Source organism: Microvirga yunnanensis, assembly GCF_025460875.1.
In genome coordinates this window covers 1-55812 of sequence record NZ_JAMXFI010000050.1, presented here as the reverse complement: position 1 = coordinate 55812, position 55812 = coordinate 1, and the positions used below count along the sequence as shown (strand labels likewise).

The window sequence follows — 55812 nt, the reverse complement described above, 5'->3', positions numbered from 1 at the left end:
GCGACAAGATCGCCGTGCCGACCGTCAAGGTCTCGACCCAGGCGATCCTGCTCCAGATGGCGAGCGCCAAGGAGTTCGGCGCCGACCAATGGTCGAAGCTCGACGCCAACACGGTGCAGCTCGGCCATCCGGACGCCGTCGTGGCCATGACCAATCCACAGCACGAGGTGAAGAACCACTTTGCGGCTCCGCCCTTCCAGTACATCGAGATGAAGACGGTTCCCAACGCGCGCATCATCCTGCAATCGCCCGACATCATCGGCGGGCCGCTCACGCAGGGCCAGTTCTTCACGACGACGAAATTCGCCGAGGCCAACCCGAAGGTCATCGAGGCCGTCCGTGCCGCGTCCAAGGAGGCGCAGGACTTCATCCGCAGCGACACGAAGGCGGCGGTCGACATCTACAAGGAGATCACTGGCGACAAGACCAGCCCGGAGGATCTGCTCGCATGGCTCAAGGAGCCCGGCATGATGGAGTGGAACCTCGAGCCGCAGGGCACGATGAAGTTCGCCGAGCATCTCTACAAGATCGGCACGCTCAAGACCCAGCCCAAATCCTGGAAAGACTTCTACCTGCCGATCGCGCACGATCTCAACGGCAGCTGACGAATTGCGCCTGGCGCCCGGCGCATAGACCGGGCGCTCCACTCCATTTCATGTCAGGTATTGATCGATGTCCGCTCTTCTCGACGTCAGTGGCGTCACGCTGCGCTATAAAACTCCCAGCGTTCTCGTAACGGCGACCGATCGGGTCAGCTTCCAGGTCAACCAGTCGGATCGCTTTGTTCTGCTCGGCCCGTCCGGATGCGGCAAGTCCACGCTGCTCAAGGCGGTCGGCGGCTACCTGAGCCCGAGCGAAGGGCGCATCCGCATCAAGGGGCGCGACGTCACCGAGCCCGGCGCCGACCGCATGATGGTGTTCCAGGAGTTCGACCAGTTGCTGCCGTGGAAGACCGTTCTGGAGAACGTGATGTTTCCCCTGCTGGCGGCGCGAAAGCTGCCGCGTAAGGAGGCGGAGGACCGGGCCCGCGCCTATATCGAGAAGGTCAATCTCACGCGCGCCGTCAATTCGTACCCGCACACGCTGTCGGGCGGCATGAAGCAGCGCGTCGCGATCGCCCGCGGCATGGCCATGGAGCCGGACATCCTGCTCATGGATGAGCCCTTCGCGGCTCTCGACGCGCTCACGAGGAGAACCTGCCAGGACGAGCTTCTGCAGCTCTGGGAGGACACGAAGTTCACCGTGATGTTCGTCACCCATTCCATCGCGGAAGCGATCAAGATCGGGAACCGCATCCTGCTTCTGTCGCCCCATCCGGGACGCGTGAAGGCCGAGGTCAACGACGTGGACCGGGTCTCGCCCACGGACGGCAGCGCTGGGCAGCTCGAGAAACACATTCACGAACTTCTGTTCGCCGACGAAGTCGCACATTAGGGATGACGCTCATGAGCCAAGCACAGATCGTGATGCGCGCCGATACGGCAGCAGCGCAAACGCCTACGGGGGAGGTCGAGCGCAGGCTCGGCACCTTCGAGCTGGCCTGGGGGAACGGCTTCGTCCGCAAGACCGTGATCATCATCTTCCTCGGGATCATCTGGGAGATCTACGGCCGCTACCTGGATAATCCGCTTCTCTTCCCGACCTTGAGCGACACGCTGTCGACCATGGTCGACCGGATCGCCGACGGCACGCTCCCGGCGAGGGCTTGGACCTCGCTGAAAGTTCTCCTGATGGGTTACGCGTCCGGCGTCACCATTGCGGCGATCCTGACGATTCTCGCCATCAACACCCGCATCGGCACCGATTTCCTCGAAACGATGACGGCGATGTTCAACCCTCTGCCGGCCATCGCGCTGCTGCCCCTGGCGCTGATCTGGTTCGGCCTCGGCAACGGCAGCCTCGTCTTCATCCTGATCCATTCGGTTCTCTGGGCCGTGGCGCTCAACACCCATTCCGGGTTCCTGGGCGTGTCGCAGACCCTGCGGATGGTGGGGCGCAACTACGGCCTCAAAGGGCTCTCCTACGTGTTCAAGATCTTGGTTCCGGCCGCCTTCCCGTCGATCCTCACGGGCCTCAAGATCGGCTGGGCCTTCGCCTGGCGCACGCTGATCGCCGCGGAGCTCGTCTTCGGCGTGTCGTCGGGCCAGGGGGGACTGGGCTGGTTCATCTTCGAGAACCGCAACCTGCTCGACATCCCGTCCGTGTTTGCCGGACTGCTGACCGTGATCATCATCGGCCTCGTGGTCGAGAACCTGATCTTCAGGACCATCGAGCGCAAGACCATCCGGAAGTGGGGCCTGCAGAGCTGAGCCTGCCTCGGCTGCGACCATCCTTCCTCCCCATCGACGAGTTTTCGCACCATGACTGCACGAAAGACGCCTGAAACTCTCAGGAGCGCGCGCTGGTTCGCGCCCGACGACCTGCGGGGCTTCGGTCACCGCTCCCGCATGATGCAGATGGGCTATGCCCCCGACGATTGGGTCGGCCGTCCTGTCATCGCCATCCTCAACACCTGGTCCGACATCAACCCGTGCCACGCGCATTTCAAGCAGCGCGTCGACGACGTGAAGCGGGGCGTCCTTCAGGCCGGAGGCTTCCCGGTCGAGCTCCCCGGGATCTCGCTCGCCGAGCAATACGTTAAGCCGACCACCATGCTCTACCGCAACATGCTGGCCATGGACGTGGAGGAGCTGCTGCGGTCGCATCCGGTCGACGGCGTCGTCCTGATGGGCGGCTGCGACAAGACCACGCCCGCGCTGCTTCTGGGCGCCACGAGCGCGGGGCTTCCTGCCATCTACCTGCCGGCAGGCCCGATGCTGCGCGGCAACTGGAAGGGCAGGATCCTGGGATCCGGCTCCGATGCCTGGAAGTACTGGGACGAGCGGCGCGCCGGCACGATCACGGATGCCGACTGGCTCAACATGGAAGCCGGGATCGCGCGCAGCCACGGCACCTGCATGACCATGGGCACGGCCTCCACCATGACGGCGATCGCCGAGGCCATCGGCATGACTCTGCCGGGGGCGTCGTCCATTCCGGCTCCCGACGCCAATCATGTCCGCATGAGCGCCGAATGCGGACGGCGAATCGTGGAGATGGTCTGGGACGACCTGACCCTCGACCGGATCCAGACCCGCGGGGCGTTCCTGAACGGCATCGCCGTCGCCATGGCGATGGGCTGCTCGACCAACGCCATCATTCACCTGATCGCCCAGGCGCGGCGGGCCGGACAGGAGATCGGTCTCGACGACTTCGAGGCGGCCAGCCGCAAGGTGCCTGTCATCGCCAATGTCAGGCCGAGCGGCGACAGATACCTGATGGAGGACTTCTTCTACGCCGGCGGCCTGCCGGCGCTGATGACCCGCATCAGGGATCATCTCCACCTCGATGCGATGACGGTCAGCGGCCGGACCCTGGGTGAGAACATCGCCGGGGCGGAGGTCTACAACGACGACGTCATTCGAAGCATCGACAACCCGATCTATGCCGAGGGCGCGCTCGCGGTTCTCAAGGGAAACCTCGCTCCCGACGGCTGCGTGATCAAGCCGAGCGCCTGCGATCCGCGCTACCTGAACCACACGGGGCCGGCTCTCGTATTCGATGACTATCCCTCCATGAAGGCCGCCATCGACGACGAGAACCTCGATGTGTCGGCCGATCACATCCTCATCCTGCGCAACGCCGGCCCGCAAGGGGGGCCCGGCATGCCGGAATGGGGCATGCTGCCGATCCCGAGGAAACTGGTGAAGCAGGGCGTGCGCGACATGCTGCGCCTTTCGGATGCCCGCATGAGCGGCACGAGCTATGGCGCGTGCATCCTGCATGTCTCACCGGAATCCTATATCGGCGGGCCGCTGGCCCTGGTAAAGACCGGCGACATGATTTCGGTGAACGTAGCGGAGCGCACCATCAGCCTCGATGTCCCCGACGAGGAACTCGAGCGGCGCCGTGCCGCCTGGGTCAGGCCTGAGCCGCGCTTCGAGCGCGGTTATGGGTGGATGTTCACTCGGCACATCAAGCAGGCGCACGAGGGCTGCGACTTCGATTTCCTGGAGACGAGCTTCGGCGCGCCCACGGGCGAGCCGGCGATCTACTGACAGATGGAGGCAATCATGACGACGCTGAAACCGGACACCCGCGAGAAGCTCAAGACCGTCAGCACGGCGACCCTGTGCACGGCCCTCTACAAGCGCGGATTGCGCAACCAGTTCATCCAGGACGTTCGCCCGCTCAACCCGAACCTCGGCAACATGGTCGGCGAGGCCTTCACCCTCCGCTACATCCCGGCCCGGGAGGATCTGAACCCGATCAGCGTGTTCCAGGATCGCGCCCACCCGCAGCGCAAGGCCGTCGAGGAGTGCCCGCCCGGCGCCGTCATGGTGATCGACAGCCGCAAGGATGCCCGCGCGGCCTCGGCGGGCGGGATTCTGGTGTCGCGCCTGATGAAGCGCGGCGTCGCCGGCGTGGTGACCGACGGCGGCTTCCGGGATTCGCCCGAGATCGCGCGGCTCGGGATCCCGGCCTATCACAATCGCCCCTCGGCCCCGACCAACCTGACCCATCATCAAGCCCTCGACATCAACGTTCCCATCGGGTGCGGCGACGTGCCCGTGTGGCCGGGCGACATCGTCGTAGGCGACGGCGAGGGCGTGGTGGTGATCCCGGCGCATCTGGCCGACGAGGTCGCCGCGGAGGCCGTCGAGATGACGGCGTTCGAGGATTTCGTACAAGAAGAGGTGCTGAAGGGCCGCTCGATCCTGGGGCTCTACCCGCCGACGGATGAGCGCACGCACGGCGACTTCGCAGCCTGGCGCAAGGCGAACGGACGCTGATCCCGGGAGGCCGGCGCAGGCATCCTCGCGCCGGTCTCGTCTTTTGACGGACGCGGGCTCGGCGCGCTACACAACCGGGGCCGTCATATGCCACTGGGCCAGGAGGCGGGATGAAGCCGAACAGAATCAAGTCCCTCTGGGCGGACGGGAAGCCCGTCCTGAACGGATGGCTGTCGATCGCCAATGCCTTCACGTCCGAAATCCTGGCCGAGCAGGGCTACGACTCCCTCACCATCGACCTGCAGCACGGCGTCGTCGACTATCAGGCCGCGGTCGGCATGCTGCAGGCCATGCGCTCGAGCGACGTCACGCCCCTGATGCGTGTTCCGTGGCTCGATCCCGCGCCCATCATGAAGGCGCTCGATGCCGGCGCCTACGGGGTCATCTGCCCGATGATCAACAACCGGGCGCAGGCGGCGGAACTGGTCTCCTATGTCCGCTATCCGCCCAGCGGAACCCGCAGCCTGGGGCCGACCCGCGCCAACTTCTCGGCCGGATCGAACTATGCGGCCGAGGCCGACGACAACATGCTCTGTTTCGCCATGATCGAAACGGCGGAAGCGTTCCGGAACCTCGATGAGATCGTCACGACGCCCGGGCTCGACGGCGTCTATATCGGTCCCGCCGATCTCACCCTCGGGCTCACCGGCAAGCGCTATCCGGTCGGCTTCGACCGCGAGGAGCCGGAGATGGTCGAGGCCATCCAGACCATCCTGGCGAAGGCCCATCAGGCCGGGATCCGCGCGGCGCTCCATTGCGGCTCGCCGGGCTATGCGGCCAAGGCCGTCGGCTGGGGCTTCGACCTCGTGACCCTGCCCAACGACGTGCGCCTCCTGGCCGCGGCGGCCGGCGCCAGCCTCGCCGAGGCCAGGAGGCTCATGCGGGGCTGACGGCCCGTCGTCACATCTCGGGTGGAGCCGTCATGGACGTGAGAAGGGTCTGCGACGCCAGCCGGATCGGCGCGTTCGTCGCGCCGTAGCCCTGGTAGCCGCGCCGTTCGACGATCTCGAAGAAGAATCCGCCCTCGAGGGTTCCGGTGTAGACCTGGAAGTATTCCGCCGCGCCCTCCCGGTCATACAGGATGTTGCCAGCGCGCAGCCGTTCGACGTCCTCTGCGGAGAGGTCCGTTCTCACCTCGAGATCGTCATAGTAGTTCTCCGGAATGGGCAGGAGATCGACGCCGTTCGCCCTGAGATGTTCGACCGTCGCGAAGATGTCGTCGGTCGACAGGGCGATGTGCTGGACGCCCGATCCGAAGAGATCGTTCAGGAAGCGGGACGACAGCGTGCGCTGGCTCTGGGAGGCGTTGAGGATGAGCCGCAGCGTGCCGTCGGCCGTCTCGATGGCCTGGCTCTGCACCACGCCGCCGGGATCGATCACCGCCTGAACGGGGGTTTTCCGCACCTCCAGGAGGGAGGTGTAGAACAACAGCCACGTGAGCATCTCCTCGTAATGCATCGACTGGGACACGTGATCGACCGCCTTCAGGCCGGCGCCTGCGACGTCGTCGGCGTCGACGGGCTGGAAGTCCACGTCCCAGAGCCGGTCGAGACCGGTCTTGCTGTCGACGAAGTAGAGAAGGCTTCCGCCGAGGCCGCGCACGGCCGGGATGGTCATCTCGCCCGGTCCGGCTGGTTGCTGGAATGGCTGATCCAGCAGCCTGACCGCCCGGTCGATCGCTCCCGGCGCATCGTCGACGCGCAGGGCCAGGGCGCAGACGGCGGTGCCGTGCGTGATGTTGAAGGAATGGGCGAAGCCCTCCTTGTCCGCATTGACCACGATGTTGATGCCGCCCTGCCGCCATCGCGTCACGGCCTTGGAGCGGTGGATCCCGGCCTTCCGGAAGCCGAGCCGGCTCAAGGTCCGCTCGAACTCCACTGCGCCGCGCTCGTCGATGGCGAACTCGACGAACTCGACCCCGGAGCAGGAGGCCTTCGGCGGCAACGCCGGCAGATCGGGGGAGGCCGTGCCCGTGCGCCGGCGCATCTCGTCCAGCATGGCGATCAGGGACCGGTGCCCGTCAACCGCGACGCTGCGGGCCGAGCCCGCCCGAAACCGGTCGTTGAAGATCTCCAGGGACAGGAGCCCGTCGAAGCCGGTCGCATTCAGCGCGAGCATGAAATCGTCGACCGGCAGGTCGCCCTGCCCGGGGAAGCACCGGTAATGCCGGCTCCAGGACAGGTAATCCATGGCGAGCCTCGGCGCATCGGCCATCTGCACGAGGAAGATCCTGTCCGACGGGATCGACCGGATCGCCGAGAGGTCCGTCCCGCGCGCCAGGATGTGGAAGGAATCCAGCACGAGTCCGACCGCGGGATGATCGGCCCGGCGGACGACCTCCCAGGCGTCGCGGTAGTCATGGATGTGGCGCCCCCAGGAGAGCGCTTCGAACGCGACGCGCATGCCACGCTTCTCCGCCCGTTCGCCGAGCTCCCGGAAGTCGGCCGCCGCCCGCTCGATCCCGCCGAGGGAATCCGGAGAGACGTTGCTGCACACCATGAGGAGATCGCAGCCGAGCTCCTGCATCACGTCGAACTTGCGCTCGGCCCGGGCGAAGACCTTGGAGCGCTGCGGCTCGGGCATGCCCTCGAAGTCGCGGAAGGGCTGGAACGTGATCGTCCCGAGCCCGAGACCCTCGACCATGCGCCGCACGTCGGCCGGCGTGCCGTTGAAGGACAAGAGATCGTTCTCGAAGATCTCGACGCCATTGAACCCGGCCGCCGCGATGGCTTCGATCTTCTCGCTGAGGGTCCCGCTCAGGCAAACGGTGGCGATGGCTGTGTGCATGCTCCTCGTCCGATGTCATCCGATGGTGCCGGTGGCGAGGGCGTGTTCGACGCCGCCGGCGACGTGTTGCGTGAGGACCTCGCAGGCCCGTTTTGTGTCCCGCTTCAGGGCGCATTCCAGGAGTTGAGCATGCTCCCGTTCCGCGATGTCTCCGCGATAGCTCAGGGCGATCATCTGATAGCGAAGGTACTTGTCGAAGACGGCCGCATGGGTGTCGATCAGCATTTTCGATCCGCAGGCGGAAATCAGCGCCTGGTGGAACTGCCAGTCGTACCGCTTCCATTCCTCGGAATGCGTCCTGTCGCCCTGGGCCATCCGCTCCTCCATGCGGGCCAGCCGGTGGTGGGCGGCGACGACCCGCCCTTCCCACTCCATGTCGCCAGCCCGGAACGACTGCTCCAGCGCCCGACATTCGAGGAGCTGACGCAGGGCGGCGATCTCCCGCAGATTCGCGATCGACACGGGCGCGACCTCGAACCCCTTCTGGCCTTCGGCGACCACCAGGCGTTCCGATTGGAGCCGGTTCAGAATTTCCCGGAGCGTGCTGACGCTGGCGCCGTAATCGGCCTTCAGCCGGTCGAGCCTCAGCTTCCTGCCGGGCGGCAGGCGACCGAACACGATGTCGGAGCGGACCTTCTGGTAGGCGCTTTCTCCGATTGTCGAAGGTTGTGGGATCTCCTGCCCGTCATCTGTCATTTCAGCGCCCCGCTCTCCAGGGTGAAGGCCACGCATCCGTTCACATGCCCGGTCAGCACCTGGCAGGCCCGGGCGGCGTCGCGTGCGAGAGCGCAGTCCAGCAACGCCTTATGCTCCTTGGCGGCGATCTCTCCACGAAACACGACCGCGACCATCTGGTACCGGAGATACTGGTCGAAAACGCCGCCATAGAGATCGAGAAGGGTCTGCGACGCGCAAGCCTCGATGAGGGATTGGTGGAACTCCCTGTCGTATCGTTTCCAAAGCTCCGTGCCCTCCTGATCGCCGGCCAGCATCCGCCGCTCCATGGAGGCGAGCTTGTGATGAGCGGCGACGACCCTGCTCTCCCATTCCAGGTCGCCGGCCGCGAAGGACAAGGGCAGCGCATAGGTTTCAAGGAGAAGCCGCATCGCCGCGACGTCCTCGAAGCCTTGAGGTGAGACCGGGGCGACTCGGAAGCCGCGCTGGCCTTCCGCGATGACCAGCCCTTCGGATGACAAGCGACTCAGAATCTCGCGCAGGGTACTGACGCCCGCCCCGTACAGGCTCGAAAGCCTGTCCAGCCGCAGCTTGGCCCCAGGGGCGAGGCGGCCGAAAACGATATCGTCCCGGATCCGGGCATAGGCTCGATCGGCGATAGACGTCGCCACCAGTTCAATGCTCATCAAGCCGTTTTCCCATGATTGAACCTGAGTAACCTCCAACCGCGCCGGATTTCAGGCCGATCAAGAAATAACCGTTGAAATCAGGATTACCAGATATTTTCGGAATCGACTATTGATTCCTGGTTCCTCAAAGGAGATAGTCGGGCAAAGACGCGAATGAATGCGCAGCACGAAGAGGAGAGGGAACCATGGCATTCAAGATCGATCGTCGCTCCCTGATGGGGGTGTGCGCAGCCCTGTTGGCATGCGGCATGAGTGGCGCTGCCTTGGCTCAGGCGCCGACGAACCTCAGGTTCTCGGCCGTGTTCTCGGAGCAGGACATCCGGGCCGAGATGATGAAGCGGTTCGGAGAAGAGATCAAAGCCCAGGGGTTTGCGCTGCAGCCATACTACGGCGGCACCCTGTTCAAGCAGGGAACCGAGTTGGTCGCGATGCAGCGCGGCAATCTTGAGATGGGCAATATCGCCCCACAGGACATTTCCAACCAGATCCCCGCCTGGTCCATCGTGACGTCCGCCTATCTCTTCCGCGACGCCGATCACTTGAAGAAGGTGTTTGCGAGCGATGTCGGCCAACAGCTCAAGAAGATGGCCTCCGACCAGCTTGGCATCCACATCCTCGGTCCGACCTATTTCGGCGCCAGGCATGTGGGTCTCAAGCCAAGCAAGAAGATCAACAAGCCTGAGGATCTTGCCGGCATCAAGCTTCGAATGCCTGGAGGGGATGCCTGGCAGTTCCTGGGTCAGGCACTGGGGGCGAACCCGACGCCAATGGCCTATGCCGAAGTCTATACAGGGTTGCAGACCGGCGCCATCGACGGCCAGGACAATCCGCTTCCGAACGTGCAGAACATGAAGTTCTACGAGGTCATGTCGCAGGTCGCACTGACGTCCCACCTCGTGGGCTTCGACGTTCTGGCCGTGTCCAACAAGGTCTGGAACGCCATGTCGCCGGAAAAGCAGGCGGCCTTCCAGGCGGCTGCCGACAAGGCGATCGAATGGAGCACCCAGGAGCATCTCAAAAAGGAGACGGAGCTCGCGACGTTCTTCAAGGAAAAGGGCTTGGACGTCTATACGCCCGACCTGAAAGCCTTCCGCGAATATGCACAGAAGAAGTACCTGGCCTCGGATCTGGCGAAGGGCTGGCAGCCTGGCATGCTCGACAAGATCAACGCGATGTAGCGGGAACCTGCAGTCGCCGGTGCATCAGCATTCGGCGACTGCACTTTTCCCCTCGGCTCGATGACTTCTCAGGAAGCGGTGGCACTCATGACTTCATCCTCGCGAGCGATTGGTGCGTGGCTTGCCCGGCGTGCCGAGAACGTGGCGGCCGCTATGCTGGGTTTGATGTTTCTGGCTTTTCTTTTGCAGATCGCATTCCGTTACATCCTCGGTCTCCCGATCGGATGGACCCATGAGATCAGCGTTGTTCTCTGGATCTGGCTCGTTCTCTGGGGTGCCTCTTTCGTCATCACCGAACGCGAGGAAATCCGCTTCGATATCATCTACGGCGCGGTCGGTCCCGAAGGGCGCAGATTCATGTGCGTCATCACCGCCATCGCGCTTGTCGCATTATATCTTATCTCTCTCCCGGCGGTTTTCGATTATGTCACCTTCATGAAGGTGGAAAAGACCAGCTATCTCAAGATCCGCTTCGACTGGTTGTTCTCGATCTATCTCGTGTTCGTCGTCGCGACCATCATCCGATACATCTGGCTTGCCTGGCAGGCTGTGCGCGGGGTCGCGCCGGATGATCTCGATCCCACCAAGGCGAGTTCCGGCGTATGAACCTGACAAGCCCGTTTTCGCTCTCCCTTGTTGCGATCACTGCTCTTGCCTTTCTCGGATTGCCGATCGGGCATTCGATGATTGCAGGGTCGATCCTGTACCTGCTCCTGGCAGGACAGGACATGGGCACAGCCGCCGAGCAACTGCTCAACGGAATGTATTCCAACTACGTGATCCTGTCGGTTCCGCTGTTCATCCTGGCGGCCGAGTTCATGAATATCGGCAGCATGACCGACCGCCTCATGGCCTTCTGCAACGCTCTGGTGGGCCGCTTCCGCGGTGGGCTCGCGCAGGTCAACATTCTGCAGAGCATCATCTTCGCCGGTATGTCGGGATCCGCCATCGCCGACGCCGCCGGCACGGGCCGCATGATGCAGGTCATGATGACCCGGGACGGACGATACACGCCGAGCTATGCCGCCGCCGTGACGGCGGTATCCTCCGTCATCGGGCCCATCATCCCGCCGTCCATTCCGATGGTGCTGTACGCTCTTGTGTCCGATGCTTCCATCGGGTTTCTGTTCCTCGGCGGTGTCATCCCGGGCTTGCTGATGGCTCTAAGCCAGATGATCATCGTGGCCATTACGGCCCGCCGCAAGAACTTCCCCGTCGAAAAGCCGGTCCCCCTGCGAAAGCTTCCACGCATTACCTGGGATGCACTTCCATCGCTCATGATGCCTGTCGTTCTCCTCGGCGGCATCTACAGCGGCGTCATGACACCCACCGAGGCAGCCGCGGTCGCTGCAGCCTATGCCCTCCTCATCTCGGCCGGGCTCTATCGCAGCGTGAGCTGGCGCGATTTCTATCAGGCGCTTGCGGTCAGTGCGCGGACGACATCATCGATCGGGATGCTGATCGCAGGCGCGCTCGTCTTCAATTATGTCGTTACCGTCGAAAACATTCCGGAGGGGGTGAAGGCACTGCTGGCTGGTTGGGACCTCTCCCCGACCGGCTTCCTGATCTTCGTGAACGTCCTGCTCCTGCTCCTCGGCTGCGTCCTGGAAGGGACCGCGATCCTGCTCATCGTCGTTCCGGTCTTTATTCCGACGGCTCAGGCTCTCGGCATCGATCTGGTGCATTTCGGCGTGGTGGTGGTCGTCAACATCATGATCGGGCTGATCACCCCGCCGTATGGCTTGCTTCTCTTCATCATGGCGAACATATCAGGCGAGCCCCTGCGGGACATCGTTCGGGATACGCTGCCCTTCTTGTTCGCCATGATCGTCGCCCTGGCCATCCTGACATTCGTTCCTGAAACCGTGCTCTGGCTGCCACGCCTGTTTGGCTATCAGGGATGAGCCTGCTCCAATCGCGAGACGCATCTCAATGAGCAAGCCGATCTATATCCTCAACGGGCCCAATCTCAATCGCCTCGGAACGCGAGAGCCAGAGATCTACGGACGCACGACCTTGGTCGAAGTCGAGGCTCTGTGCCGTGGAGCCGCAGCCGGTCATCCGTTGGTGTTCCGGCAGTCGAATCGGGAATACGAGCTGATCGAATGGGTGCATGAAGCCATCGATGAAGCATGTGGGGTCATCATCAACCCGGCGGCCTTCACTTTCACATCCATGGCTATCATGGACGCCTTGAAGATGTTCCCAGGCCCCATTATCGAGCTTCATATCTCTAACATTCATCGGCGCGAGCAGATCTATCACAAATCCTATGTCTCTCCGGTGGCGACCGCTGTCATCGCCGGCCTCGGCACTGACGGCTACCCGACGGCTGTACGCTCCATGCTCGACATGATCTCGAGGACAACAAAGGCTGGTTGAATTCATGAGGAGCGAAGATCTGATCGGGCCGGAATCTCATGGTGATGGCGCCCCAGGCTCGCGGGGACGGCCGTCTGTCCTTGCTGGCCTCGTGGGGACGGGCATTCAGGCATCGCGAACACCCAGCCTGCACGAGCGGGAAGGGGAGCGACTGGGTTTGAGATATATTTACAGGCTGATCGATTTCGAAGCGCTCGGTCTCGACCCCCGATCTCTTCCGGATATCCTGGCCGCTGCCGAACACTTCGGCTTTGCCGGCCTCAACATCACCCATCCGTTCAAGCAGGCCGTGATCCCGCTGGTTGGCGAACTGGCCCCCGACGCGGCGGCGCTCGGCGCCGTCAACACGGTTATCCTGAAGGATGGGCATCGCGTTGGTCACAACACTGATTGGTCGGGGTTCGCAGAAAGCTTTCGGCGGGAACTGCCTGATGTAGAGCGCGACCGCGTGGTCCAATTCGGGGCCGGCGGAGCAGGGGCCGCGGTTGCCCATGCACTTCTGACGCTGGGGACAGGTCAGGTAACCGTGATCGACACGGATCAGGCTCGGGCTGCTACTCTCGCGGCGGATTTGTGCCATCGCTTCGGCGCCGGGCGCGCCTGTTCGAGTTCATTCCCCGCGGAGGCGCTTGCGACGGCCCAGGGCGTGGTGAACACGACTCCGCTCGGCATGGCCAAGTATCCTGGCATGGCGTTCTCCGCGGACCTGCTGCGTCGCGACCTATGGGTCTCCGACATCGTTTACGTTCCTCTGGAAACGGAATTGCTGCGGCAGGCCCGGGCACGAGGCTGCCGCACGATGTCTGGCGGAGGGATGGCGGTCTTTCAGGCTGTTGGCGCTTTTCGCCTCTTCACGGGACTCGAACCGGATGCGACTGAAATGCTTCAGCATTTCAGCGAGATGTGAACCACGATCAATCGGTTGTTTCAAACCCGAGCGGACAAGGCCTTGCCATCGGCTCAGGAGGCCAGCCGCTTCTGGGGGAGGTGATTGGATGCCACGAGAGCGGCTTCCACCCTGTTCCGGACATGCAGCTTTTGAAGAATGTTCGTCAGATGATGCTTGATGGTCTTCTCGCTCAGTTCGAGTTTGCTGCCGATCTCCTTGTTGCTGCGGCCTTGAACGAGAATCGACAAGATCTGCTGTTCGCGCGCTGTCAGGTGTGACAGATGACCTGATCCCGTTGCTTCGCCTGTCGCTCCAGAGCCAGTCCGCATGAGCAGCTTCGCCGCGAGACTTGGGGAGATGAAGCTCTGTCCTTGGCTCAGCGCCCGCACGGTTTGGGCCAGTTCGCCGGCGCTGCTGCCTTTCAGCAGGTAGCCCCGCACGCCGCGCTTCAAAGTGGCGTGAACATGGTGCTCGGATGCCTCATCGGCAAGCAAGAGAATGCGGATCGAGGGATGTTGCTGGAGGATCGACTCGACCGCTCCCATGCTGCAATCCAAAGTGCTGGCGTCGACCACGAGCACGTGCGGACGAGACTTCTCGGCCAGATCGATCGCGTCCCAGATCGAAGCGCCTTGGCCAACGACCTCGATGTCCGCCTGAGAGCGCAGCGCAAGGACCACACCATCCCGGAAGAGAGGATGCTTGTCGATCACGCCCACGCGAATTGCTGCTGCTATTGGAGCCCCCCAGATCCAATCCCGACCGCCACTGAGAGGTGCGGCGGATATTCTTATGCTCAATCGTCGATGTACAGAGCTTTACCCTCCGTTCAGGATATCGATCATAGGTGGAGCTCAGCAATATCTACGAAGTGCGAGAGCGGCTTCTTCCAGGCGCTTAGGTGTTATCTCCAAGGGGGTAGAGGGGCGGCCGTCGATCGCGCAGAACCTCCGCCCCACACGATGACGTGAAGGATGAGAGCCTGGGGGCGATATCTCCGCGCGGATTCATGGGCGTGTGAGCGCCAGATCGACATGGAAAGGGTCTTATGGGAGAGATCGGCGCTCAGCGGGGTTCCTCCGGCCGCTGATGCTGCTTGAGATAGGTTCGCAGCGACTTCCCGACATCCTCGATGTGGGTCCGCAAGAGTTCGCAGGCCGCTGTGATCTGTCCGGTCTCGCAGAGGCGAAGGAGTTCGGCATGCTCTGCCTCCGCGCGTTTCATCCCATCCGTGAGGGAGAGCTGGAGCCGTGTATGCCGATCGCATTCCTGGAGGAGATTGACCACGATCGCCAGCGTACGAGGCTGTTCCGCGTGACGATACAGGAGCCTATGAAACTCTGTGTTCAGCTCGCCCCAGCGCCTGATATGCTTCGCCCGGAGTTCGGCGCTGTACTCCTGAAGGATCTGTTTGAGCGTCTCATAATCGTCCTGGGTGAGACGGGCGACGGACGCCTTCAGGAGGCGCGGCTCAAGCAGGGCTCTGAGCTCAAAAAGCTCCTCGACCTCCTCGGTGGAAAGTTCTGAGACGATGGCACCTCGGTGCGGGTGAATCTTGACGAGCCCTTCTGCTTCAAGTTGCATCAAGGCTTCGCGAACGGGGATGCGGCTGACGCCGAACTCGTTGGCCAAGGCGTCCTGCCGCAGGGGAAATCCTGCCTTGAAGGCGCCGTCCAAAATCCGGTCCCGCAGGCTTTGCGCCACGGCTGCGGCGATCGTCCGGTGCTGAAGAGGCTTCTGTGCCGGCTTGGTAATTGGTTTCGCTTCAGGGGCCATGGGGAACGTCGCTGCTAAAGCCAAGGATCGCGGTAACGCTGCATCTGAAGCAGCATCACCAGGAGCGGCTTGACAAGGTAGATTTTATACAATCTACAATAACCCGCAGCAATGTCCAGTGTCGGAGAGGGCGAAATGGCCAGCATCGGATGGGAGGGGGTCTTCCCCGCGGTTACCACTCAGTTCAACGCGAACTACGAATTGGATCTCGAGGCCACGGCCCGGGTGATGGACGAGTTGATCCGAGACGGTGTCTCCGGGTTGATCGTCTGCGGAACAGTGGGTGAAAATACGTCGCTGAGCCGAGCAGAAAAGGTGGCGATCATGGAAGCTGCCAAGGGGGTGTCCCGTGGCCGGGTGCCGGTGATTGCCGGGATCGCGGAGTTTACGACGGACTTCGCGTCGCAGGTCGCCAGAGAAGCCGAGCGGGTAGGGCTCGACGGTGTCATGGTCATGCCGGCACTGGTCTATTCCTCCAAGCCGCACGAGACTGCCGCACATTTTCGGGGCGTCGCCAAAGCGACCGACCTTCCCGTGATGGTCTATAACAACCCTCCGATCTACAAGAACGACGTGACCCCCGACATCCTGGCCTCACTCGCCGATTGCGAAACGATCGTCTGCTTCAAAGATTCGTCGGGAGATACCCGTCGTTTCACCGATACGAAGAACATGGTCGGCGATCGTTTCGTTCTGTTCGCGGGTCTTGATGATGTCGTCGTTGAGAGCGTGATGCTCGGCGCTGCCGGCTGGGTCTCCGGCATGTCGAATGCCTTTCCTCAGGAGGGTGAAACCCTCTTCAGGCTGGCAAAATCGGGTCGCTACGAAGAGGCGAGGGCACTCTATGAATGGTTCATGCCGCTGCTTCACCTGGATGCCCGCCCCGATCTCGTGCAGTGCATCAAGCTCTGCGAGGCGATCATGGGCCGCGGCACGGAGCTGACGCGCCCGCCGCGCCTACCCCTGAGCGCTCTGGAGCGCGCAGACGTGGAGGCGATTATGGACAAGGCCCTGAAAAGCCGTCCGACCCTTCCCGACGTGGGCTTGAAATCAGCTGCCTGATGAATTCGTGGCGAAGGCTGCCGATGTCCTTCGCCGCTTCTATGGAAGTCGTCAAAATCTCTGATCAGCGAGTGAGCGATGGCGCGCCACACCTTCTTTTGCATTGATGGTCATACCTGCGGCAACCCGGTTCGGGTGGTATCCGGCGGTAGCATTCCCCTGCTGAAGGGGGAAACGATGTTCGAGCGCCGTCAGCATTTTCTTGCGGAATACGACTGGATCCGAACCGGCTTGATGTTCGAACCTCGTGGGCACGACATGATGTCCGGCTCAATTCTTTACCCGTCCACGCGCTCCGATTGCGATGTGGGCATCCTGTTCATCGAAACGTCCGGCTGTCTCCCGATGTGTGGGCACGGGACGATCGGGACGGTCACCATTGCGCTCGAGAACGGCTTGATCCATCCCAGGACGCCAGGGCTCCTACGGCTCGATACGCCGGCAGGGGTCGTCGAGGCGCGCTATGAGCAGAACGGCCCCTTCATCGAACGGGTCCGGATCACCAACATTCCCTCCTTCCTCTATGGCGCAGGATACGAGATCGAGGTGGAAGGGCTCGGTTCTGTGACCGTGGATATCGCCTATGGCGGCAACTTCTACGCCATCGTCGAGCCGCAGGCTCTCTACTCCGACCTGGCCGACATCAATCCTTTAGACGTCCTGCGCTGGAGCCCCAGGCTGAGGGAGGCGTTCAATGCCCGGTATCGGATTGAGCATCCCGAAAACCCGGAGATCAACCGCCTGACTCATGTTCTTTGGACGGGGCGCGCGCAGACGAAGGGTGGGACGGCCCGGAACGCCGTGTTCTACGGCGACAAGGCGATCGATCGTTCACCCTGTGGAACCGGGACCTCTGCCCGCATGGCGCATCTCGCGGCGCGGGGAGATCTGAAGGAAGGCGATGAGTTCGTTCATGAGAGCATCATCGGCTCCACCTTCACCGGTCGCATCGAGGGGCGGACGAAGGTCGGAGACCGTGACGCCATCATTCCCTCGATCGAGGGATGGGCCCGGGTCACAGGGTTCAATACGATCGTCATCGACGATCGCGATCCCTTCGCGCACGGATTCCAGGTTGTGGACCGGGCCCTGCGAGCATGATGCTCCTGACTGTCTGAGGGCCAGTTTTCACGTGAACAGGATTCAGGATGCGGATCGCGATCATCGGTGCTGGAATCGTTGGCCTGGCGGCCGCTCATGCTCTCCTCGACAGAGGACATAGGGTTACTCTCATCGAACCGGGCGATCGGGCGACACGGCCGACGGACGGCAATGCCGGCTGGATCGCTCATACGGACATCATGCCCTTGGCCTCGCCAAAGGTCTGGAGGAACCTTCCCGAGTGGCTGATGGACCCGCTGGGTCCTCTCACCATCAGGCCCGCTTACCTTCCAACTCTGTTGCCTTGGCTGATCCGTTTCGTGATGTCGTCGTCTCCGATGCGGATCAAGGCGAGCATGGCTGCCATACGGTCGATCAACGCGGAGGCTCTGCCATCCTGGAAAGGGCTTCTGTCCTCCCTGGATCTGGGCGATCACCTGCGAGAGAACGGCATTCTCTCCGTGTGGAGGCATCATGGGGGCTTCTTGAGGGCCAGGGACGTCCTCGATCGCCAGCGTGAACTCGGCATCGAGATCGATGTGCTGGATGGCGAAGATCTCATGCGGATGGAGCCTGCGCTTCGGAACATCGAAGCGGGTGTGCTCTATCGGGAGGCCTGCCACATCTCCGACCCGGCCGATTTGGCGTCGGATCTTTTGAGGCTTGTTCGAGAGCGAGGTGCAGGGCAGGTGGCTGGCCGCGCTCTGGCGGTGGAACCGGCAAGCAACGAGATCCATATCCGCATGGACGATTCCACGAAATTCGTCTCTGCCGACAAGGTCGTCGTTGCCGCCGGGATATGGTCACGGCCGCTCGCCAGGATGCTGGGAGATAAGATCCCTCTCGACACGGAGCGCGGCTATAATGCCACCTATCCCAAGGGCGCCTTCGGTCTCAACCGTCCCGTCATGTTCGAGGGCGAGGGTTTCGTCACCACGCCCCTTGATACCGGAGACAGGGTTGGCGGCGCCGTTGAGTTCGCCGGGCTGGACGCCCATCCCAATCATGATCGCACATCGGCGATGATCTCTCGCCTGAAGCGCTTCCTTCCCGACTTCGATGCGACACAGGATGCAAGACTCTGGATGGGCCTTCGCCCGTCCATTCCCGACTCTCTTCCCGTCATCGGCCCGTCCAGACGGGACAGCCGCGTGGTCTATGCCTTTGGTCATGGCCATCATGGTCTGACCCAGGCGGCGATCACGTCGCTGCTGGTCGCGGACTTGGTCGATGGGCGATCCGGCCCGATCGATCTGAAGCCTTATTCGGCACAGCGCTTCTGAAGGGGCCCGTTGTCGGGAATGCCGATCGGACCGTAGCAGTTTGGGCGCCGCAATCCTTCATACCCCGTCAGGCGGTCGGTTGAGGCGTCGTCGGCGTGACGGGGATCTCCGGCGGTGATGTGGGAGGCACCCCGACCGGTTCACCCGGCGGTGGTATATCGCCCGGCGTCGTGGGCGGAACGCCAATGGGTTCGGGCTGAGGAGCCTCCGGGGGGGTGGGGGGACTCACCGGTGCTGGATTGGGGTCCGCCGGCGTCGGCTCCGGGTAAGGCTGATTGGGCAAAGGAATGGGCATGAAGGCGGCGCTCCGCTATCTGATGCGTTCGTCGGGGTCCGTATAGGGCAATCACCAGCCAAGCCCTGGGTTCCCCTCGCGGCGCGGTCCCCATGAACTGTAATTCTATATCGAAAATCGGCAATGTATAAACAACCGGCTGGATATCGGCGCCGGAGACATTCCATCTGCAAGCTTAAGGCAGGGCGAGGTTCCAAGCCGTGTTCCAAGCCGTGGGCGCATTGGGTTCGAGACGTGTGCTCAGGTGCGACCAGGTCACTCTCATTCCCAGCGGCTGATGCAAAGGGCTTGAAAGGCCCGCAGAACGGCATTGTCGATCGCCGACGGCATCATCCCGGCTTCCCGCAATGCCAAGCCGTAGCGCCGGCATAAGGATGGGGCGCCGATCATGGTAACATGGTTGTCCGGAGCGCTGAATTCCGCGATCGCCTCCCTCACCTCCGCGCCAATCAGCAGCCCCGAAAGGTAATCGCTGATCTCCGCGGGAGACAGTTCTCCACACAGAGCGTAGCTGCGCGCCGAGAAGATGCGGCGCAGGATATGTCCTCCGATGCGGCTCTCCTGCGCAAGTCTGACACCGCGCAGGAAAGCCTCCTGGCTGTCGATCGACTGGTCCGGGATCAGCTTGCCGACGAGGGAGTTCGACTTCAGCAATGTGGCAACCTCGCCTGACATATAGGTGGCGAAATGCTCGATCCGCCCCTCCTTGACGGAGACCCACTTGCTGTGAGCGCCGGGAAGGACGACAAGGCCGCTGGATTGACCCATGGCGCCGAAGATCTTGAGTTCCTCGCCTCGCATCATGTCGGGCAAGGGATCGCGCACCGAGACGCCCGGCAGAAATATGAGGGGCGGCAAGCTGTCGCTATGCTTCACGACTGCTTGCGTGGCGATGTCGCTCAGGGAGGCGGGTGTCTGCGCATAGGGTGTTTCCACCCAGCCGTTCCGGCTGGTGATCATACCGGCGAGATAGATGCGGCTGGCCTTTGTCGCCCAATCCCCGACAATGTCGCGGAGAGCGTTTTCGAAAGCGCCGTCTCCGACATGGTTGATTCCTCTCGCCTCCTGCCGCTCTCCCTGAAGGGATCCGTCATGGGACAAGAGGAAGGCGTGGAAGGCCATCGAGGTCCATTCGATCGCAATGAACATGCTGAACCCCTCTAGTAGGCTGGCTTGACCGGGAACCAGTCTTTGCGCTTCTCGTCGAGGTAGGCTCCCACGATGCTGTCGACCGCATAGCGTCGCACCGCCTCTTCGTCGACTTCGACGCCGAGGCCTGGTGCGTCCGGGACCTGAAAACGTCCAAGCAGCAAAGCCGGAGGAGCGGGAGAGATGTCTCCACCGAGATAGGCACGTTCCGTATCGATGGCTAGGCTCATGTTGGGGATCGATGCTGCGAGGTGGATGTAGGCCGCCTGTGACAGCGCCAGTTCCGCGCCCGAGTGCAACGTCACCGGGATTCCAACAGCCTCGCAGATGGCCGCGGCCTTGATCGTCTGCCACAGCCCGCCTTCCTCGTGCGGATCGAGCAATACCACGTCCGCGGCCTCGGAGCGCACGATGTTGCCGATGTCAGACAGGGTATAGGCGCTCTCGTCGAGGGCGATTGGAACGGGCGTCGATCGCCGCAGGAGCGCATGGCCCGCCAGATCGTCGAGTTCCAGGGGCTGCTCCACATAGGCCGGGTCGAGGGCCCGCAGCTTTTCCAACTGCCGTCTGGCGGTGCCGGGTGTCCAGGCGCCGTTCACGTCGAGCCGCAGAGCCCGTGTTCCGATGGTTTCACGGGAGGCTGCGGCCAACTCGATATCGCTCGGCTCGTCGAACCCGATCTTGACCTTGAAGGTCTCATAGCCGGCGTCGAGGAACCGTCCGATCCGGTCCTTCAGCTGCTTCGCGTCCCTTGTGAAGAGATAGGCGGCTGCTTCCACATCGTTGCGCCAGCGCCCGCCCCAGAGGCTCGACAAGGGGAGCTTCGCCTGCTTGCCCAGGGCATCCCACATGGCCATCTCGAGGGCGGCGACCGCCATGACGGCCGCCCTCTTGTGGTGGTAATAGCCGGCGCCCAGAACATGCCGGTGCAGGCGCTCCACGTCGGCCACGGGATAGCCTAGTCCCACCCTGGCGACGACGTCGGAGAACACCGCCGGTACGGCTGCGATCAGCGAGATCGTCTCGCCCCATCCCACGATCCCCGCATCGGTCTCGATCCGGCAGATGAGCCGGGTCGTGCCGATCCTGCGGCCCGAACCCCACAGAATATCTTCCGTGAACGGGACCCGCACAAGGACATGGTGAATGGCTGTGATTCTCATGGCGGAAAGCCTCTTCAACGAAAGGCGGGTTGACTTGGAACTCGGTTCCAACATAATTCCAGCCATCCGGAAGGGTCAATCGGGCCAGAGGCTCATCCTTTCGACGGAGCTGTGATGGGACCCATGCAGGCGGAGCTGAAAGTCGACGATGAAGTCGAAAGCGGCGCTTCGGGGCCAGTTCCGGGTGTGCAGGCGCTGACGCGGGGCATTCAGCTCATCGAACTCGTGGCTTCGGCCGCGGCGCCTCCCCGATTCACGGATCTTCTTGAAGGCTCCGGCATGCCCAAGGGTACGCTCCACCGCACCCTCCAGGCGCTTGTCGACGAGCGGCTTCTGAAGCTCGACGGCCGGGATCAGACGTATCGCCTCGGTTCACGCCTGTTCCAATGGGCGCACCGGGTCTGGGACGATTTCGATCTGCGCGGCGCGGCCGAGCCGGAACTCGAACGCCTGCGGGACCTCACAGGCGAGACGGTGCGCCTCGGAATCCTCGATAGGGACGAGATCCTCTACATCGATCAACGCGAAGCCCCGCAGCCTGTGCGCCTCAGCAACGGCGTCGGCAGCCGGGCCAAGCCTTATGCGAGCGGTCTCGGCAAGGCGATTCTGGCGCATCTCTCGCTCGAAATGCGACGCAGGCTCCTGAGTGAGGCAGAGCTGCAGCGCCTCACTCCCCACACGATTGCGGATTTCCACGAACTGGTCAGTCAACTCGATCTCACCAAGGCTCGCGGCTATGCGGTTTCCATCGACGAGCAGAATATCGGCATCAGCTCAGTGGCCGCGCCCATTCTGGATCATGAGGCCAAGCCATTGGGTGCGATCGGCGTGATCGGTCCGTCCTTTCGGTTGCCGCCCGAGCGCCTTCATGCTCTCGGGCGCGACGTCATCGAAGCTGCCCGGCGGATTTCCGGCAATATCGGCGAGGTGGCGATGTCGCTGAATATCAACCCCCGGCCGCTCGGTGCCGACCGAGACGACGTGCGGTGTGCCATTCCCGCGAGTCTGTTCCTGGGCGAAGGGCCGCATTGGTCCGTCCAAGACCAGCAGCTCTATTTCGTCGACATTCTCGCGCCGTCCGTCTGCATGGGCGACCCTGTCAAGGGGTCCTACCGCTCCTGGCCGATGCCCGAGCTGACGAGCTTCCTGATCCCGCGCAAGGCAGGGGGGTTCATTGCCGGCATGCAGAACGAGGTGCGAGCCATCGATCCGGCGTCGAACGAGAGCATGGTGCTTGCCCGACCAGAGACCGGCCGCCCAGGCAACCGGTTCAACGATGGAAAATGCGATCGCCGTGGCCGGCTCTGGGCCGGCACGCTCGCCATCGACACGACGCCGGGGCAAGGCTCGCTCTGGCGGCTCGACCCGGACGGCCGGGTTCATGAAATGGACCGGGGCTTCCACGTCTCGAATGGCTTGGGCTGGAGCCCCGACGATCGTCTCTTCTACTTCACCGACACCGCCAAGCAGACGATCTACGTCTATGATTTCGACAGCAAGACCGGATCCATCGAGAACAGGCGCATTTTCGTGACCGTGCCCGAGAGCGAGGGCAAGCCGGACGGCTTGACCATCGATGCCGAGGGCTTCGTATGGAGTGCACATTGGGATGGTTGGTGCGTCACGCGCTATGACCCGAAAGGGCGGGTGGAGCGTGTCATCAACCTGCCGGTGCCCCGACCCACCAGCTGCGTATTCGGGGGTGCGGAGATGCAGACACTCTTCGTGACCTCAGCTCGCATTCGCCTGTCTGCGGGACAAATCGCCGATGCTCCGCTGTCGGGCAGCGTTTTCGCCATCGAGACCGGCATCAAGGGGCTGCCGGAAAACGTCTTCGGCGGGTGACGGATACTTCAGGGACACGCAATCGATATGGCCAAGCTAGAGCTTCATCAGGTGCGGAAGTCATTCGGAAATGTCGACGTGCTCAAGGGGATCGACCTGGCAGTCGAAGACGGCGAGTTCGCCGCTTTCGTTGGGCCGTCAGGATGTGGCAAATCCACGCTTCTGCGCCTGATCTGCGGTCTCGATGAGATCTCGTCCGGTCAGATGATCATCGACGGTCAAGTGGTGAACGACGTGCCCCCGGCCAAGCGCGGAATTGCCATGGTGTTCCAGTCATATGCGCTGTATCCGCACATGACTGTCGCCGACAACATGGGCTATGCCTTGAGACTGGCCGGCACTCCGCGGGAGGAGATCCGCCGTCGGGTCGAGGCGGCGGCCCGCGTGCTACGGATCGCCGAATACGTCGACCGCAAGCCACGTCAGCTTTCAGGCGGTCAACGTCAGCGCGTCGCGATCGGTCGTGCGATTGTTCGGGAGCCGAAGATCTTCCTGTTCGACGAGCCTCTCTCCAATCTGGATGCGGCACTCCGGGTCGAGATGCGCATCGAGATCGCGCGCATGAAGGAGCGTCTCGGCACCACGATGATCTATGTCACTCACGATCAAATCGAGGCCATGACGCTCGCGGACAAGATCGTGGTGCTCAACGCTGGCAAGGTCGAGCAAATCGGTTCACCGCTGGATCTTTACAACACTCCGGCCAATCGTTTCGTCGCAGGGTTCATTGGAAGCCCGCGGATGAACTTCTTGATCGTCCAGGGACACCGCCTCGATGGCGGACGGGTGAGAGTGCCCGGCGGTTCCGTCTCGTTGAACACGTCGCCGCCTGAAGCTGCCCACGAGATTGGCGTGCGCCCGGAGCATCTTGAGCTCTGCGCACCGGGAACCAGCAATGCTCTCGACGGTCGCGTCGCCATGACAGAGCATCTCGGCAGCGATACCTACGCCTATGTGGCGCTCGACGGCACCGACGAGATGATTGTCGTTCGCCTCGATGGAGAGCGCCCGATCAGCCAGGGCGAACGGGTAGGCGTCCTGGTCAATCCGGATGCCGTCCATGTCTTCTCAACGGACGGCCGGACGCTGGTTTCCGCAAAGCCGATGGCGAGGAATGCGGCATGAGCCTCCATCCTGAGCTCATCCCGCGCGTGACGGTGGATTGCGCCACCTATCCGAGCTTGAGGGAAAAAGGCGTTCTGATTACGGGAGGTGGGTCCGGGATCGGAGCATCTCTGGTCGAGCACTTTTGCGGACAAGGTGCACGCGTTGGCTTCATTGATCTGAGCCAGGATTACGCCCATGAGACGGCTCGGCGTGTTGCGGAAGCGACAGGGAACCAGCCGCATTATGAGGCGGCAGATCTGCGCGACATCCCGGCGCTTCGATCTGCCATCGGGTCACTTTCGGAACGGATCGGGCCAGTTCGGATCCTGATCAATAACGCCGGCAATGACGACCGCATGCCGATCGAAGACGTAACGCCCGAATACTGGGACGAGCGCTTCCAGACGAACCTGCGGCACCAGTTCTTCGCCGCGCAGGCCGTGATCGGCGACATGGCCCGAGCAGGGGGCGGCTCCATCATCAATATGGGATCGATCTCCTGGATGCGCGGAGCCTCCGGGCTGATTTTCTATACGACAGCGAAGTCTGCCGTCATGGGTTTGACCAAGTCGCTCGCACGAGAGGTCGGCGAACGCAACATCCGCGTCAATTCCATCGCGCCGGGCTGGGTCCTGACAGAGCGCCAAGTCGAGCGGGCGAAGCGCATCTATCAAGGCAAGTTTTCGGAATACCTCGAAGCACAGTGCCTCAAGGAGCATCTGTTGCCTCCGGATATTGCCCGGATGGCGCTCTGGCTCGCCGCCGACGACTCGCGTCTCGTTACGGCGCAGACGTTCATCGTCGACGGAGGGGTGGTCTAGCGCACGGCCATCCTCGGTCAAAGCACGTGCGCAGGAATATGGGGCTTTGCTCCGTATCGGGAGGAAGAACGATGAAACGATTCAAGTCGATCGCGTCCGCTGCCGTTATAGCAGCGAGTCTCGCCCTGCCGGGTCAAGCCGTCAAAGCCGCCGATGTCAGCTTCATGAGCTTCAGTTATGCGGAAGAGGCTGCCAAGCCATCCGTCGATGCATTGCTCAAGGGATTCGAGGCTCAGACCAAGCTCACAGTCGAGCCCCTGGGCTATGCCTGGGGTGACATGCAGAAGAACATCTTCCTGAGGGCGCGCTCCAAAACTCTGCCGAGTGTCGCTCAATTGTCAGAGCGCTGGCTGCCAAGCTTTGCCAACGTGGCTGGTCTCGTCGATCTGAACGAGGTCTATGGCAAGGACAAGCTGGCTGCGATGTTTGCTCCCGATGCCCTTGCCATGGGGCAGGTCGGCTCGAAGCAATTGGCCTTGCCGCTCATTTCCGGTTCCATCGGCCTCATTGCCAACAAGGCGGTGCTGGAGAAGGCCGGCGTGAGCAAGACGCCGACGACCGTCGAGGAGTTCCGGAGCGCCCTGGTGGCGGTGCGTGACAAGGTACCGAACTCGGTGCCATACACGATGGCAACCAAGAATAACGGTTCGATCCTGCTCGACTTCATGATCTGGACCTGGACCTTCGGCGGTGAAATCATCGACGAACAGGGAAAAGTGAAGATCGGGAGCACGGACGCCGGCAAGCAGGCGCTTGGCTTCATGGTTGGGCTGATGAAAGACCGTCTGGCCGCCCCCGAGATCGATCGACCCGATGCTCGTCGCCTTGTGGCGCAGGGAGCCTCCGCCTTCTTCTTCGATGCACCGCAGGCCAGGACGCACCTGCGCAGCTTCTCCGGCCAGGGGCCGGCCTTCGATGCGAACGTCCTGCCTCTCGCGACGCCGATCGCTATCGCCGGCCGGGAGCCCGCCTCGATTCAGTGGGGTCATCTGCTGGTGCAGTTCTCATCCACCGGCAAGGCCAATGCCGATGCGCTGGCTAGCCAGTTCATCACCTATCTGACGTCCGACGAGGCGCAATCCAAGTTCCCGCTTGAACAGAGCGCTCTTCCTGTCACGAAATCCGCACGCGCCGATCCGAAGGTGGCGGGCGACGCGTTCCTGACGGCTTGGGCAAAGGCTGCAGGCAACCCTCGCCGTAACGAAGTCGGTATTTGGCCGAACGCTGCCGAACTCACGCAGATCATCGGCGAGGAGGTGCAAGGCGCGTTGCTCGGCCAGAAGAGCATCGACGATTCGATCCAGTCGATGCAGAAGCGACTTGAGACATCCATGGCGAATGTCAGCAAGCAGAACTGACCGGCATGGCTGGCTGCCCTTGGGGGCAGCCAGCCGCGATCCACACGCCTCTCTTTGCACGTGATGATCCCATGACCCTTGCCGCCGAGATCTCATCCGCTTCCGAGGCCACCCAGGTTTCGCCGCATGCCGTCCGCGGTGGTCTCATGGCCGGCCAGCGCCGCATTGGCCTGCTGCTCCTCCTTCCGGCGGCGGTCGCTTTCGGAGGCATTATTCTCTATCCCTTCCTTCAGGCACTGGCGCTCTCACTCTTCGAATACACGCTTGAGACGCAAGCACCTCGGTTCGACGGCCTAGGGAACTTCGCCAAGATCGCCGCGACGCCGGATGTCTGGCAGGCATTCCTGACGACTGCCATCTATGTGTTCTTCACGACCACTGGGACGCTCATCCTGGGACTTGCATGGGCGCTTATCCTGAACCAGCCTTTCCGCGGCCGAGGGTTGTTGCGCTCCCTGTCGCTCCTTCCCTGGGTGTTGCCGAGCACGGTGAGTGCCTTCATCTGGGGATGGATCTTCAACAGCCGCTACGGGGTGCTGAATGCGTTTCTGCTGGAGATAGGCTTCATCGCCATGCCGCAGGCCTGGCTTTCCACCTCTGCGGGAGCCATGGTTGCCGTGATCATCACCAAGATATGGTTGTCGATCCCGCTCTTCATGGCCTTCTTTCTGGCGGGGCTGCAGAATCTGGATCGGGAGCAGGTCGATGCAGCCCGCGTCGACGGGGCCAACAACTGGGCAATCCTACGAGATCATGTTCTGCCCCATCTCCGCCCGGTGCTGATCGTCGTCGTGGTGCTCGGCGTCATCGGAAATCTGCAGCAATTCGACACGATCTATGCCTTGACCGGAGGCGGGCCGGTGCGCGCGACCGCGGTTCTCTCGGTTGAAGTCTACCGTCGCGCCTTCGAGCAATGGGATGTCGGGTTGGCATCGGCGATCGGCGTCCTCTGGGTGGCGACCCTGCTGCCGCCCGCATTCCTGTATCTGCGCATGCTGGTGAAAGGCGCCTGACATGTTCGATCTTTCCGGCACTGTCTCCAAGGTGGTCTTCGGCCTGACGCTCGCGCTGATCGGCCTCTTTCTGTTCTTTCCACTCTATTGGTTGGTGATTTCCTCCGTGAAATCGAATGCCGAGCTCTACAGCATCGTTCCGACGCCGTTCCCGACCCATCCGACGATGGCGCATTTCGTGACGGCACTGACGACGGGCAAGCTGCCGATGTACCTGTTCAACAGTCTGATTGCCTCGGGATCGAGCGCGGCCCTCAACACGCTTCTGGCGCTTTACGCGGGCTACAGCTTCGCAAAGTATCGCTTCGCCGGGCGGCAGCCGGCGATGCTCTTCATGCTGTCTGCGCAGATGTTTCCGTTCGGCCTGCTTCTGATCAGCATCTATCCGCTGATGAGCGAGGCCGGCCTCCTGGACACCCGTCCTGGGCTGATCCTGAGTTACATCGTTTTCGCTCTGCCCGTCTCCACCTACATGCTCTATAGCTATTTCTCGCAGGTCCCCGACGAGTTGATCGAGGCTGCGCGGGCGGACGGGGCCAGTGATCTGCGCATCTTCCACACGATCGTCATTCCGATCTCGATCCCGCCGATCGTGACGGTATTCCTCTACTCGTTCATGTGGTCCTGGAACGACCTTCTCTATTCGATGACGCTCATCGTCTCGGACCACAAGCGGACCGTTGGGCCTGGATTGCTGCTCACCTATCTGAACGAAGTCAACTCCGATTGGGGCGGCGCGATGGCAGCATCCCTCTTGGCGTCGGCCCCCATCGTGGCGGCTTTCCTCTTCCTCCAACGATACTTCATCCAGGGCGTTACGGCAGGAGCTGTCAAATGAAGACCCCGCTTTCAGGTGCTTTCCCCGTCCTTGCAACTCCCTTCCGCTCTAATGGCGCTATCGATGAAACAGACTTTCTGTCGATCATCCGCTTTGCGCTTGAAAGCGCTGTCGATGGGGTCGTCTATCCGGGTGTGGCCAGTGAAGTGGAGACCCTGAGCGAGGAGGAGAGGCGTAATCAAGTCGATCTTCTCGCCCGAGAGATCGACGGTCGCATTCCCATCATCATCGGCGGCAGTGATCCCGATCCCGCCGTGGCCGCCCGGCACGTCAACCATGCGGCGGAGATTGGTGCTGCCGCCGTGATGGTGATGGCTCCCGGGCATCTCGGAAACTCAATCGAAGCTCAGACCGAATATTTTCAACACGTCGCTGCGAATGCAACGATCCCGATCATGTTGCAGAACCAGCCCAAGCCCATCGGTGCCGGGTTGACGCCGGAGGAGGTGGCGGCCGTAGCGTCTGCCGTCGATAGGGTCCGGTACATCAAGGAGGAAACGCCACCTTGCGGACAGCACCTCACGCGGATCAAGAACGCAGTGGGCGGTTCAGTGGATGCGATATTCGGAGGTGCGGGTGGACGCTATGTCATGGACGAGATGGCCCGTGGCGCAGCCGGCACCATGCCTGCTTGTGAACTCGCGGACATCCACGCCATGATGATCAGGTCATGGCACCAGGGCGATGTCGCGACCGCGCGGAGGCTGTACTCCGTCTCGCTGCCTCTTCTCACCTTTCAGGCGATCTTCCGCATGCATATGACGAAGGAGGTTCTTCGTCGGCGTGGAGTCGTTCGCAATACCTTCGTCCGTGCCAAGGGGCCAAAGCTCGACGACGGCGATCGAGCCGAGCTCACCCTCCTGCTTCAGGAGGCATCACTTCCTTACAAGCACCATCGTCCGGTTTGACCGATCATGAGCAAATCAGTCGACGCCATCGTTAGGGTCGAGACCTTCATCATCTCCATTCCGCGCGAGATTCCCTATCTCGGGCCATTGAAGGAGGGAGAGTCCGTCAACGAACGCGGTTACCTGGTCCGCAAAGGCAATCGTACGATCTATCCGTCGACGGACATGACCCTGCTCATCAAGGTGACAGGGGAGAGCGGCCATGTAGGCTGGGGTGAATGCTATGGGATCGTGGCGCCGGAGGCAACGAAGGCGATCATCGACGACGTCCTCGGGCCCGTCATCATTGGACGCGATCCGGGAGACGCTGTGGTGATCCACGAGGATCTTTACGATCTCATGCGGGTGAGGGGCTTCTTCGGGGGATTCTACGTGGATGCTCTCGCCGGAGTCGATATCGCCCTTTGGGACCTCGCTGGCAAGAATCTTGGCGTCTCCGTCTCGACGCTGCTCGGTGGGCGGCGCCATTCGACGATCCCGGCTTATGTGTCAGGCCTGCCAAGGGCCACCCTGAAGGAGCGGTGTGATCTTGCCGCCGAGTGGGTGGCCAAGGGCTTTCGTGGCATCAAGTTCGCGGCGGTCGTATCCGACGACGGAATCGTGCAGGAAATGCTCGCCCTGCGTGAGGCGGTCGGGCCCGACATCGACCTCATGGTCGATCTGCACTGGAAGTTCGAGGCCTCGGAAGCCATACGCCTGATCAGACGCCTGGAGATCTCGAACCTGTACTTCGCCGAGGCCCCATGCCAGCCAGAGGATCTCGAAGGTCAGACCCGGGTTGCGAGGAGCATTGGCGTGCCTTTGGCGCTCGGAGAGGAATGGCGCACCGTCTACGAGTACCGGCCAAGGCTTGAGGCCCGCTGCATGAGCGTCATCCAACCTGAGATCGGGCACACCGGTATAACCGAATTCATTCAAATCGGCCGGATGGCTCAGACGTTTCACATCAATACCATCCCGCACGCATCCATCAGCGTTGGCATCTTCATGGCGGCGAGCCTTGTGACGTCATCGGCTCTCCAGCGCGTTCCCTATCATGAGTACCAGCATTCCGTTTTCGACCGGAACCTCGCCTTCACGGAGGGCGTCATGGGCTGCGCGCAAGGACATTACACAGTCCCGACCGGGCCGGGCCTCGGTGTCGAGCCAGCAGACGCGTTGTTCGATTTCGTGATTGCCGAAGGGCGCACCTCTGCGCGGTGATGGAGTTCCCGGCCAGACTCAAACCAATCAGTCCAGGCTGACCTTGAAGCGGACCAGGTCCCTGTTCATGGTGGGGCGCTTCGCCTGCCAATTGAAGCGAGTCATGTAAAGGTAGAAGGTCCTCCCGACCGTCTGGAAAACCGGTGACGGGCTGTCGTGATCGATGATCGAGGGATAATCGTAATAGGCTTTCTTCTCGGTGGTGCCCCATGGCGGGTCGAACGGGGCAAGCAAGGAGGCTGCCGACCAGGTCCGAAGATCCGGCGAAGTCGCATAATAGATGCCCCCAATGTCATCCACCCGCGTGGACCACACGACCATCCAGAGGTTCCTGGATTCCAGTCGAATCAGGGACCGAATCTTGCCAGTGATGTCGCCGTTTCCGAGGCGGTCGCATATGGCCTGAACGGGGCTCTGGCCATCGACCGGGTAAGGGTTGGGTGGAGGGACGAAGCGGCCTTCGCTCATCACCCGCCAACCGGCCACGAGATCGGACCTCGGGGCGCGGAACAGGCAGTTCCCGCGTCCGCCCGGGGTTGCGGCGTCCTCCGTCCAGGCAACGAAATAGGCGTGTTCTCCATCGAACACGGTATTGGAGAGCGTGAGGAAGCCCGCCGCCTTCGTGCCGGTGTCGAAGCGCGTGTTCGACCCGGCGATAAGACGTCGGTTGCGGGGCAGCAGCGTAAAGGAGAAGTCCCGCTCATTCGCCTCGAGAGCCACGAGCGAAAGGTACCAGCATTCCGGCTTGCCGGTCCCCTTGGCGCAAAGCCCCTCATGGCGGAGCCCGGAGAATTCCTGACTGGCCAAACCGAGAACACGGCCGTCATCGAGAGGGATGAGGCTCTGCACCCAGAAGCGATCATCGAAGGTCGAGGGATCGGCCGATTCTCCGCCTTGGGAGACGACGGAACAATCAGGACGCAGATCGGCAAAGCTTGAGCCTTCCAGAACCCTGTTCCGGAAATGTGCCGCGATGAGGACAACGGAACCGTCTCGCCGGCGATAGGCTCTAGCGGGCGAATCAGGGATCGTGCGCCAGTCGCAGCGCTGCCGCTCATAGCTGTAGACCACCTCAGGTTCGGGAGAGATCCGGAAGTGAAGCGGTTCGCCCGCGATTGCCGCCCTGCTCATCATCACGAGAAGAAGCACCGGCCATGCGAGGGCGTTCCAATGTCTCGTCCTCATCATGGATCTTCATCCCAGAGCATTTTTCGGCGAAGTGGATCCGGTTCGCCGTTGACAATGCGGCAAGCCAAAGAAGAGAGATGATTCCACGCGAGCGGAAACAGCTCTAGATGGGAGCTGCAATCCGATGCAGGAAGGAGGCCGGTTGCAGGCTGTTCGCTGTCAGGAAGTCCAGATACCGCGACGCTGCCTCCCTCCGATGCCGGTCATAGGCGTCCGGATCGAACCGGATCATCTTCTTCAGGCTGGAGCGGGTGAGCGGCTCCGTCAGGTCGGCTGCCGCGACATGCGGGACGCCCGTGTTCTCGCAGAGCTCCCGGGTCCGGGAATCGATCGTCACAGTCAAGCCCATGCGCTCCGCTTGAAGGGCCAGGGCGACACCATGGTAACGGGACCCGACCGTGAGGTCATGCCGGCGCAACGTGTCCATCCAGGCTGGAACGTCATAGAAGGAGCGGACGTAATTTCGGCACCAGGCCTTGAATTCCTCGAAGGAATAATGCGGCACGGTATGGTTGTGGATTTCCTTCAGCGCATGGGGATCGATCCCGTCGAAGATCTCCCGGGAGACCCGGATCATCTCTCCCATCGATTGAACCACATACTGGCCCGGGTACATGGGATCCATCATGAGTCCGATCAGCTGATGCTCGATCTCGCGGGTCTTCAGCCAAGCCTGATGTCCCGCGGCGATCGAGATGGAGCGCGGCAGAGAGAGGTCTGACCAATTCTTGTGGATCCTCTGGCCGAGGCCCGGATTCGGGTTCGTGAAATAGGAAGGGCAGCCGCCGGCAACCGAGCCATGGATTGCCAGCTTGGCGAGCTGCGACGTGGTGAACGCGCCGCGCGTGTAGATGTTCGAGCCGGCCGAGGACGGATTGGAGCGCGCGATGACTTGGGCCCACCGACGGGTCCCATCGGTCAGCTGGATGTCCTGATCGTAGCTGTCTGCCTGGGCGCCAAGCCCAATGGCGACAATCGGCAGACCCGCTTTCTCCAGGTTGTCCGCCATGTTGCCGTAATCCGTGTGTCGCCCCAGTTGGTTGGCGCATGGAATGACGATGATGTCGGCATTCTCTTTCAGGTTCTCGGCCGAAGCGCTCCAGCTGAAGAACTTGACCGGATTGGAAATGTGGCTCGCGATGGCATAGACGAAGGCTAGATTGCCGTTGTTATGACCGATCCCATTGTAGAGATCATCGAAGGCAGCATTCGAGTAGAGCCCCAGGGACGGATGCTTCCACAGAACTGCCACCCGCAGAGGTTTGGCAGGAGCCTTTGGCTTGGGAGCAGGTTGGTCGAGCGGCTTGTCTACAATCATCTCGACGAGCATAGGGAATCCCTCCTGGGATCGGGTGTTTGCCGGGTCGTGTCGGCCGACTGCCGATGGTGGGGCAGGTCGGTGCCGAGCTCCGGAGGCGTATGGGCTGGTGAGGGTCTCGGCTAAGCCGCTTCCGCTCTGCGCAGCTTCAGGCTGTTCTCCCACGACAATGCGTGCCGGATGATCGTCTCGAGATCGTCGAGCTTCGGAGACCAGTTCAGGGTCGCACGGATGCGGTCGGCGCTGGCGATCAGTGTGGCGGGATCACCGGCGCGTCGCGGAGAAAGGTTCGTCGGGAAGTCGACGCCCGAGACCTTTTTCACGGCCTCGACGACGTCGTGTACCGAGTATCCGCGGCCATAGCCGCAATTGAACACGGTGCTGTTGCCGCCGGAACCGAGATAATCAAGGGCGAGCACATGGGCTTGGGCTAGGTCCGATACGTGAATGTAGTCACGCAGGCATGTGCCGTCGGGCGTGGGATAATCGGTGCCGAAGATGTCGAGGTGGGATCGCTCTCCAAGAGCCGCCTGGGTTGCGACTTTGATGAGATGGGTTGCATGGCGTGTGCTTTGACCGCTGCGGCCCTGAGGATCGGCGCCCGCGACATTGAAGTACCGGAGGGCCACGAAACGCAGAGGATGTGCACGTGCCACATCTCTCAGCATCATCTCGGTCATGAGCTTCGATGAGCCATAAGGTGAGACGGGGTTGAGCGGCGCGCTCTCGGAGATCGGGCTCTCCTTGGCATCGCCATAGACGGCGGCAGTCGAGGAGAAGAGGAACTGCTCGACGCCATTCTGCACCGCAGCGCTGATAAGCGACCGCGATCTGACCGTGTTGTTCATGTAATATTTCAGAGGGTCGGCGACAGAGTCCGGAACGACGATGGAACCCGCGAAGTGAGCAATTGCTTTGATGGAGTGCTTACGGATGATCTCCGCAACGAGGGGCTCGTCACCCGCGTCGCCTTTGATGAAGGTCGCAGCCGGGTGAACCATCCAGTCGAACCCGGTGCTGAGATCGTCCAGGACCACCACGTCCTTCCCGGCGTCGGCCAATGCCAGGACCATATGGCTTCCAATATAGCCGGCGCCGCCTGTTACCAATACAGTCATGAACGACCTCGTACGTTGCTGTGACCTAAAGAGAAGTGAAAGGGAGGCCAGAACACATCCGGCCTCCTGCTGAGACAATCAGGCAGCCTGCAACTCACGAAACTCGCTCCGCCTCATCACGGGCTGCATTTTCGTATCCGCACCGTTCTCGACCAGGAACTGATGCATTTCGCGGTAAGTATGATGATAGGCGCGGTTGAACTTGTCGAAGAGCGACTGATCCCAGTAGTCTTCGAGCCTGAACTCCTTGCCGGAGAAGACGTCGAAACTCGGGATCTGATAGGTCTCCGCGAATTCGACCGTCCGGCTGTCATAGGTGAAGTAGATGGACGGGACGCCATTCGCGAGGGCCATCAGGTTGCCATGGAGGCGGTACCCGAGGACAAGATCCTTCTGCTGGACGAGATTCTCGTAGTCCGCAACCACGTCGGAATAGAACAACCTCTCTCGATGGAGCTTCTCCATGGTTTCATCGAGGTACCAGTCGTTGACCTGCTTGTCGCCACGCAGGGCCTTGAACGCTTCCTCTCGCTGCTCCGCCGTGCCGAGAACGATCTTTTTCTCCTCGACCTCACCCTGCGCCATCAGCACCACGTCGAATCGGTCCGCCAGGCCTTTCACGAGGTCGCGATGGAATGTCAGGTATTGCTGGATGTCGCGAGCATAGGTGGACGAGACCTCGCGGCGAACCGTGATTCCGGCCGTCCGGATGTTCTCCAGAGGAGGCAGACGGATGTTCAGGTCGGGATTGTTCCGGCGGAACGCGGTCGGGCAACCGACGATGCGAATATTCTTGATCCCGAGATCCCAGAGCACCTGCGCCGAGTAGGCGCCGCGAACGCCAATGGAGGTGGTGGAGTCGGCCATGATGCGAAGGACGGTCTTGGTTTCCTCCGACAGCTCAATCTTGCCCCTGACTGGCGCCTGAGCTCCAATGCCCCAGGCTATAACCGGTATCTTGAGCCTCTTGAGAACGTCGGCCGCCTGGTCCCAGACCATATCCTTGTGGACATAGTTCGACCCCCGCAGGAAGACATAATCGTACTCGGCATTGATCCGGTCGATCTGGGTCAGATCCGGGTTGGCGATCTCCAAAGCATCGAGTTTGTCGTAGTTTAGAAGCTTCAACGATGAGTCGAAGACGAAGGCGTCCCCGATGTTGTGGTAATGGTCGATGCTGCGCTGAATATCCTTGTGCCGGTACCAGCGGACATTGTCGTGGTTGTAGACTTCGCCCGAAGGGCTGATGACGAGAATACGCTTCATGATTGTGCCTCCAAATATCTTCGCCAATAAGAGACTAAGCCGTCAGCGCGACTGCCGACGAGCTCGTCGCCTTCTTCGCGGCAAGTTCCTGATAGAGATTGAGATGGATCCGGGCGCATTCCTCGTAGGTGATCGGGTGCCCGATGCCCGCGCGCAGGTCGTTCCAGAGCTTGGGACTCGTCAGCGCTTCGGTCATGCGGTCGACGAGATCCTGTGACGAGCCGACGCGAAAATGAAGCCCATTGACGCCGTCGACGATCTTCTCGGCCATGCCGCCGATATTGCTGCAGATCATGGGACGTCCGTGATGGAAGGATTCCTGGATCACGATCGGCGAGTTCTCCCACCAGATCGACGGAATGATGGTCCAATCGATCGAGCGCATAAGGCGCGGCATCTCGCTGTTCTGGTAGGATCCATAGAACCGGACCCGCGATCCGGCGCGCTCCACCAGCTTCCTGATCTTGTCCTGAAATGCTTCCGGCTGCCGCTCCAAGTTCCCGCCGAAGATCATCAGCTGGGCATCGTCGCCCCAGACAGCGTCCGGGATGCACGTGACCGCGTCGAGCAGCACATCGACGCCTTTGAACTGTGTGATCTGACCGAAATAGCCGAACCGGGAGCGCCGCCCACCCCGTTGAGGCAGGCTTCGCGGTGGGGCGGTTTCGGCAATGTCCAGGCCGTTTTCGATGACGACGAAGCGAGAGCGGTCGAGTCCCCACTCCACATAGCGGTCGACGAGGAACTGGCTGGGCGACACGAAGAAGTCGGCCACGTCGAGAAGCCCTCGGATGAAGTGCTCGCGGCGCAGGAAGCGTGCTGGAGAAACGTCCGGAAAGCAGGCGTTGCAATCCGATGGCGAAGCCCTGTGGCAGAGTTTCGTCCCGCCGGTCTTCACCATTTGCCCATGATGGCTGCAGATCGACAGGAATTCATGGAACGTTATGACGATCACGCAGTCCGGAAGCGCGCGGCGAACGGCATAGATCATTTCGAGACCTAGGCCGATGAAGTGATGGAAGTGAACGACGTCCGGCCTCAGGTCCTTCAGAACACGCAGGAAATCGCGCTCGATTTCCTCCGTGTTCCTGTTCGAGATGAGGAAGTGGTCATACTCGTCGGCATGATAGAGAAACTCACCTTCGGTCTGCCGAAGGCTCATGAGGGCTGTTCGGCTGTGCCGTGCGACCGGGTGCCCGACGCGGGCGAGGAAACGGGATTCGACGTTGCCGATCCTGTTGAGGCCTTTGTGCAGGTTATACGCGGCGATCTCGGCGCCCCCGAGCGAGAAGCTCGGATGACCGTGGGAAACGATGAGGACGCGGGGAGAGGGGTTGGACATGCTTTCACTACCTCATATTGTTGATGAGGAGCGACCATTTTCGGTCAAAGCTCCAGCGGTCGACTTTCTGAGCCAGGCGGTGCGCCGGGAAGGCCGATGGCCCGACATCGCTGTCGGCCGAAATCATCTCGACATCAGGGAGCCAGACCGCAGGCGTCCCGCCGAGCCTCATCTTAAGGCAGAGGTCGCGCCCCTTCTCGCCAGAACCCAGATAGGAGCGGGTGAAGCCGCCGACTGACGCGACGGATTCGCGCGAGACGATGCAGCACGAGAGCGATCCGGCGATGACCTCCGTCGGCTGCGAGCCGCGCACGACATCGCGCGGGTATCCAATATAGCGGTCGACGAGCTTCTGCTCCTCCTGATCGAGCCACGTTCCCGCGAAGCGGATGGAATTGTCTTCGTAGAGGATTGTGGGGCTGATCAGCGCCTTGCCGCCGCGGTTGCGATAGGCCCGTTCCAGCGATGAGATCCACCCAGCCTGGCGTGGCAGGACTCCGGCGGCGAGAAAGATCAGCGTTTCTGCCTTCGTCGTCTGGATGGCGGCCTCGAACGCGTCGCAGGCATCCTGCACGCCCGTCGCGCCGATCACCCGGACCTTGATTCCGTAGAAGCGCGAGAGCCGTTCCGCTTCCGGGGCTATGCTGTCGAATGCCTCCAGGGGCACAGCGACGATGATCGGCATCTCCTTCGTCTCTGCGTCCAGGGCGAGCAGGGATAGGGTCACGGCCGCTTCCTCAACATCGCTTCCGGCTCCGATCACCAAGGCGCGGTTGGCCTCTGAATCGTCGAAATCGAAGTCGCGGATTTCCATGACGGCCGGCGCAGGTGCGGCCATGGCCTGCATCATGGGGCCGATATGGCGCTCGATGGCGGCTCCGGCCGCTGCCGTCCGCGGGTCGAGGGGCGAGATGAGCCGTTCGAGGGATCGGCGGGACATGCCGCGAAGCGGCGTGAGAGGATAGAACGCGACGGTATCGCCGACGGCCATCTCGAAATAGACCGGTCCATCCGCGGCCGATTGCGGGCCGGGAACGAAGGCCAGGAAGCCGTGATCGTTGCGGGCCGGGTCGAGACGTCCGGCGAAGAGGTTGTTGTGCTGGAACGCCGATGACACGTCCGATCGGGGGAGGCGGGTCCAGGTCTCGTCGATCCGCTGCTGGATTGCGCCGGCCCGCAAGGTGAGGGAATCCACATGGCCTTCCGGATCGAGCAACCAGCCGGCCACCAGCATCCCGCCGCCTGGAATCTCGGCCGCCATGTCCATGCCGATGCGAACCGGCAACTTGAGGTCCGATACGGTGTCGCGCCCGTCGAAGCGTTCTCCGGCCCGCCGAAGTGTCAGCATGGTGTCCGGGTTGGCGTTCGCGCGGACGAGACCGTCCCGGATGTGGGCGGGAACATCCGTCGGGGAGAGGAGGACGCGGCGATCATAGATCTCGAGACTCCGCCACCCATCCCGTCCGCGAAAGAACAGCGTCTTGAGCTTGCCCGGATCAATCGCCGATGCTCCCGTGTCGAGCAGGCCCACAAAGCCCTTGCCTTGCTCCCCAAGGTCGTTGCGGGGGACGGAGGCCGACTTGAAGTCGCCCGCTATCAATCCCTCGTGGGCCGCAAGGACCCGGACCCTGTCGCAAGGCAGATCGGTGGCCCAACCCTGGAGGAACACTTGGCCTGTATCGATCGAGCCGATGACCTCGATCCATCCATCCACCGGGCCGGCGGCTCCGAGGACCGATATGGCTGCCTCCAACCGCTTCTGACTGGTCTTCCCGCCGATCAGCGCGTGAATGATGCGGTCGATGACAATCGACGACCGATTGCCGGCATCGGCGGAGATGATTGAGATCAACGTGCCAAGTGGGACTGCCGGCTTGATCAGGGTGTAGCGGATAGGCGGTCCGCTGCGCCGCATCACCACGGAGCGCAGGCGAACCTTGGCGGCAAGGCGAATCGGCACGATGGAGACGAAACCAATCGCAGCATCCGCAGGCGCGTCCCTGCGAGCCCAGCTGACGGTATCAGCCTTCATCGACATGGAAGGATCGCCGTTGAGCAACGTTTCGACCTGATCGGTCATAGCGTCGGCTACGCCGGCAATCAGGGCAAGATCGTCGCCGATCGGAGTGACGAGGGCGCTCTCGCCGTCCAGAGGCAAGTTGCGCATGTCTAGAGGTTGCGTGCTGTATTGCATGGGATCCCTGAAATTCCATTCGATGACCGATTTCGCTCGTGCCTCAAGGCGCGGTCACCAAGGAGGATGACGGAGAAGGACGACAAGCGCCGCGACGGTGCTCACGGCGGAAATTCCCCCGAACGCCATCAAGAGCGTGACGGCCCTTTTCATCGGGCGATCGACGGATGATCCAAGGTCATCGATCTGCTTTCCGAAATCTGCCAGCACCCGGTCGAAGCGCATATGGAAGACTTCGATATCGGATATCTTCTTGGCCAGGTCAGATTGATTGGCCCGAACGGCGTCGAGAGCCGCCGCGATGCCATTCTCCTCGCCGACGATCTCGCCGATCTGCGCCGAAGTCCCCCGAAGGCTCTCGACCGCCTCACGCTGCAGAACCTGAGATCGCCTTTGCGCTTCAATGAGCAGGTCGAGCCGGTCGAACACGCGGTTCAGGGGCGCGTTGATCGCGGCCTCGGCCGCGCGCTCGTCCTGACTCGGAGGCTGTAGAACGAGTTCCTCGCCGGTCGAGGGCGAGGTCGCCATGACTGCAAGGCCGGCCGTACCCTGTCCGACGCCGTCGGGCAGCTCGACTTCGAAGGCGTATCCACCGTCGCCGATTCCGTTGCGACGCAGATCGACGCGCGGCATGTCAGCCGTGGCCGACGCGATGATCGCACCATTCAGGGTGATCCGAATGAGGAGACGTTCCGTCGGGCGTGCGCGATCCCAGACCCATCCGTAGAGGCGCCGCCCTTCGATAGCATCGACGCGGCCCTGAAGCTGCGGGCCCACGGGAACGGTCACGGCGTTCTTCGACTGTGCTGTGCTCATGCGGCGTTCGCCTTCAGTTCGATGATATCGGCGCCTTTGAGGAGGCTGCGATAGAGAGAAAGGTGGCATTCCGCGACTTGCGTCATGTCGGCCGGCGGGTTGATCCCCTTCACGAGGCTCTCCCAGAGGCCCGGTGTCTCCATGGCCTGACGCATGGTGCGTGCGAGCACGGATGGATCATCGGGACGGACATGCAGACCGTCGATCCCGTCCCGGACGGCTTCCGCCATTCCGCCTATGCCGCTCGCGATGACGGGGCGCCGATGTGCGAACGCCTCCTGGATCACCAGCGGAGCGTTCTCCCACCAGACCGACGGCACCACGACCCAGTCGACGGCAGCCATGAGGCCAGGAATGTCCTCACGCCCGTAGGGCCCGAGCCTCACAACCTGACGCTCCGTCTCGTCGAGAAGACTGTCGACCTTCGCGACGAACTCCTTGGCCTGGAAGGGCGCGCCGCCATGCAGGCGAAGCTCGAAGTCACTGACGCCGTCCGCGATGAGACGCTGGGCCGCCTTGAGGAGAACGGGAATGCCCTTCCAAGGGTTGAGGTTGCCGAAATATCCGAATACGGCCCGCCTGCCCGAAGGAGCCGCCCGATGGGGCGTGGGAACGACGGCAGGCCGACCGTTCGGGATGACCTCGATCGAACCGGACGGCACCCCCCAGGCCACAAATCGCTCCTTGAGGAAGCGGCTGGGAGCAACGAACCGGTGAACCTGGTCGAGATGTGTCCGAACATACATCTCTCGCAGGAGAAACCGATCCGCCGAGATGTGCGGGAAGCACCCGTTGCAGCGATGGGGCGTTGCACGGTCGCATCGTTCCTTCCCTGCCGTCCGCATCATCAGCCCGTCATGGGCGCAGATGGGATAGTAGTCGTGGAGCGTCATCACGATGCGAGTGTTCGGAAGAATACGGCGCACGAGTGCGATGAACTCCACCCCGACGAGCAGGACGTGATGGATGTGCACGATGTCAGGACGAAAATCCTCGAGCAGGCTGACCAGATGAGGCACGACGCCGTAAGCATCGATCTGGCTCAGGTTGAACTGGTCGAAATGACCGCACCACATGACGACTTCGTCCGGGGCTCCACTGGGCGACTGGAAGCTCGTTCCCGGCCTTTGACCACGATGGAGATTGTTCGTGGCCGCCAGGAACAGCGCTTCGACGTCAGGACGCGAGCGGTACTCACGGAAGAGATCATGAGCGAGGATCTCCGTCCCGCCGGGGTGAAAATCCGGGTGATTGTGGGCAACGACCAGAACGCGTGTTGTCACGGGGTCTACTCCGGCTTCACGGCAATGATGACATCCTGGTAGTGATCGCTCGCGATACCGCGCCAATGGCCGAGGCTCAGGCGGCGGATCTGGAGGCCGGCCTTCGTCAGGATGTCCTCGATGATTCCGGCATCGAAGCCGATGGCACCGAGTGGCGCCGAAGGATCGCCGTACCATGTGCCGGGAGTCTTCCCCCGCGTGAAGCGCGGACGGGCTGCCTGCCTGTCCGGGTCTCCTGCGGCGACGACGAAGGCGGTCAGGAACAGGCGTCCGCCGGGTTTCAGCAGGCGCATGACCTCACGCGCGTATGCGGAAATCTCCCCCTCCGGCAGATGAGTCGCCACCGACACCATCGTGACAAAGTCGAACTTCGCGTCGGAAAACGGCAGGACGATCTCATGTCCGGCGATTGCCCCGCCAGGGTTGTACAGCTCGTGAGCGACATCCACGCGGCAGAACCGGAAGTTCGGATAGGACGCGGTAATGTTCTGCACGCACCACTCGATGCCCGCATTGACGGGATCCACGCCCTCGTAGAGAGCTGTCTCTGGATCGAGGTACTGCGTCAGAGGAACGGCCATTCGGCCGATTCCGCATCCGACGTCGAGTACGGACTCGGAAGGCAGAAGTCCGCCGAGGCGAATGAAGTGGCCGAGATACTCGGCGCCGATCGCGCGGTAATCCCCATCACCCACGAAGACGTTCTCCGGCGGCGGAGCCGGAAGGGAATCATTCTGCCTGATTTCTTCCATCAGGCTCTTGAGGCCCAAGTCCACATCCGGAATCGGCTTCGGTGCACGCGAGGCGTTCGTGAGATCGAACTGCGCATTCATATGGCGGCATTCCTTCCTTTGCGAGGACGTCCTGTCTGCATTGCGGTGATCATGACTTCGCGCCAGCGCTCAGTATGAAGAGCGCAATTGTACTGCCAGGCGATCCCGCGCATGTACTCGGCGTTGAGAGACATCGACTTCCGTTCGAGATGGTAGAGTTCGATGTCGGGGACGTAGGCGATCTTGCGCTCCGTCATGGTTATTTTGAGGCAGAGATCGCTGTCTTCGTAATCTCCGACCACATAGTCCTCCGTGAAGCCCCCGACGGATTCGAATAATGCTCTCGTCGTGACGAGGCAGGCGCCGGTTACGGCCGGTACCACGCGCTCCTCGCAGGCCGGAGCGTAGTCGCGCGGCATGCCCTTGTGAAAATGCTGGTTGAGCCAGTAGCCGCGATGATCCTGCGAGAAGTACATGCCCGCGTGCTGGATCGATCCGTCCTCAAAGAGAAGTTTCGGTCCAACGGCGCCGATACGGCGGCGTCCGTTCAGACGCGAAGCCATGGCTTCCAGCCATCCCGGAGAGACTGGAATGATGTCGGAATTGACCAGTGCCAGAACCTCGCCCTGAGCAACGGACACACCAACATTGTTGGCGCGGGCGTATCCGCCGTTCCTCTCCATGATGACGAGAACGAGGGGAAGACCGTAAATGAGATGAAGGCCGCCCAGGAGATGCTCAACCTCCTGAGCCTGCTCGGGCGAGTCGAGCACATAGACCAGCTCCGCATGTGCACGAATCCATTGATCGGACGCAAAGGCCGCAATCTGGAAGCGAAGAAACTCCAGGTTTCGGTAGAGCGGGATGATCATCGACGCTTTCGGGCGTTGATGAGAGACGCCGATCCTTCGGACCGTGTGGCGCCCGATTCGGTTCTGGACCGCGGCGTGCAGATCGGCGATGGCCGGTCTGAGAACCTGCGTAAGGACGGCCTGGTCGACGTGCTGCGCCGGAACGGCCCGCAAAGCCATCGCGCGAGCCTCGGCGGGATCGGCAGGTTGAGGATGCGGAACAAGAGAATGGCGTGCGCCCGATTTCAGGCGAAGATGAAAGCGCGGTTGAAGGTTCTGCACCGCTCCCGCGCCGGTCGGGGCCAAGACAGCGAAGCCCGTCGCCGCAAGGCGGGACCCTTTCGTCGGCCCGGCGACTTCAACCGGAAAGGTGAACAGATTTCTCGTCAGATCAAGCGGCTCGCCCTCAGGTCCGCTGGCTTCGATCCCTGCGAACAGGTTGACTGGATCACGGTACCAACCGGTCACGAGAGTGCCTGCGGATGTCGCCAGCGCAGAGACGATCTCGGCCGATGGGGCCGTGGGACTGCTCGAAAGCCGGCGGGGGCGCAGAGGCGACCGCAGCTGCAGTTCGAGTGCATAGGCCGGCCCCGCCTCGGAGCGAGCACCGATCTCCCTTAGCACGTGCTCGCGCAGGCTGGGCGCTGCATGCGCCTGCTCGTGGAACCAGCGTTCGATGGACGGAAGGCGCGCATCCGGCTTGAGCAGGCGTCGGATGGAAAGGCCCCCGGGGCCGATCAGAATGAGGAGAGGATCGTCGGCAGGAATTCGCGCCCGATCGATCAGGAGGTGGATGACCTCCCGGCCATCCTTGACATCGGGAACCCTGTGAGGAGTGCCATGAATGTGCGTCGGTCCATGCCTGCCGAATGTATAGATCGCGTCGATCTTGCCGAAGCCCGCGACGAGCGATGTGCGCGCCAGGAGAAATTCATTGGCGATCTGCGCAACGGCGACGGCCGGTCCGGGGGCCGGAGCCATCTGCGAGAGAATGTCGCCGAGAAGATCGATGAAGGCCCTCTCACGGCGGAGGCGGAACATCGTGCCCCACACGTTGAACAGCGCGGACGCGAGGGCTACGCGACCATGGCTGTCGAGACCGCCGATGATGCTATCGACGTCGACAGGGGGAAGCGCCGCATCGGCATCGATGGTGACGGCCGTTTCAAATCCGCGCGTTTCGAGGCGCACATCCATGTCTGGACATTCGCCGACAGGCCGCTGGAACACCCAGAAGAGGCGTTCTCCTCCGCCGGACAAGGAGAGACGAAGCGACGCGGAGGGCCAAACGTCTTGGCCGTCGCACCTGAGGCTCGACGGGGACCCCCGCTCGCTGCGCGGCATGTCCCAGGTGAGCAGAACAACGTCTCGCCCGAGAGATGCCATCTGCGGGGAGCCAAGGTCACCAGCCGGTGATGTGAGCATGGCAAGATGCGCCATCGCTTCCTGTCTCCATTGGGTTTGGTGGGATGCCGCAGAAGGTTCCGCGGCATCCGCTCGTTAGGGGAGAAGCGGATCAGTGAACCGAGAAGTAATCGCTCGGGTTGCTGTTGATATCGTCGGCGTTCACGTTCACGAGAGTGATCGTGTCGCCATTGCCGAGATCGACAATCGTATTGCTGCCGACCTGGTGGACGCGGCCGGCAAGGTCATCGGCCGATGCGATGTCGGTTCCATTGATCCCCTTGGAGATCTGCAAAATGTCCTGACCGGCTTTGAAGTCGAGGACGACATCGTTGCCGCCGCCGCCGCTGAAGACGAATGTGTCGCCTCCAGCGCCACCATGAAGAACGTCGTCGCCTGCGCCGCCATCCAAGATTTCGTTCCCGGATCCGCCGCGCAGGATGTCGTCACCAGCGCCGCCCTGGAGGATGTCGTCGCCGGAACCGCCTTCCAGGACATCGCTCCCGTCGCCACCGCGCAGAATATCGTTTCCGTTGCCGCCACGGAGATAGTCGTCGCCGCCGCCGCCGAGCAGAACATCGTCGCTGTTGCCGCCGAACAGGATGTCGTTCCCGGCATCACCCTGAAGCACGTCGGCTCCGACGCCGCCGAACAGAACGTCGTCATCGGCGCCACCAGAGATCCAATCGTCTCCGGATCCGCCGAAGAGAACATCGGCTCCCGTTCCACCGGAGAGAGCGTCACTGTCTCCGCCGCCGAGGATCAGGTCGTCGCCGCCATGTCCGAAGATCACGTCCGCGCCTGAGGTGCCATGCAAGGAATCGCTTGAGGCTCCACCGCCAATAGTCGCCATATCTCTCATCCTTATTGTCAGCACCGGGCAAGCCGCGACGCGCCCGGTTGCATGTTCGAGCCAAAATGAAGCGCTTTCTGCGCAAGGAGATTTCCGGGAAGTGCCTATGTCGAGAATGTCCCGGCAGACATCAAGTATAGCAATAAGTAGTTATTGTAAATACTAAAGTAGTATTTCGGATTTACGTGCAATTATCGCTAGTTTTAGGACAATATTATTTATGTTTAGTATGATCTTATTTCTTGAATGAAAGGGATTTAGTTCGAAATTCGAACGAAATTTCGGGTGCGGCCTGTCGCTGACTTGCGGCAGGAAACCGCCCAAATGTCGCTCGTGCCGAATGTCGGACTATTCCTCCCTGAAGGCTCGGTCGAAGCTTTCAGTGATTGGAGCCAGCAGGTAATCGATGGCGCGTCTCGGCTTGTTGATGATCAGGACCTCTGCGGGCATTCCGGGGTAGAGGGTCGTGGTGGAATTCGCCTTGAGGCTTTCCGGTTCGATTTCAGCGCGTGCGACGAAGTAGGCATAATTGTTGCGATCGTCCATCTGCTGGTCGGCCGAAAGGTAGGTCAGCTTTCCCGCGAGAGGCGGGGTGCTGCGGCTGTTATAGGCTGTCAGCCGGATTTGGACCGGTGCGCCAACTCGGACAGAATCGACGTCACGCAGGCCGATCTTCGCCTCGACGATCAATGGCTCGTTCTCGGGTACGATATCGAGAATGGGCTGTCCGGCGCCGATGACGCTGCCGAGGGTATGGGAGCGGATATTCGTCACGATGCCTCTCTCAGGGGAGACGATCTCGATACGCCGCAAGACATCGGTCGCGGCGTCTATCCGTCCGACCGTGTCGGCCAGTTCGAGTTGCGCGGTCTGGATGTCCGAAGCGACCTGCTGCTGAAAGTCGTTGCCGAGAGAAAGAATCTCCAGCTCCGCCGCAGCCTTGGCCTGTTCGGCTTTCGCCTTGCGGGACGCCAGTTCGCCAGCGTTGCCCTGGAGCTGACTTTCTCGTGTCTGCATCTCCGTAAGGCGCGGACGCGGCGCATAGCCCTTTTCGACGAGGCTCGCGATGGCCTTGAGCTCCCGGTCGAGCAGTTCCGATTGGCGGGTATTCGCGTCGGTCTGAGACTTCACGGCCTGGAGTTCCGCCACCTGCTGCTCGATCGTCTTGCGCTGAATATCGACGCGGCGATCGAACATCTCGCGCCGGGCCCTGAAGACCTTTCGCTCGGCCTTCAGGATCTCCTCTGCCGTCGGCCCACCGGCCTGGATCAGGTTCTCGGGAAAGGTGAGATCCTCCAGCCCGGACTGCTCGGCTCGAAGGCGCACGAGCCTCGCCTCCAGGCCGATCCGCCTGGAGCGCAACTGCTCCAACTCGGCCTTTGCCCGCGTATCGTCAAGGCGGAGGAGCGGCTGCCCGGCCTGCACGATCTCTCCCTCGCGGGCAAGCAGCGTTTTGAGAATCCCGCCTTCGAGATGGCTGATGGTCTTGCGCTTGGAATCGACCACGACTGTGGCGGCTGCAATCGCGGCGCTGTCGAGATGGGCTGAGAAGGCCCACGTGGTGAGGCCTCCGAGACCAAGGAAGATGGTCGCCAGGCCGGCAATCACTGGGCCACGATAGGAAGGTTCGCCAGGATCCCGAGATCGGAAGCGGTCTTTCGCCGGTTCGAGATCCGCGACCATGGTTGGCGTGGGGCGCGATTGTGTCCGCACCATCATGTCTGAACGCTTCTTCATGCGCTTCCCTTCACGGCGGCCATCGGCTTCTCGCCGGGCGTGATTGCGCTGACGACTGAAGTTCGCGGGCCGAATTGGCTGATCCTGCCCTCCTGCAGGACCATGAGCTTGTCGGCGGCCTGCATGACGGAAGGTCGGTGTGCGATCAGGATGATGATCGCTCCATCCGCACGCAGGGTCTCGATAGTCCGTACGAGGGCCCGTTCGCCGTCGGTATCGAGATTGGAGTTTGGTTCGTCGAGAACGATCAGGCGCGGCCTGCCGTAGACTGCCCGTGCGAGCCCGATCCGCTGCCGCTGGCCCCCTGAGAGGGCGTGGCCGCCATCTCCCAGCATCGTATCGTACCCAAGGGGAAGGCGGCCGATCATGTCATGAACGTCGGCGAGGCGGGCCGCTTCCAGCACCAGACGGGGGTCGGCTTCCCGCATACGGGCGATGTTGTCCCTGATCGTCCCGTCGAGAAGCGACACGCTCTGTGGCAAGTAGCCGACCATGTCGCCGAAGGAACCGCGCTCCCAGAGATAAACGTTGTTGCCGTCGAGATAGACGCCGCCGGATGTCGGCTTGATCACCCCGATCAACGTCCTGGCAAGAGTGGACTTGCCGGCCGCCGAGGGACCGACGATGCCGAGCACCTCGCCAGGGCGCAGGGTGAACGAGAGCCCTTTGAGCACGGGCACATCTGAGCCGGGAGGGGCAAAGACCAGCCGGTCGACCGTGAGTTCGCCCTGAGTGCGCGGTGTCGGCTTGGTTTCACGCTTGGGGGCTTGATGTTCGAGAAGCGCCTTCACATTCTTCCAGGCCGCCATGGCAAGCACCCATTGTCGCCAGCCGTCGACCATGGAGTCGAAGGGCAGAAGCATGCGACCCATGATAATGCTCGAGGCCACCATCGACCCTGGGCTGACTTCCTGTCGGATGACCAGGATCGCGCCGACCGACAGAACCGCGATCTGCATGACATAGCGGCAGGTCCGGGTGAACGATGCCATGGCTCGGCTGCGCCGTGTCACCACATCGAGAAGGTCCTGCGTGTGCAATTGGGACAGCCGCCAACGCTCCGAGAGGGCCGGAAGCATTCCCATGGCTTCGACCGCCTCAGCATGGCGAAGGGTGCCGCCGATTTCGCTGATGTTGTGCAGAGAGGACTCATTGGCGCGCTTCATGGCTCGGCGCGTCAGAAAATCGGACAGCAGGCTGAGAGAGATGATGATGACGGCCGAAGTCAGGGCGACCAGGCCATAAAGCCAATGGAGGGCAAACAGGACGGCAAGGAAGATGGGTGCCCAAAATGCCTCCAGCGGAACACTGATGGCGTTCCCAACGATAAATGACCGAATGTCGTTGAGATCACGGATCGCTTGACTGGACTTGGAGATCCCCTTCGTGACCGAGGCGGATATGGCGGCCTCCAAGACGGGAAGGTTCAGTTTTCTGATCAGCTTGCTCGCCATGACCTGATAGGTGAGGGCGCGCACATAATCGAGGATGCAATAGATGGCCAGGCCGATGACGGAGACGATGATCAGCATGATCAGCGTGTCCGTGCTTTGACTGTTCACGACACGGTCATGAACCTGCAGCATGAAGAGAGGAACCGTCAGCTGAAGCACGTTGATGATGGCGCTCAGGGCCCCCGCATAGGCGATCCCGCTTGCAAACGCTCTGCGCCCTTGGTGGAGGGTTTCGGCGGCTTCTGGATGGGCCATTTTCGTCATGCAGAAGTGACTCCAAAAGAGGCAATGATGCGGCAGATCTCAATTTTGCCTAAAAGTTATTCGAAGGAATTTATGAATCACTGATGGCAGAACGTCTACCCATAAAGTATGATTCGCCTAACAATAAAAAGGCTCTGGCAGTGGAAACGACAATAAGGTCTGTCCGTTTGTCCAAATAACTTCTTGGATAAATAGCCAACGCCAAGAGAAATATTAAATTAGTTCGAATTTCGAACTAATTTAATTGAACGATAACGGGGTATAATGTGCAAAATATATCAAACTCCTTGCCTTGGATTGTCGCTCAGGATGAGTCGGAGTCCAAACTTCCGGCAACGTTGCAGGCGCTCCACCGGAGGAATGTCGAGCCGGCGCGCCGCGCGGAGAGCCCTGAGGCTCCTCAGGCAGAGCAGACAGGTATCACCCATATCGAGATCGTCAGGGTTATCGAGAGATTGCATCGGCGTTCGCTCGACCTCGTGCGAGCCGATTTGATTGAAGCCGGCATCGACGACTTGAGTCCGTCCCAGGTGATGATGCTGTTCACCATCGGGTCGAACGAGCTGTCGGTTCGCGACCTGATCGAGCGTGGCTATTATCTCGGCTCGAATGCGTCTTACAGTCTGAAGCGGCTCGTCGAAGCCGAATATGTCATTCGCACAGCCTCGGAGCGGGATCGCCGGTCCGCACGCATCCGTCTGTCGGAGAAAGGGCGGGCCTTGTGCGACCTGATCAGGCGGAACGACAAAGCCTATCAGCAGCTTGTGGCGCGAAACGAGGCGGAGATGCGCGACCTGGAAACCACATTCAGGACGCTGAAGCGCATCGAGCAGACATGGAGCAGCGCCGTTCGCTATCGCGACATGGGCTCGGATGACTGATCGAATTTCGTTGCAGTCGTGCGCTCACCCCGAAGCGCTCTGGAAGCCATGCGCAGCTCTTCGGCAGAGCGGGCTTCCCTGGCTCGATGCGGGGCGTTCCAGCAGCTGATTGAAGAACGCCACGTCCGAAGACGAGCGGCCGAGGTTCCGGCCGCCTCCGTCGAGGCGGGTGAATGCCGGCAACAGGCGGTGAAGGTGGGTAAGGAATGATCCTGTAGTGTCGCAAGAACGGATCGGAACTCGATCGAACTTCATTGAAAATTCGGACCACCTGATCTTCGAGCAGGATTCCGATCGCAAGAAGCTGCTGATCGTCTTCGCATATATCAACCAGACGCTTGGAACGCGGTCGCATCCCAATTTTCTTCGCCATATCGACTGTAAGAAGCTCTTCTTGAATCCGGGTTTGAGCCAGTGGTATCAGACAGGGGTCCCGGGAGTCGCCTCTTCCTATTCGGGGCTTCTCGCGTTCCTCCAGGATGTGAAAACGAGTTTCTACGACCACGAAATCCTGTGTCTGGGACATTCGATGGGAGCATTCCCCGCGTTGGGCATCGGCGTCGGCGTTGGGGCTGATCGCATCTTGGCCTCTGCTCCGGAGATCATCCTGAACACTCCCGGCAGTCTCAGCATCCGTCATTTAGGGAGCACGCTGCTCGAATGCGGGGATCTGACCCCCGTCCTGTTTTCGAACTCCAAGAGCTCAATCACGGTTCTGGTTGGCAAGCAGAATGCATTTGACATGCGCGTCGCGCGCCGACTGGGCGAGTTCCCGCGCACCGAAATCATAGAACTGGGAACGGGACACAATACCTTTCCCTATTTAAAGGATGTCGGGAAGCTCGGGGCCGTGTTGGAAGCGTTTGTCGAGGGTGGGAATCTCAGACCGCTCGTTGCGAACGCATGATTCCCAACGCGCCCCGCCTCTTCATCGCTCTTTCGGCTGGCGGATGTGCCGCGTGATGATGTCTTTGAGCTGCTGAGCGTCTCGCGCGTCAAGGGCCTTGATCATCTGGTGATGCTCTCGGCTCGACTGCTCGACGCGCGCCCGTGTGCTCCATTGACCGGCCAATGCAGAGGACGTCCTGCTGCGGAGATCCGTTACAAGAGTGAGGAGCTCCGGATTTGAGCACAGACTGAGCAGCTCGTGGTGGAAGGCGAGATTGGCTTCGTATTGCTCGAGGACCGTTCCATGGAGAATCAGCTCATCGAACTTCCGGGCAAGCGTTTCTATTCCCCTGATCGCCTCAGGCGTCGCATGGGCCACGATGCTGTCGACAGCGGCTGTTTCAAGAATTACGCGCAGCTCGAGAATATGGGCGGTCTGGTCGCTGTCCGGCAGAACGACATGGTAGCCGCGATTGGGGACATGCTGCACCAGACGCTTCTGCGCAAGATAATCGAGCGCACGCCTTACATCCGGTCGACCGAACCGATAGCGATGTTCGAGATCGATCTGCTTCAACCATGTGCCTGGAGCGAATGTGCCTGCTCTGACGTCGCGAGCGATCAGGTCCGCGACAGTCATCCAAGCCTTCTTTGAGCGAGATTCTGTTCCAGTCATGTCATGATGTCGCAACGATCGGGTTAGGCATTGCTTCTTCTTTAGGCAGAAAATTCGGCGCCGCCAAACGGATTGTCGTCTCCCCCCTTGCATCCTTGCAACCAGCATGCATGATATTGGCACCAATTTTGGCGGAAATTGTGCCCCTGAGTCGACAATCAGGAATGCAGCTTCAGGTCGACCATGGGAAGAAGAGGGTGGCGCGTGTCTGGAAAAAACGTCTCGGATGTCTGGGGCCTGGTCGAAGCGAAACGAGGTATCTTTTTTGACCTCAGCGATCGCGTATGGGACATGCCCGAGTTGAACTTCGAAGAGCGCCGCTCCTGTGCCGAGCACATGGCGGTTCTTGAACAGCAGGGTTTTCGCATCGCTCGAAACGTCGCCGGTATCCCGACGGCCGTCATGGGCGAGGCGGGCGAAGGCGGGCCCGTCATCGCCATTCTGGGCGAGTACGATGCCCTGCCAGGCCTCAGCCAAGTCGCAGGACTCGCGGAAAAGAAGCCCGTCACCGAGGGCGGCAATGGACATGGGTGCGGTCATAACCTGCTTGGAAGCGGTTCGTTGATGGCGGCCACGGCTGTGAAGGATTATCTGGAGGCCCATGGCTTGAAGGGGCGCATCCGCTATTACGGCTGCCCGGCCGAGGAAGGTGGGTCTGCCAAGGGATTCATGGTCCGGGCAGGAGTATTCGACGACGTCGATATCGCCATTTCCTGGCATCCGGCGCCCTTTGCAGGTGTGAACAATCCGATCTCGCTGGCATGCAACGAGATCAATTTTCACTTCAGCGGGCGGGCCTCCCATGCGGCAGCGTCGCCGCACCTCGGGCGAAGCGCCCTCGATGCCGTGGAACTCATGAACGTTGGCGTGAACTACATGCGCGAGCATATGCCGAGCACGGCGCGCATCCATTATGCCATTACCGACACCGGAGGTTCGGCGCCGAACGTCGTGCAGGCCAGCGCGACGGTGCGTTACCTGATTCGTGCCCGTGACCTGCCGGAGATGCAAGGATTGCTTCGCCGGGTGAAGAAGATTGCCGAAGGCGCGGCACTCATGACTGAGACGACGGTCCGCAGCGAGATCGTCAGTGGAGATGCCAATCTCGTCGGCAACACGCCGCTCGAGCAGCTCATGCACCGGAACCTGGAGCGTCTCGGCCCCCCCATCTTTGACGATCAGGACAAGGCCTTCGCAGCAGAGATTCAAAAAACTCTGACCGATGAAGACATCAAGTCGTCCTTCGCGCGCTTTGGTCTCAAGCCACGCACGGGCGTCCCTCTCTGCGACACGATCTTCCCGCCCGACAGTGGTGACGGATCTTTCGTGGGATCCACCGATGTTGGAACCGTCAGCTGGGTGGTTCCGACCGTTCAGATGCGCGGTGCCACCTACGCCATAGGCACGCCTGGCCATTCCTGGCAGCTCGTAGCGCAGGGAAAAGCGCCTGCGGCTCACAAGGGAATGGAACATGCGGCCAAGGTCATGGCCGGAACGGCGGTCGATCTCTTCCTCACCCCATCGTTGATCGCCGCGGCGAAGGCTGACCTGCGTGAGCGACTAGCCGGCACGCCCTTCGTGAATCCCATTCCGGATGACGTGAACCCGCCTGTCGGCGCAATGGAATAGATGAAGCCTCGGCAGGATGGTTCGTGGCTGCTGTCAAATCCAGCCCGTTCGTTCCACGACAACACACATCTCTACGGCTAACAGAGGGAAGACCATGAAGACAATCGGGAAGATTCTGGCGCTCGCGCTCACCGGCGCGACACTTGTCCTCGGGACGGGTGCGATGGCGCAGGAAAAGACATGGACGAAGGTTCGGATCGCCACGGAGGGGGCCTTCGCGCCTTGGAATTTCACGAAGCCCGATGGAACGCTCGATGGTTTCGAGATCGATCTCTACCAAGATCTGTGCAAGCGTATGAAAGTCGAGTGCACGATCGAGGCTCAGTCCTTCGACGGCATCATACCGGCGCTGAACGCCGGCAAATTCGACGCGATCATGGCCGGAATGTCGGCGACCGCCAAGCGTGAAGAGGTCATGGCCTTCACTCAGCCCTATGGCACCACGGGTCAGACCTTTGCCGTTCTCAAGTCGAGCCCGCTTGCGACCATGCCCCTGAACGGCAAGATCTTTTCATTGGCGACCAATGAAGCAGGAGCCGCCGCCGCGGTGGAGGAACTCAAGCCGATCCTGAAAGGCAAGACGATCGGCGTGCAGGGGTCGTCGATCGCGGCGAATTTTCTCGACAAATACTTGAAGGGCACCGCCGAGATCCGCGAATACAAGACGACCGAGCAACATGATCTCGATCTCACGGCCGGGCGCATCGACGCGATCATGGCGTCGACGGCGTACCTGTCCGGCGCCGCCGCCAAGGTCGGCAACGAGGAGATGACGCTCGTAGGGCCGCGGTTCCAGGGAGGCATGCTCGGTCGCGGCAGCTCAGTCGGCCTGCGCAAGAGCGATCCGGAGCTGAAAGCCATGTTTGACAAGGCCATCACCGAAGCGAAGGCCGATGGAACGATCGAAAAGCTCTCAATGAAATATTTCGGCTTCGACGTCACGCCTCGCTGAACGCGTCAAAGGAGCGCCGTGGTTTCGGAAACCATGGCGCTTCCGACGATGTGCCGCGTTCGACCCGGCTCAGCGCACCCGGAATATGTGCTCGAGCCGCTCCAACACGGTCAGGAGCGGCTCGGCTTGCGTTCCGAGATCGTCCAGAATGCGGCGTTCGAATGCCACGGCCTTTGGGACGATATCGCGATAGGCCCTCTGACCATCTGCCGTGAGGGTCAGGATCTCCTCCCGTCTGTCCTGTTCACTGCCGCGGCGCTTGAGCCACCGTCTCTCCTCCAGGGTCCGGACGGCCCGGCTGACTTTCGTCTTGTGCATGGACGAGTGTCGACCGATTTCTTTGGCGCTGAGCTCCTCGAACTGGCCAAGCGTGGCCAGCACCCGCCATTCCGGGATCGTCAGGTCGTGATGGGGGCCGTAGATGGATCGGAAGTCCTGCGACACCGCTGAAGCGAGTCGGTTGAGCCGATAAGGAAGGAACCGCTCGAGCTGAAGTTTGGCCATGGCGTTGTTGGTTACAAAAATGACAGTTACAATCGTGACCAATTGTGGAGGTCACGATCATGAATGTCCAGAATCCGTCTTTGCAGAACGAGAGGGCTGATCGGCTGGAGAGCGCCATCCGGCCGGGCTACATGTCGGGCTTCGGCAACGGCTTCGAGACGGAAGCGCTGCCCGGGGCTCTTCCCATCGGCCGGAACTCCCCTCAGAAATGCTCGTACGGCCTCTATGCGGAGCAGCTGTCAGGGTCTCCATTTACGGCCCCTCGCACCACCAACGAGCGTTCTTGGCTCTACCGGATCCGACCAACCGTGACCCATTGGGGCGAGTTCCGGAAGGCGGAGATCGGTCTGTGGCGCACGGCGCCCGCGGTCGAGGTCGAGGTGCCCATCGCGCCCATGCGCTGGAGCCCGATCCCGTTGCCAACGGAGAGCGTATCCTTCCTGGAGGGCATCCACACCATCACCACGGCGGGCGATGCCGGCTCTCAGGCCGGGATGGGGGCCCATGTCTACCTGATCACCCGCTCCATGGAGGACGAATATTTCTACAATGCCGATGGCGAGATGCTGTTCGTGCCGCAACAGGGTAGCATCCGCCTGTGGACGGAGTTCGGCATCATCGACATCGAGCCGGGCGAGATCGCGGTTATCCCGCGAGGCGTGAAGATCCGGGTCGAGCTCTCGCATGGACCGGCGCGGGGATATCTTTGCGAGAATTACGGTGGCGCCTTCACGCTGCCGGAGCGTGGACCCATCGGCGCCAACTGCCTGGCCAACCCCCGCGACTTCCTCACGCCCGTGGCAGCCTACGAGGATAAGGACGTGCCATCCAAGATGTATGTGAAATGGGGAGGGGCGCTCTGGGTCGCCGACATGGACCACTCGCCGCTTGACGTGGTGGCCTGGCACGGCAACTACGCCCCCTACAAATATGATCTTCGGCGCTACTCACCCGTGGGGCCGGTGCTGTACGACCATGCCGACCCATCGATCTTCACCGTCCTGACCTCACCGTCCGAAACACCGGGCACGGCCAACATCGATTTCGTCATTTTCCCGGATCGCTGGCTGGTGGCGGAAAACACGTTCCGCCCGCCGTGGTACCACATGAACGTGATGAGCGAGTTCATGGGTCTGATCTACGGCGTTTACGATGCGAAGACCGGGGGAGGCTTCGTGCCGGGAGGGATATCGCTCCACAATATGATGCTGCCCCATGGGCCGGATGTCGACGCGTTCGAGAAGGCGAGCAACGTAGAACTCAAACCTCATCGGCTGGAAGGCACGATGGCATTCATGTTCGAGACGCGCTTCCCGCAGAAGGTGACTGCCTTCGCGGCCGGCACCGAGGCTCTGCAGAAGGATTACGGTGCCTATGGGCATAAGCTGAAGAAGCACTTCAACCCGAGCCAGAGGTAAGGCCCAGGACCTCGCCGGCCTCGGGCCTGTGATCGAGCCGCAACGTCTTGTCCGCTGACGGAGCACGCGCCCTTCTTGAGGACGTCTGCTCCGGGGAAGCCGTCGATCGCCGATCGTTTCATGGTCCCGACCGTGGGCGGGAAGGCGCCCACGGTCGGCTCCAACATGACAGCGCATCGTGCGGACCCAGCAGGCCGCGTCAGCGAAAAGTGGACCCGGTATTCACTAGTGTTCTGTCACTGACGGGTGATTCCGAAATCTGGTCTGACGTGCGATGCTGCCAGGATGGGCAAGATCGAACGCATTGAGGTTCCCGCCGCCGATCGGCAGCGCCTGGCGACCCTGGTCCGTGACCGCAACACCCCTCAGAAGGTGGTCTGGCGGGCTCGGATTGTTCTGCTGACGGGCGAGGGTCTGCGCGCCACCGAGGTGGCCGCCCGCGTCGGCACGAGCACGCTGACGGTGCGGCGCTGGCGCCGCCGCTATGCGCAGGCGGGCGTCGAAGGGCTTCTCAAGGACGCCACCCGCCCACCAGGGCGCAAGCCCCTCACGGCCGCGGTGATCCAGCGCGTCCTCCATCTGACCCTGCACGAGAAACCACCGCGCGCGACCCACTGGAGCGTGCGTTCGATGGCGGCTGCGGTGGGCC

50 protein-coding genes are annotated in these 55812 nt (G+C 61.7%); 28 read left to right on the top strand and 22 right to left on the bottom strand.

The window, feature by feature from the left end; all coding sequences use genetic code 11:
* The 6 genes from NF876_RS22835 to NF876_RS22810 all read left to right on the top strand — a co-directional run.
* Positions 1 to 605, top strand: a 605-nt coding sequence (locus NF876_RS22835) for a substrate-binding domain-containing protein (protein WP_507237399.1), incomplete at its 5' end; no start/stop codon positions are given.
* Positions 606 to 672: 67 nt separating this feature from the next.
* Positions 673 to 1434 carry an ABC transporter ATP-binding protein gene (locus NF876_RS22830; protein ID WP_173950153.1) on the top strand — a complete coding sequence of 254 codons (762 nt, stop codon included), beginning with the start codon at positions 673 to 675 and terminating at the stop codon, positions 1432 to 1434.
* An 11-nt stretch (positions 1435 to 1445) separates the two neighbouring features.
* Complete coding sequence (locus NF876_RS22825; RefSeq protein ID WP_262270843.1) at positions 1446 to 2309, top strand: ABC transporter permease; 864 nt, start codon at positions 1446 to 1448, stop codon at positions 2307 to 2309.
* Between the two features lie 51 nt (positions 2310 to 2360).
* Positions 2361 to 4097 (top strand): L-arabinonate dehydratase, encoded by a 1737-nt coding sequence (gene araD, locus NF876_RS22820; protein ID WP_262270842.1) that lies wholly within the window; start codon positions 2361 to 2363, stop codon positions 4095 to 4097.
* Positions 4098 to 4112: 15 nt separating this feature from the next.
* Positions 4113 to 4832, top strand: coding sequence for a ribonuclease activity regulator RraA (locus tag NF876_RS22815; RefSeq protein ID WP_262270841.1), 720 nt, complete (start codon positions 4113 to 4115; stop codon positions 4830 to 4832).
* A gap of 110 nt (positions 4833 to 4942) precedes the next feature.
* Positions 4943 to 5722: an HpcH/HpaI aldolase family protein gene (locus NF876_RS22810; protein ID WP_262270840.1), complete on the top strand. Its 780-nt coding sequence runs from the start codon at positions 4943 to 4945 to the stop codon at positions 5720 to 5722.
* A gap of 10 nt (positions 5723 to 5732) precedes the next feature.
* Here NF876_RS22810 and NF876_RS22805 read toward each other — a convergent pair whose 3' ends face one another.
* From NF876_RS22805 to NF876_RS22795, 3 genes are read right to left on the bottom strand one after another with little or no spacing between them, the layout of a single operon-like run.
* Positions 5733 to 7619, bottom strand: coding sequence for a bifunctional sugar phosphate isomerase/epimerase/4-hydroxyphenylpyruvate dioxygenase family protein (locus NF876_RS22805; protein ID WP_262270839.1), 1887 nt, complete (start codon positions 7617 to 7619; stop codon positions 5733 to 5735).
* Between the two features lie 15 nt (positions 7620 to 7634).
* Positions 7635 to 8315 carry a GntR family transcriptional regulator gene (locus NF876_RS22800; protein ID WP_262270838.1) on the bottom strand — a complete coding sequence of 227 codons (681 nt, stop codon included), beginning with the start codon at positions 8313 to 8315 and terminating at the stop codon, positions 7635 to 7637.
* Positions 8312 to 8980, bottom strand: a complete 669-nt coding sequence (locus tag NF876_RS22795; protein ID WP_262270837.1) for a GntR family transcriptional regulator — start codon at positions 8978 to 8980, stop codon at positions 8312 to 8314. Before NF876_RS22795 ends, NF876_RS22800 begins: the two co-directional genes overlap by 4 nt.
* Before the next feature lie 188 nt (positions 8981 to 9168).
* Between NF876_RS22795 and dctP the strand changes: the two genes are divergently transcribed.
* From dctP to NF876_RS22770, 5 genes are all read left to right on the top strand, one after another.
* Positions 9169 to 10161 carry a TRAP transporter substrate-binding protein DctP gene (dctP, locus tag NF876_RS22790; protein WP_262270836.1) on the top strand — a complete coding sequence of 331 codons (993 nt, stop codon included), beginning with the start codon at positions 9169 to 9171 and terminating at the stop codon, positions 10159 to 10161.
* Between the two features lie 87 nt (positions 10162 to 10248).
* A complete protein-coding gene (locus NF876_RS22785; RefSeq protein WP_262270835.1) occupies positions 10249 to 10767 on the top strand; it encodes a TRAP transporter small permease in 519 nt (172 codons plus the stop codon).
* The gene (locus tag NF876_RS22780) at positions 10764 to 12065 is read left to right on the top strand and encodes a TRAP transporter large permease (RefSeq protein WP_262270834.1); all 1302 of its coding nucleotides are present in this window, start codon (positions 10764 to 10766) and stop codon (positions 12063 to 12065) included. The genes NF876_RS22785 and NF876_RS22780 overlap by 4 nt, the downstream gene beginning before the upstream one ends.
* 28 nt (positions 12066 to 12093) lie before the next feature.
* The gene (locus NF876_RS22775; RefSeq protein ID WP_262270833.1) at positions 12094 to 12543 is read left to right on the top strand and encodes a type II 3-dehydroquinate dehydratase; all 450 of its coding nucleotides are present in this window, start codon (positions 12094 to 12096) and stop codon (positions 12541 to 12543) included.
* A 4-nt stretch (positions 12544 to 12547) separates the two neighbouring features.
* Entirely contained in the window at positions 12548 to 13450 is a 903-nt protein-coding gene (locus NF876_RS22770) for a shikimate dehydrogenase (RefSeq protein ID WP_373696706.1), read from the top strand.
* A gap of 53 nt (positions 13451 to 13503) precedes the next feature.
* On the opposite strand, the gene NF876_RS22765 is transcribed toward NF876_RS22770, so the two are convergent.
* Both NF876_RS22765 and NF876_RS22760 read right to left on the bottom strand, forming a co-directional pair.
* Positions 13504 to 14151 (bottom strand): LuxR C-terminal-related transcriptional regulator, encoded by a 648-nt coding sequence (locus NF876_RS22765; protein WP_262270832.1) that lies wholly within the window; start codon positions 14149 to 14151, stop codon positions 13504 to 13506.
* A gap of 346 nt (positions 14152 to 14497) precedes the next feature.
* Positions 14498 to 15208, bottom strand: coding sequence for a GntR family transcriptional regulator (locus NF876_RS22760; RefSeq protein ID WP_262270831.1), 711 nt, complete (start codon positions 15206 to 15208; stop codon positions 14498 to 14500).
* A 135-nt stretch (positions 15209 to 15343) separates the two neighbouring features.
* Between NF876_RS22760 and NF876_RS22755 the strand changes: the two genes are divergently transcribed.
* The 3 genes from NF876_RS22755 to NF876_RS22745 all read left to right on the top strand — a co-directional run bounded on the left by NF876_RS22755 (position 15344) and on the right by NF876_RS22745 (position 18654).
* A complete protein-coding gene (locus tag NF876_RS22755) occupies positions 15344 to 16270 on the top strand; it encodes a dihydrodipicolinate synthase family protein (protein WP_262270830.1) in 927 nt (308 codons plus the stop codon).
* A 78-nt stretch (positions 16271 to 16348) separates the two neighbouring features.
* The gene (locus NF876_RS22750; RefSeq protein WP_262270829.1) at positions 16349 to 17371 is read left to right on the top strand and encodes a 4-hydroxyproline epimerase; all 1023 of its coding nucleotides are present in this window, start codon (positions 16349 to 16351) and stop codon (positions 17369 to 17371) included.
* Between the two features lie 47 nt (positions 17372 to 17418).
* Positions 17419 to 18654 (top strand): NAD(P)/FAD-dependent oxidoreductase, encoded by a 1236-nt coding sequence (locus tag NF876_RS22745; RefSeq protein ID WP_262270828.1) that lies wholly within the window; start codon positions 17419 to 17421, stop codon positions 18652 to 18654.
* A 556-nt stretch (positions 18655 to 19210) separates the two neighbouring features.
* Here the strand turns inward: NF876_RS22745 and NF876_RS22740 are convergent.
* Together NF876_RS22740 and NF876_RS22735 are read right to left on the bottom strand one after the other, a co-directional pair.
* Entirely contained in the window at positions 19211 to 20098 is an 888-nt protein-coding gene (locus NF876_RS22740) for a 2-dehydro-3-deoxygalactonokinase (protein WP_262270827.1), read from the bottom strand.
* Positions 20099 to 20109: 11 nt separating this feature from the next.
* The gene (locus NF876_RS22735) at positions 20110 to 21261 is read right to left on the bottom strand and encodes a mandelate racemase/muconate lactonizing enzyme family protein (protein WP_262270826.1); all 1152 of its coding nucleotides are present in this window, start codon (positions 21259 to 21261) and stop codon (positions 20110 to 20112) included.
* Positions 21262 to 21375: 114 nt separating this feature from the next.
* On the opposite strand from NF876_RS22735, the gene NF876_RS22730 reads away from it, so the two are divergent.
* From NF876_RS22730 to NF876_RS22695, 8 genes are all read left to right on the top strand, one after another.
* On the top strand, positions 21376 to 23106 hold the full coding sequence (locus tag NF876_RS22730) for an SMP-30/gluconolactonase/LRE family protein (RefSeq protein WP_262270825.1): 1731 nt from the start codon (positions 21376 to 21378) through the stop codon (positions 23104 to 23106).
* 27 nt (positions 23107 to 23133) lie between these two features.
* Entirely contained in the window at positions 23134 to 24231 is a 1098-nt protein-coding gene (locus tag NF876_RS22725) for an ABC transporter ATP-binding protein (protein WP_262270824.1), read from the top strand.
* Entirely contained in the window at positions 24228 to 25034 is an 807-nt protein-coding gene (locus tag NF876_RS22720; protein WP_262270823.1) for an SDR family NAD(P)-dependent oxidoreductase, read from the top strand. The genes NF876_RS22725 and NF876_RS22720 overlap by 4 nt, the downstream gene beginning before the upstream one ends.
* Positions 25035 to 25105: 71 nt before the next feature.
* Positions 25106 to 26392: an extracellular solute-binding protein gene (locus NF876_RS22715; RefSeq protein ID WP_262270822.1), complete on the top strand. Its 1287-nt coding sequence runs from the start codon at positions 25106 to 25108 to the stop codon at positions 26390 to 26392.
* Between the two features lie 71 nt (positions 26393 to 26463).
* Complete coding sequence (locus NF876_RS22710; RefSeq protein WP_262270821.1) at positions 26464 to 27405, top strand: carbohydrate ABC transporter permease; 942 nt, start codon at positions 26464 to 26466, stop codon at positions 27403 to 27405.
* A 1-nt stretch (position 27406) separates the two neighbouring features.
* Positions 27407 to 28243, top strand: a complete 837-nt coding sequence (locus NF876_RS22705; RefSeq protein ID WP_262270820.1) for a carbohydrate ABC transporter permease — start codon at positions 27407 to 27409, stop codon at positions 28241 to 28243.
* A complete protein-coding gene (locus NF876_RS22700; protein ID WP_262270819.1) occupies positions 28132 to 29151 on the top strand; it encodes a dihydrodipicolinate synthase family protein in 1020 nt (339 codons plus the stop codon). The genes NF876_RS22705 and NF876_RS22700 overlap by 112 nt, the downstream gene beginning before the upstream one ends.
* Before the next feature lie 6 nt (positions 29152 to 29157).
* Positions 29158 to 30354 carry a mandelate racemase/muconate lactonizing enzyme family protein gene (locus NF876_RS22695; protein WP_262270818.1) on the top strand — a complete coding sequence of 399 codons (1197 nt, stop codon included), beginning with the start codon at positions 29158 to 29160 and terminating at the stop codon, positions 30352 to 30354.
* A gap of 27 nt (positions 30355 to 30381) precedes the next feature.
* Here the strand turns inward: NF876_RS22695 and NF876_RS22690 are convergent, their stop codons facing one another.
* The 13 genes from NF876_RS22690 to NF876_RS22630 form a co-directional block, all read right to left on the bottom strand.
* Entirely contained in the window at positions 30382 to 31542 is a 1161-nt protein-coding gene (locus NF876_RS22690) for a hypothetical protein (protein ID WP_262270817.1), read from the bottom strand.
* A gap of 103 nt (positions 31543 to 31645) precedes the next feature.
* Positions 31646 to 32872: a polysaccharide pyruvyl transferase family protein gene (locus NF876_RS22685; protein WP_262270816.1), complete on the bottom strand. Its 1227-nt coding sequence runs from the start codon at positions 32870 to 32872 to the stop codon at positions 31646 to 31648.
* 110 nt (positions 32873 to 32982) lie between these two features.
* The gene (gene galE / locus NF876_RS22680) at positions 32983 to 33978 is read right to left on the bottom strand and encodes a UDP-glucose 4-epimerase GalE (protein ID WP_262270815.1); all 996 of its coding nucleotides are present in this window, start codon (positions 33976 to 33978) and stop codon (positions 32983 to 32985) included.
* Positions 33979 to 34056: 78 nt separating this feature from the next.
* Positions 34057 to 35244, bottom strand: a complete 1188-nt coding sequence (locus NF876_RS22675; protein ID WP_262270814.1) for a polysaccharide pyruvyl transferase family protein — start codon at positions 35242 to 35244, stop codon at positions 34057 to 34059.
* 34 nt (positions 35245 to 35278) lie between these two features.
* The gene (locus NF876_RS22670; RefSeq protein WP_262270813.1) at positions 35279 to 36586 is read right to left on the bottom strand and encodes a glycosyltransferase family 4 protein; all 1308 of its coding nucleotides are present in this window, start codon (positions 36584 to 36586) and stop codon (positions 35279 to 35281) included.
* A gap of 7 nt (positions 36587 to 36593) precedes the next feature.
* Complete coding sequence (locus NF876_RS22665; protein ID WP_262270812.1) at positions 36594 to 38753, bottom strand: hypothetical protein; 2160 nt, start codon at positions 38751 to 38753, stop codon at positions 36594 to 36596.
* 81 nt (positions 38754 to 38834) lie between these two features.
* Positions 38835 to 39596, bottom strand: coding sequence for a hypothetical protein (locus NF876_RS22660; RefSeq protein WP_262270811.1), 762 nt, complete (start codon positions 39594 to 39596; stop codon positions 38835 to 38837).
* Positions 39593 to 40879 (bottom strand): glycosyltransferase family 4 protein, encoded by a 1287-nt coding sequence (locus NF876_RS22655; RefSeq protein WP_262270810.1) that lies wholly within the window; start codon positions 40877 to 40879, stop codon positions 39593 to 39595. Before NF876_RS22655 ends, NF876_RS22660 begins: the two co-directional genes overlap by 4 nt.
* A 5-nt stretch (positions 40880 to 40884) precedes the next feature.
* The gene (locus tag NF876_RS22650; protein WP_262270809.1) at positions 40885 to 41712 is read right to left on the bottom strand and encodes a class I SAM-dependent methyltransferase; all 828 of its coding nucleotides are present in this window, start codon (positions 41710 to 41712) and stop codon (positions 40885 to 40887) included.
* A complete protein-coding gene (locus NF876_RS22645) occupies positions 41709 to 43943 on the bottom strand; it encodes a glycosyltransferase (protein ID WP_262270808.1) in 2235 nt (744 codons plus the stop codon). Before NF876_RS22645 ends, NF876_RS22650 begins: the two co-directional genes overlap by 4 nt.
* 76 nt (positions 43944 to 44019) lie before the next feature.
* The gene (locus tag NF876_RS22640) at positions 44020 to 44760 is read right to left on the bottom strand and encodes a calcium-binding protein (protein ID WP_262270807.1); all 741 of its coding nucleotides are present in this window, start codon (positions 44758 to 44760) and stop codon (positions 44020 to 44022) included.
* A gap of 348 nt (positions 44761 to 45108) precedes the next feature.
* Positions 45109 to 46497: an HlyD family type I secretion periplasmic adaptor subunit gene (locus NF876_RS22635; protein WP_262270806.1), complete on the bottom strand. Its 1389-nt coding sequence runs from the start codon at positions 46495 to 46497 to the stop codon at positions 45109 to 45111.
* Entirely contained in the window at positions 46494 to 48215 is a 1722-nt protein-coding gene (locus NF876_RS22630) for a type I secretion system permease/ATPase (protein ID WP_373696705.1), read from the bottom strand. Before NF876_RS22630 ends, NF876_RS22635 begins: the two co-directional genes overlap by 4 nt.
* A 287-nt stretch (positions 48216 to 48502) precedes the next feature.
* Between NF876_RS22630 and NF876_RS22625 the strand changes: the two genes are divergently transcribed.
* On the top strand, positions 48503 to 49096 hold the full coding sequence (locus tag NF876_RS22625) for a MarR family transcriptional regulator (RefSeq protein ID WP_262270805.1): 594 nt from the start codon (positions 48503 to 48505) through the stop codon (positions 49094 to 49096).
* Between the two features lie 217 nt (positions 49097 to 49313).
* Positions 49314 to 50003 carry a hypothetical protein gene (locus tag NF876_RS22620; RefSeq protein WP_262270804.1) on the top strand — a complete coding sequence of 230 codons (690 nt, stop codon included), beginning with the start codon at positions 49314 to 49316 and terminating at the stop codon, positions 50001 to 50003.
* Positions 50004 to 50024: 21 nt separating this feature from the next.
* On the opposite strand, the gene NF876_RS22615 is transcribed toward NF876_RS22620, so the two are convergent.
* A complete protein-coding gene (locus NF876_RS22615) occupies positions 50025 to 50624 on the bottom strand; it encodes a GntR family transcriptional regulator (protein ID WP_315975064.1) in 600 nt (199 codons plus the stop codon).
* 219 nt (positions 50625 to 50843) lie between these two features.
* On the opposite strand from NF876_RS22615, the gene NF876_RS22610 reads away from it, so the two are divergent.
* Both NF876_RS22610 and NF876_RS22605 read left to right on the top strand, forming a co-directional pair.
* A complete protein-coding gene (locus NF876_RS22610; RefSeq protein WP_262270803.1) occupies positions 50844 to 52289 on the top strand; it encodes a M20 family metallopeptidase in 1446 nt (481 codons plus the stop codon).
* 94 nt (positions 52290 to 52383) lie between these two features.
* Positions 52384 to 53241 carry a transporter substrate-binding domain-containing protein gene (locus tag NF876_RS22605; protein WP_262270802.1) on the top strand — a complete coding sequence of 286 codons (858 nt, stop codon included), beginning with the start codon at positions 52384 to 52386 and terminating at the stop codon, positions 53239 to 53241.
* A 69-nt stretch (positions 53242 to 53310) separates the two neighbouring features.
* Here the strand turns inward: NF876_RS22605 and NF876_RS22600 are convergent, their stop codons facing one another.
* On the bottom strand, positions 53311 to 53745 hold the full coding sequence (locus NF876_RS22600) for a MarR family winged helix-turn-helix transcriptional regulator (RefSeq protein ID WP_262270801.1): 435 nt from the start codon (positions 53743 to 53745) through the stop codon (positions 53311 to 53313).
* Between the two features lie 59 nt (positions 53746 to 53804).
* Here NF876_RS22600 and hmgA point away from each other — a divergent pair, with 59 nt between their 5' ends.
* Both hmgA and NF876_RS22590 read left to right on the top strand, forming a co-directional pair.
* A complete protein-coding gene (gene hmgA / locus NF876_RS22595) occupies positions 53805 to 55163 on the top strand; it encodes a homogentisate 1,2-dioxygenase (RefSeq protein WP_262270800.1) in 1359 nt (452 codons plus the stop codon).
* Between the two features lie 285 nt (positions 55164 to 55448).
* On the top strand, positions 55449 to 55812 hold a 364-nt coding region (locus NF876_RS22590; RefSeq protein ID WP_262270799.1), incomplete at its 3' end, for a helix-turn-helix domain-containing protein.

Bases quoted from the DNA above. Each gene is read 5' to 3' on its own strand.
- NF876_RS22830 (WP_173950153.1), top strand. From the start codon at position 673: ATGTCCGCTCTTCTCGACGTCAGTGGCGTCACGCTGCGCTATAAAACT.
- NF876_RS22825 (WP_262270843.1), top strand. From the start codon at position 1,446: ATGAGCCAAGCACAGATCGTGATGCGCGCCGATACGGCAGCAGCGCAA.
- araD (WP_262270842.1), top strand. From the start codon at position 2,361: ATGACTGCACGAAAGACGCCTGAAACTCTCAGGAGCGCGCGCTGGTTC.
- NF876_RS22815 (WP_262270841.1), top strand. From the start codon at position 4,113: ATGACGACGCTGAAACCGGACACCCGCGAGAAGCTCAAGACCGTCAGC.
- NF876_RS22810 (WP_262270840.1), top strand. From the start codon at position 4,943: ATGAAGCCGAACAGAATCAAGTCCCTCTGGGCGGACGGGAAGCCCGTC.
- NF876_RS22805 (WP_262270839.1), bottom strand. From the start codon at position 7,619: ATGCACACAGCCATCGCCACCGTTTGCCTGAGCGGGACCCTCAGCGAG.
- NF876_RS22800 (WP_262270838.1), bottom strand. From the start codon at position 8,315: ATGACAGATGACGGGCAGGAGATCCCACAACCTTCGACAATCGGAGAA.
- NF876_RS22795 (WP_262270837.1), bottom strand. From the start codon at position 8,980: ATGAGCATTGAACTGGTGGCGACGTCTATCGCCGATCGAGCCTATGCC.
- dctP (WP_262270836.1), top strand. From the start codon at position 9,169: ATGGCATTCAAGATCGATCGTCGCTCCCTGATGGGGGTGTGCGCAGCC.
- NF876_RS22785 (WP_262270835.1), top strand. From the start codon at position 10,249: ATGACTTCATCCTCGCGAGCGATTGGTGCGTGGCTTGCCCGGCGTGCC.
- NF876_RS22780 (WP_262270834.1), top strand. From the start codon at position 10,764: ATGAACCTGACAAGCCCGTTTTCGCTCTCCCTTGTTGCGATCACTGCT.
- NF876_RS22775 (WP_262270833.1), top strand. From the start codon at position 12,094: ATGAGCAAGCCGATCTATATCCTCAACGGGCCCAATCTCAATCGCCTC.
- NF876_RS22770 (WP_373696706.1), top strand. From the start codon at position 12,548: ATGAGGAGCGAAGATCTGATCGGGCCGGAATCTCATGGTGATGGCGCC.
- NF876_RS22760 (WP_262270831.1), bottom strand. From the start codon at position 15,208: ATGGCCCCTGAAGCGAAACCAATTACCAAGCCGGCACAGAAGCCTCTT.
- NF876_RS22755 (WP_262270830.1), top strand. From the start codon at position 15,344: ATGGCCAGCATCGGATGGGAGGGGGTCTTCCCCGCGGTTACCACTCAG.
- NF876_RS22750 (WP_262270829.1), top strand. From the start codon at position 16,349: ATGGCGCGCCACACCTTCTTTTGCATTGATGGTCATACCTGCGGCAAC.
- NF876_RS22745 (WP_262270828.1), top strand. From the start codon at position 17,419: ATGCGGATCGCGATCATCGGTGCTGGAATCGTTGGCCTGGCGGCCGCT.
- NF876_RS22740 (WP_262270827.1), bottom strand. From the start codon at position 20,098: ATGTTCATTGCGATCGAATGGACCTCGATGGCCTTCCACGCCTTCCTC.
- NF876_RS22735 (WP_262270826.1), bottom strand. From the start codon at position 21,261: ATGAGAATCACAGCCATTCACCATGTCCTTGTGCGGGTCCCGTTCACG.
- NF876_RS22730 (WP_262270825.1), top strand. From the start codon at position 21,376: ATGGGACCCATGCAGGCGGAGCTGAAAGTCGACGATGAAGTCGAAAGC.
- NF876_RS22725 (WP_262270824.1), top strand. From the start codon at position 23,134: ATGGCCAAGCTAGAGCTTCATCAGGTGCGGAAGTCATTCGGAAATGTC.
- NF876_RS22720 (WP_262270823.1), top strand. From the start codon at position 24,228: ATGAGCCTCCATCCTGAGCTCATCCCGCGCGTGACGGTGGATTGCGCC.
- NF876_RS22715 (WP_262270822.1), top strand. From the start codon at position 25,106: ATGAAACGATTCAAGTCGATCGCGTCCGCTGCCGTTATAGCAGCGAGT.
- NF876_RS22710 (WP_262270821.1), top strand. From the start codon at position 26,464: ATGACCCTTGCCGCCGAGATCTCATCCGCTTCCGAGGCCACCCAGGTT.
- NF876_RS22705 (WP_262270820.1), top strand. From the start codon at position 27,407: ATGTTCGATCTTTCCGGCACTGTCTCCAAGGTGGTCTTCGGCCTGACG.
- NF876_RS22695 (WP_262270818.1), top strand. From the start codon at position 29,158: ATGAGCAAATCAGTCGACGCCATCGTTAGGGTCGAGACCTTCATCATC.
- NF876_RS22690 (WP_262270817.1), bottom strand. From the start codon at position 31,542: ATGATGAGGACGAGACATTGGAACGCCCTCGCATGGCCGGTGCTTCTT.
- NF876_RS22685 (WP_262270816.1), bottom strand. From the start codon at position 32,872: ATGCTCGTCGAGATGATTGTAGACAAGCCGCTCGACCAACCTGCTCCC.
- galE (WP_262270815.1), bottom strand. From the start codon at position 33,978: ATGACTGTATTGGTAACAGGCGGCGCCGGCTATATTGGAAGCCATATG.
- NF876_RS22675 (WP_262270814.1), bottom strand. From the start codon at position 35,244: ATGAAGCGTATTCTCGTCATCAGCCCTTCGGGCGAAGTCTACAACCAC.
- NF876_RS22670 (WP_262270813.1), bottom strand. From the start codon at position 36,586: ATGTCCAACCCCTCTCCCCGCGTCCTCATCGTTTCCCACGGTCATCCG.
- NF876_RS22665 (WP_262270812.1), bottom strand. From the start codon at position 38,753: ATGCGCAACTTGCCTCTGGACGGCGAGAGCGCCCTCGTCACTCCGATC.
- NF876_RS22660 (WP_262270811.1), bottom strand. From the start codon at position 39,596: ATGAGCACAGCACAGTCGAAGAACGCCGTGACCGTTCCCGTGGGCCCG.
- NF876_RS22650 (WP_262270809.1), bottom strand. From the start codon at position 41,712: ATGAATGCGCAGTTCGATCTCACGAACGCCTCGCGTGCACCGAAGCCG.
- NF876_RS22645 (WP_262270808.1), bottom strand. From the start codon at position 43,943: ATGGCGCATCTTGCCATGCTCACATCACCGGCTGGTGACCTTGGCTCC.
- NF876_RS22640 (WP_262270807.1), bottom strand. From the start codon at position 44,760: ATGGCGACTATTGGCGGTGGAGCCTCAAGCGATTCCTTGCATGGCACC.
- NF876_RS22635 (WP_262270806.1), bottom strand. From the start codon at position 46,497: ATGAAGAAGCGTTCAGACATGATGGTGCGGACACAATCGCGCCCCACG.
- NF876_RS22630 (WP_373696705.1), bottom strand. From the start codon at position 48,215: ATGACGAAAATGGCCCATCCAGAAGCCGCCGAAACCCTCCACCAAGGG.
- NF876_RS22615 (WP_315975064.1), bottom strand. From the start codon at position 50,624: ATGACTGTCGCGGACCTGATCGCTCGCGACGTCAGAGCAGGCACATTC.
- NF876_RS22610 (WP_262270803.1), top strand. From the start codon at position 50,844: ATGGGAAGAAGAGGGTGGCGCGTGTCTGGAAAAAACGTCTCGGATGTC.
- NF876_RS22605 (WP_262270802.1), top strand. From the start codon at position 52,384: ATGAAGACAATCGGGAAGATTCTGGCGCTCGCGCTCACCGGCGCGACA.
- NF876_RS22600 (WP_262270801.1), bottom strand. From the start codon at position 53,745: ATGGCCAAACTTCAGCTCGAGCGGTTCCTTCCTTATCGGCTCAACCGA.
- hmgA (WP_262270800.1), top strand. From the start codon at position 53,805: ATGAATGTCCAGAATCCGTCTTTGCAGAACGAGAGGGCTGATCGGCTG.